Source organism: Binatus soli (SeqCode), from assembly GCF_050015535.1.
Taxonomy (GTDB): Bacteria; Desulfobacterota; Binatia; order Binatales; family Binataceae; genus Binatus; species Binatus soli.
This window is the reverse complement of the sequence record NZ_JBEKBF010000022.1, coordinates 1-57,671: the sequence shown is the minus strand read 5'-3', so window position 1 is coordinate 57,671 and position 57,671 is coordinate 1. Positions and strand designations below refer to the sequence as shown.

At 61.7% G+C, this 57,671-nt stretch carries 55 protein-coding genes, 1 tRNA gene and 1 pseudogene (1 of these 57 running past the window's edge); 37 read left to right on the top strand and 20 right to left on the bottom strand.

The features are described 5' to 3' along the window. Positions 1–70: the 3' portion of a deoxynucleoside kinase gene (locus tag ABR989_RS15720; RefSeq protein WP_428130261.1), read on the top strand. Its footprint begins 569 nt before the window's first position; only the last 70 of its 639 coding nucleotides appear in the window; its start codon lies off the left edge, out of view; its stop codon occupies positions 68–70. Between the two features lie 32 nt (positions 71–102). Here ABR989_RS15720 and ABR989_RS15715 read toward each other — a convergent pair whose 3' ends face one another. Further along, the gene (locus ABR989_RS15715; protein WP_428130260.1) at positions 103–396 is read right to left on the bottom strand and encodes a 4a-hydroxytetrahydrobiopterin dehydratase; all 294 of its coding nucleotides are present in this window, start codon (positions 394–396) and stop codon (positions 103–105) included. A 169-nt stretch (positions 397–565) separates the two neighbouring features. Between ABR989_RS15715 and ABR989_RS15710 the strand changes: the two genes are divergently transcribed. The 7 genes from ABR989_RS15710 (at position 566) to ABR989_RS15680 (ending at position 5,618) form a co-directional block, all read left to right on the top strand. Further along, a complete protein-coding gene (locus ABR989_RS15710; protein WP_428130259.1) occupies positions 566–1,015 on the top strand; it encodes a MaoC family dehydratase N-terminal domain-containing protein in 450 nt (149 codons plus the stop codon). 23 nt (positions 1,016–1,038) lie between these two features. Continuing rightward, a complete protein-coding gene (locus ABR989_RS15705) occupies positions 1,039–1,476 on the top strand; it encodes a MaoC/PaaZ C-terminal domain-containing protein (protein ID WP_428130258.1) in 438 nt (145 codons plus the stop codon). Positions 1,477–1,489: 13 nt separating this feature from the next. After that, a complete protein-coding gene (locus ABR989_RS15700) occupies positions 1,490–2,248 on the top strand; it encodes a Phenylacetic acid catabolic protein (RefSeq protein ID WP_428130257.1) in 759 nt (252 codons plus the stop codon). A 170-nt stretch (positions 2,249–2,418) separates the two neighbouring features. After that, positions 2,419–3,117 (top strand): hypothetical protein, encoded by a 699-nt coding sequence (locus tag ABR989_RS15695; RefSeq protein ID WP_428130256.1) that lies wholly within the window; start codon positions 2,419–2,421, stop codon positions 3,115–3,117. Next, complete coding sequence (locus ABR989_RS15690; RefSeq protein ID WP_428130255.1) at positions 3,110–4,099, top strand: XcyI family restriction endonuclease; 990 nt, start codon at positions 3,110–3,112, stop codon at positions 4,097–4,099. Before ABR989_RS15695 ends, ABR989_RS15690 begins: the two co-directional genes overlap by 8 nt. Positions 4,100–4,386: 287 nt before the next feature. After that, complete coding sequence (locus ABR989_RS15685) at positions 4,387–5,184, top strand: class I SAM-dependent methyltransferase (protein ID WP_428130254.1); 798 nt, start codon at positions 4,387–4,389, stop codon at positions 5,182–5,184. Further along, on the top strand, positions 5,181–5,618 hold the full coding sequence (locus tag ABR989_RS15680) for a hypothetical protein (RefSeq protein ID WP_428130253.1): 438 nt from the start codon (positions 5,181–5,183) through the stop codon (positions 5,616–5,618). Before ABR989_RS15685 ends, ABR989_RS15680 begins: the two co-directional genes overlap by 4 nt. A gap of 74 nt (positions 5,619–5,692) precedes the next feature. Here ABR989_RS15680 and ABR989_RS15675 read toward each other — a convergent pair whose 3' ends face one another. From ABR989_RS15675 to ABR989_RS15650, 6 genes are all read right to left on the bottom strand, one after another. Continuing rightward, positions 5,693–6,604, bottom strand: coding sequence for a complex I NDUFA9 subunit family protein (locus ABR989_RS15675; protein WP_428130252.1), 912 nt, complete (start codon positions 6,602–6,604; stop codon positions 5,693–5,695). An 83-nt stretch (positions 6,605–6,687) separates the two neighbouring features. Then, positions 6,688–7,683: a metallophosphoesterase gene (locus ABR989_RS15670; RefSeq protein WP_428130251.1), complete on the bottom strand. Its 996-nt coding sequence runs from the start codon at positions 7,681–7,683 to the stop codon at positions 6,688–6,690. A 13-nt stretch (positions 7,684–7,696) separates the two neighbouring features. After that, positions 7,697–8,377 (bottom strand): HAD family hydrolase, encoded by a 681-nt coding sequence (locus ABR989_RS15665; protein ID WP_428130250.1) that lies wholly within the window; start codon positions 8,375–8,377, stop codon positions 7,697–7,699. Positions 8,378–8,464: 87 nt separating this feature from the next. After that, positions 8,465–9,283: an ABC transporter ATP-binding protein gene (locus tag ABR989_RS15660; protein ID WP_428130249.1), complete on the bottom strand. Its 819-nt coding sequence runs from the start codon at positions 9,281–9,283 to the stop codon at positions 8,465–8,467. Continuing rightward, positions 9,280–10,329, bottom strand: coding sequence for a FecCD family ABC transporter permease (locus ABR989_RS15655; RefSeq protein ID WP_428130248.1), 1,050 nt, complete (start codon positions 10,327–10,329; stop codon positions 9,280–9,282). The genes ABR989_RS15660 and ABR989_RS15655 overlap by 4 nt, the downstream gene beginning before the upstream one ends. Beyond that, positions 10,326–11,195, bottom strand: a complete 870-nt coding sequence (locus ABR989_RS15650) for an ABC transporter substrate-binding protein (RefSeq protein WP_428130247.1) — start codon at positions 11,193–11,195, stop codon at positions 10,326–10,328. Before ABR989_RS15650 ends, ABR989_RS15655 begins: the two co-directional genes overlap by 4 nt. A 105-nt stretch (positions 11,196–11,300) precedes the next feature. On the opposite strand from ABR989_RS15650, the gene ABR989_RS15645 reads away from it, so the two are divergent. After that, the gene (locus tag ABR989_RS15645; protein ID WP_428130246.1) at positions 11,301–13,124 is read left to right on the top strand and encodes an FAD-binding protein; all 1,824 of its coding nucleotides are present in this window, start codon (positions 11,301–11,303) and stop codon (positions 13,122–13,124) included. 10 nt (positions 13,125–13,134) lie between these two features. Here ABR989_RS15645 and ABR989_RS15640 read toward each other — a convergent pair whose 3' ends face one another. The 3 genes from ABR989_RS15640 to ABR989_RS15630 form a co-directional block, all read right to left on the bottom strand. Then, positions 13,135–14,208, bottom strand: a complete 1,074-nt coding sequence (locus ABR989_RS15640; protein ID WP_428130245.1) for a class I SAM-dependent methyltransferase — start codon at positions 14,206–14,208, stop codon at positions 13,135–13,137. Positions 14,209–14,290: 82 nt separating this feature from the next. Beyond that, positions 14,291–16,627 (bottom strand): DNA polymerase domain-containing protein, encoded by a 2,337-nt coding sequence (locus ABR989_RS15635; protein ID WP_428130244.1) that lies wholly within the window; start codon positions 16,625–16,627, stop codon positions 14,291–14,293. Positions 16,628–16,694: 67 nt separating this feature from the next. Further along, positions 16,695–17,714, bottom strand: coding sequence for a sodium:calcium antiporter (locus ABR989_RS15630; RefSeq protein ID WP_428130243.1), 1,020 nt, complete (start codon positions 17,712–17,714; stop codon positions 16,695–16,697). A gap of 429 nt (positions 17,715–18,143) precedes the next feature. Between ABR989_RS15630 and rpoD the strand changes: the two genes are divergently transcribed. From rpoD to ABR989_RS15610, 4 genes are all read left to right on the top strand, one after another. Continuing rightward, positions 18,144–19,913 (top strand): RNA polymerase sigma factor RpoD, encoded by a 1,770-nt coding sequence (gene rpoD, locus ABR989_RS15625; RefSeq protein ID WP_428130242.1) that lies wholly within the window; start codon positions 18,144–18,146, stop codon positions 19,911–19,913. 123 nt (positions 19,914–20,036) lie between these two features. Beyond that, positions 20,037–20,219, top strand: coding sequence for a type II toxin -antitoxin system TacA 1-like antitoxin (locus ABR989_RS15620; protein ID WP_428130241.1), 183 nt, complete (start codon positions 20,037–20,039; stop codon positions 20,217–20,219). A 144-nt stretch (positions 20,220–20,363) separates the two neighbouring features. Continuing rightward, positions 20,364–20,750, top strand: coding sequence for a GNAT family N-acetyltransferase (locus ABR989_RS15615; protein WP_428130240.1), 387 nt, complete (start codon positions 20,364–20,366; stop codon positions 20,748–20,750). 316 nt (positions 20,751–21,066) lie between these two features. After that, positions 21,067–23,172, top strand: a complete 2,106-nt coding sequence (locus tag ABR989_RS15610; RefSeq protein ID WP_428130239.1) for a heterodisulfide reductase-related iron-sulfur binding cluster — start codon at positions 21,067–21,069, stop codon at positions 23,170–23,172. A 181-nt stretch (positions 23,173–23,353) separates the two neighbouring features. Here ABR989_RS15610 and ABR989_RS15605 read toward each other — a convergent pair whose 3' ends face one another. The 3 genes from ABR989_RS15605 to ABR989_RS15595 all read right to left on the bottom strand — a co-directional run bounded on the left by ABR989_RS15605 (position 23,354) and on the right by ABR989_RS15595 (position 26,511). Next, complete coding sequence (locus ABR989_RS15605; protein WP_428130238.1) at positions 23,354–24,166, bottom strand: DUF4412 domain-containing protein; 813 nt, start codon at positions 24,164–24,166, stop codon at positions 23,354–23,356. Next, positions 24,163–25,266: a lysylphosphatidylglycerol synthase domain-containing protein gene (locus ABR989_RS15600; RefSeq protein WP_428130237.1), complete on the bottom strand. Its 1,104-nt coding sequence runs from the start codon at positions 25,264–25,266 to the stop codon at positions 24,163–24,165. The genes ABR989_RS15605 and ABR989_RS15600 overlap by 4 nt, the downstream gene beginning before the upstream one ends. A gap of 129 nt (positions 25,267–25,395) precedes the next feature. Then, positions 25,396–26,511 carry an aldo/keto reductase gene (locus ABR989_RS15595; RefSeq protein ID WP_428130236.1) on the bottom strand — a complete coding sequence of 372 codons (1,116 nt, stop codon included), beginning with the start codon at positions 26,509–26,511 and terminating at the stop codon, positions 25,396–25,398. 50 nt (positions 26,512–26,561) lie between these two features. Here ABR989_RS15595 and ABR989_RS15590 point away from each other — a divergent pair, with 50 nt between their 5' ends. The 6 genes from ABR989_RS15590 (at position 26,562) to ABR989_RS15565 (ending at position 31,878) form a co-directional block, all read left to right on the top strand. Beyond that, positions 26,562–26,744 carry a hypothetical protein gene (locus ABR989_RS15590; RefSeq protein WP_428130235.1) on the top strand — a complete coding sequence of 61 codons (183 nt, stop codon included), beginning with the start codon at positions 26,562–26,564 and terminating at the stop codon, positions 26,742–26,744. Between the two features lie 170 nt (positions 26,745–26,914). After that, entirely contained in the window at positions 26,915–27,697 is a 783-nt protein-coding gene (locus ABR989_RS15585) for an IclR family transcriptional regulator (RefSeq protein WP_428130234.1), read from the top strand. Positions 27,698–27,996: 299 nt separating this feature from the next. Further along, complete coding sequence (locus ABR989_RS15580; protein ID WP_428130233.1) at positions 27,997–28,743, top strand: electron transfer flavoprotein subunit beta/FixA family protein; 747 nt, start codon at positions 27,997–27,999, stop codon at positions 28,741–28,743. Positions 28,744–28,782: 39 nt separating this feature from the next. Beyond that, positions 28,783–29,757, top strand: coding sequence for an electron transfer flavoprotein subunit alpha/FixB family protein (locus ABR989_RS15575; protein WP_428130232.1), 975 nt, complete (start codon positions 28,783–28,785; stop codon positions 29,755–29,757). Positions 29,758–29,944: 187 nt separating this feature from the next. Next, entirely contained in the window at positions 29,945–30,799 is an 855-nt protein-coding gene (locus tag ABR989_RS15570) for a hypothetical protein (protein ID WP_428130231.1), read from the top strand. 98 nt (positions 30,800–30,897) lie between these two features. Continuing rightward, the gene (locus tag ABR989_RS15565) at positions 30,898–31,878 is read left to right on the top strand and encodes a sulfotransferase domain-containing protein (protein WP_428130230.1); all 981 of its coding nucleotides are present in this window, start codon (positions 30,898–30,900) and stop codon (positions 31,876–31,878) included. Here ABR989_RS15565 and ABR989_RS15560 read toward each other — a convergent pair. The 4 genes from ABR989_RS15560 to ABR989_RS15545 form a co-directional block, all read right to left on the bottom strand. Then, a complete protein-coding gene (locus ABR989_RS15560) occupies positions 31,821–32,870 on the bottom strand; it encodes a lysylphosphatidylglycerol synthase transmembrane domain-containing protein (protein WP_428130229.1) in 1,050 nt (349 codons plus the stop codon). The genes ABR989_RS15565 and ABR989_RS15560 overlap by 58 nt on opposite strands. A 77-nt stretch (positions 32,871–32,947) precedes the next feature. Then, entirely contained in the window at positions 32,948–33,721 is a 774-nt protein-coding gene (locus ABR989_RS15555) for a hypothetical protein (RefSeq protein WP_428130228.1), read from the bottom strand. Next, the gene (locus ABR989_RS15550) at positions 33,705–35,159 is read right to left on the bottom strand and encodes a phospholipid carrier-dependent glycosyltransferase (RefSeq protein WP_428130227.1); all 1,455 of its coding nucleotides are present in this window, start codon (positions 35,157–35,159) and stop codon (positions 33,705–33,707) included. The genes ABR989_RS15555 and ABR989_RS15550 overlap by 17 nt, the downstream gene beginning before the upstream one ends. 140 nt (positions 35,160–35,299) lie before the next feature. After that, positions 35,300–36,556 carry a CaiB/BaiF CoA transferase family protein gene (locus tag ABR989_RS15545; RefSeq protein ID WP_428130226.1) on the bottom strand — a complete coding sequence of 419 codons (1,257 nt, stop codon included), beginning with the start codon at positions 36,554–36,556 and terminating at the stop codon, positions 35,300–35,302. A gap of 55 nt (positions 36,557–36,611) precedes the next feature. Between ABR989_RS15545 and ABR989_RS15540 the strand changes: the two genes are divergently transcribed. From ABR989_RS15540 to ABR989_RS15525, 4 genes are all read left to right on the top strand, one after another. Then, entirely contained in the window at positions 36,612–37,844 is a 1,233-nt protein-coding gene (locus ABR989_RS15540) for an efflux RND transporter periplasmic adaptor subunit (protein ID WP_428130225.1), read from the top strand. Positions 37,845–37,861: 17 nt separating this feature from the next. Beyond that, a complete protein-coding gene (locus tag ABR989_RS15535; RefSeq protein ID WP_428130224.1) occupies positions 37,862–40,000 on the top strand; it encodes an ABC transporter permease in 2,139 nt (712 codons plus the stop codon). A 1-nt stretch (position 40,001) separates the two neighbouring features. Continuing rightward, positions 40,002–40,136, top strand: coding sequence for a hypothetical protein (locus ABR989_RS15530; RefSeq protein ID WP_428130223.1), 135 nt, complete (start codon positions 40,002–40,004; stop codon positions 40,134–40,136). Between the two features lie 284 nt (positions 40,137–40,420). After that, positions 40,421–41,647 (top strand): DUF1329 domain-containing protein, encoded by a 1,227-nt coding sequence (locus tag ABR989_RS15525; protein WP_428130222.1) that lies wholly within the window; start codon positions 40,421–40,423, stop codon positions 41,645–41,647. 311 nt (positions 41,648–41,958) lie between these two features. Here ABR989_RS15525 and ABR989_RS15520 read toward each other — a convergent pair whose 3' ends face one another. Continuing rightward, positions 41,959–43,005: a DUF933 domain-containing protein gene (locus ABR989_RS15520; protein ID WP_428130221.1), complete on the bottom strand. Its 1,047-nt coding sequence runs from the start codon at positions 43,003–43,005 to the stop codon at positions 41,959–41,961. 61 nt (positions 43,006–43,066) lie between these two features. On the opposite strand from ABR989_RS15520, the gene ABR989_RS15515 reads away from it, so the two are divergent. Together ABR989_RS15515 and ABR989_RS15510 are read left to right on the top strand one after the other, a co-directional pair. After that, a complete protein-coding gene (locus tag ABR989_RS15515; protein WP_428130220.1) occupies positions 43,067–43,210 on the top strand; it encodes a hypothetical protein in 144 nt (47 codons plus the stop codon). Then, positions 43,201–43,276, top strand: a tRNA-Thr gene (locus tag ABR989_RS15510). The genes ABR989_RS15515 and ABR989_RS15510 overlap by 10 nt, the downstream gene beginning before the upstream one ends. Positions 43,277–43,282: 6 nt before the next feature. Here the strand turns inward: ABR989_RS15510 and ABR989_RS15505 are convergent. Further along, positions 43,283–43,822 carry a tyrosine-type recombinase/integrase gene (locus ABR989_RS15505; protein WP_428130278.1) on the bottom strand — a complete coding sequence of 180 codons (540 nt, stop codon included), beginning with the start codon at positions 43,820–43,822 and terminating at the stop codon, positions 43,283–43,285. A gap of 498 nt (positions 43,823–44,320) precedes the next feature. On the opposite strand from ABR989_RS15505, the gene ABR989_RS15500 reads away from it, so the two are divergent. The 3 genes from ABR989_RS15500 (at position 44,321) to ABR989_RS15490 (ending at position 47,870) form a co-directional block, all read left to right on the top strand. Then, positions 44,321–45,148 carry a nitroreductase family protein gene (locus ABR989_RS15500; RefSeq protein WP_428130219.1) on the top strand — a complete coding sequence of 276 codons (828 nt, stop codon included), beginning with the start codon at positions 44,321–44,323 and terminating at the stop codon, positions 45,146–45,148. A gap of 179 nt (positions 45,149–45,327) precedes the next feature. Further along, positions 45,328–46,560: a thiolase family protein gene (locus ABR989_RS15495; protein WP_428130218.1), complete on the top strand. Its 1,233-nt coding sequence runs from the start codon at positions 45,328–45,330 to the stop codon at positions 46,558–46,560. 107 nt (positions 46,561–46,667) lie between these two features. After that, complete coding sequence (locus ABR989_RS15490) at positions 46,668–47,870, top strand: acyl-CoA dehydrogenase family protein (protein ID WP_428130216.1); 1,203 nt, start codon at positions 46,668–46,670, stop codon at positions 47,868–47,870. A 45-nt stretch (positions 47,871–47,915) separates the two neighbouring features. Here ABR989_RS15490 and ABR989_RS15485 read toward each other — a convergent pair whose 3' ends face one another. Then, positions 47,916–48,962, bottom strand: a complete 1,047-nt coding sequence (locus ABR989_RS15485) for a LysR family transcriptional regulator (RefSeq protein ID WP_428130215.1) — start codon at positions 48,960–48,962, stop codon at positions 47,916–47,918. Between ABR989_RS15485 and ABR989_RS15480 the strand changes: the two genes are divergently transcribed. The 9 genes and pseudogenes from ABR989_RS15480 to ABR989_RS15440 all read left to right on the top strand — a co-directional run bounded on the left by ABR989_RS15480 (position 48,962) and on the right by ABR989_RS15440 (position 57,268). Next, positions 48,962–49,117 carry a hypothetical protein gene (locus ABR989_RS15480; protein WP_428130214.1) on the top strand — a complete coding sequence of 52 codons (156 nt, stop codon included), beginning with the start codon at positions 48,962–48,964 and terminating at the stop codon, positions 49,115–49,117. The two genes, ABR989_RS15485 and ABR989_RS15480, sit on opposite strands and share 1 nt — an antisense overlap. Before the next feature lie 2 nt (positions 49,118–49,119). Beyond that, a pseudogene (locus tag ABR989_RS15475) lies at positions 49,120–49,473 on the top strand (alcohol dehydrogenase catalytic domain-containing protein); the annotation flags it as partial. 100 nt (positions 49,474–49,573) lie between these two features. Then, complete coding sequence (locus ABR989_RS15470; RefSeq protein WP_428130280.1) at positions 49,574–49,795, top strand: hypothetical protein; 222 nt, start codon at positions 49,574–49,576, stop codon at positions 49,793–49,795. 106 nt (positions 49,796–49,901) lie between these two features. Continuing rightward, positions 49,902–51,503, top strand: coding sequence for an AMP-binding protein (locus tag ABR989_RS15465; protein WP_428130213.1), 1,602 nt, complete (start codon positions 49,902–49,904; stop codon positions 51,501–51,503). Between the two features lie 48 nt (positions 51,504–51,551). Then, positions 51,552–54,380: a molybdopterin-dependent oxidoreductase gene (locus tag ABR989_RS15460; protein WP_428130211.1), complete on the top strand. Its 2,829-nt coding sequence runs from the start codon at positions 51,552–51,554 to the stop codon at positions 54,378–54,380. A 433-nt stretch (positions 54,381–54,813) separates the two neighbouring features. After that, a complete protein-coding gene (locus ABR989_RS15455) occupies positions 54,814–55,032 on the top strand; it encodes a type II toxin-antitoxin system RelE/ParE family toxin (RefSeq protein ID WP_428130209.1) in 219 nt (72 codons plus the stop codon). An 11-nt stretch (positions 55,033–55,043) separates the two neighbouring features. Further along, on the top strand, positions 55,044–55,340 hold the full coding sequence (locus ABR989_RS15450) for a HigA family addiction module antitoxin (protein WP_428130277.1): 297 nt from the start codon (positions 55,044–55,046) through the stop codon (positions 55,338–55,340). A 157-nt stretch (positions 55,341–55,497) separates the two neighbouring features. Beyond that, the gene (locus ABR989_RS15445) at positions 55,498–55,797 is read left to right on the top strand and encodes a hypothetical protein (RefSeq protein WP_428130207.1); all 300 of its coding nucleotides are present in this window, start codon (positions 55,498–55,500) and stop codon (positions 55,795–55,797) included. A 568-nt stretch (positions 55,798–56,365) separates the two neighbouring features. Further along, complete coding sequence (locus tag ABR989_RS15440; protein ID WP_428130206.1) at positions 56,366–57,268, top strand: choice-of-anchor D domain-containing protein; 903 nt, start codon at positions 56,366–56,368, stop codon at positions 57,266–57,268. Positions 57,269–57,671: the final 403 nt, after the last annotated feature.

Sequence of the window (57,671 nt, the reverse complement as noted above, 5' to 3'; positions counted from 1 at the left end):
CGGCGAGCTGATTCGCGAGATCGATCGCGCCGGCGCCGGCACTCAATACTTCGTCCCGCGCAAGAGCTGAGGGTCTTCCATTTGGTATCGCAATCCCCGTCCCTACGCGCCGCGATCGTTGAATGCGATCTCGATATTGTCCGCCAGCTTGAAGTCCTTGTCGGTCACCCCGCCGGCATCGTGCGTCGAGCATGAGAACGTGACCCGCGTGTAGTTGATCGTAATGTCGGGATGATGGTCGGCGGCCTCGGCGATCTCGGCGACCTTCTGCACGAACTCGATGCCATGCAGGTATTCTTTGAACTTGAACGTTTTGCTGATCGCGTTGTTCTTGTACTCCCATCCGGGGAGCGCGTTGAGCTTCTCCGCGATCTGATCCGGGTTGAGCTTCGCCATCCTGGAATCCTCCGCATGCGGCCGGTCGCGACCGCCGGCTCATTCCGGTCCCCATCCTAGCCGCGCGCATCCCAATCGCAAATGACGCTGCGTTATACCCGTCGCGCGCGCCTGTGGTAATACAGGCTCAAGCAGAACCGAAACGTACACCGGGAACACTGAAAAGACGATGGCGAACAAATACGTTACCGACGAAGCTCGCAAACAAATCGGCAAGGTCTCCGAACCGCGGACTTACGAGGTCGAGCGTGGCGCGATTCGCCGCTTCGCCGAGGCGATCGAGGATCCCAATCCGCTCTTCAACAGCGAACGCGACGCGCGCAAGACCCGCTTCGGCGCCATGATCGCGCCGCCCACCTTCTGCCGCTCGATGGGCGCGCCGATCCCCAACATCAAGCTCGACATGCCGACCTTCCGCGGCCTCGACGGCGGCTCGGATTGGGAGTACTTCGTGCCGATTCGCGCCGGCGACCGCATCACCGTGCAGTCCAAGCTCGTCGATTTGCGCGAGGCCGCGGGCCGGCTCGGCCCGATGGTCTTCACCGTCGTCGAGACCACTTATACCAACCAGTTCGGCGAGGTCTGCGTCATTCAACGCTCGACCGGAATCCGCTACTAGAGTTACTCGAAAGGATGCCCACGATGGCGAAGCAAATTTATTTCGAAGATGTCGAAGTCGGCGCCGAAGTCGTTCCGCTCGAAAAAAATCCGACCACCCAGCAGCTCGTCAGGTACGCCGGCGCGTCGGGCGACTTCTATCAAATCCACTACGACAAGGATTTCGCGCTCGGCAACGGTCTCCCCGGCGTGATCCTGCACGGCGCGTTGAAGAACGCCTTCCTCGGCCACCTGATGACCGACTTCGCCGGCGAGCATGGATGGCTGCGCAAGCTCGGCGTGCAGTACCGCGGGATGGATCAGCCCGGCGCCAGGGTCGTCGCGCGCGGCAAGGTCTCCAAAAAATACACCGAAGGCGGCCATCACATGGTCGATTGCGAAATCTGGCTCGAGAACGCCAAGGGCGAAAAGACCACCCCCGGCTCCGCCACCGTCATTCTGCCCTCGCGCGCCGCGAGCTGATGAGGTAGCCGCGATGCCAATCCGGCGCGAGTTCCCGCCGCGATCGCTCGACGCCGCCGCTCTGGCCGAGGGCCGCGTCGATCCGCATTACACCAAGGTGCTGCTGCGGCTGCTCGCCGCGCACGCGATGGCCGAGAAGCTCACTGCGCTCGGCTATCAGCGCGCGCTCGCGACGCTCGACGATCCCGCGCTGCGGCCCACCGTCGAGAAAAATTTCGCCGAAGAAAAAAAACACGCGCGGCTTATCTACGACGCGCTCGAAGAACTCGGAGTTACCCAGCAGGCCGCCGACCGATCGATGATTTCCGTGCTCAAGGCGCCGTCCTTCGATGCGCCCAGCTACTTCGCCGCCAAGGCCGCCGGCGAGTTCGACCTCCTGATGGGGTCGCTCAGCCTCGATACCACCTGCCTCATCATGATCGGCGAAAACTACCGGCAGTCCAGCTATGCGCCCCATGCGCGCGCCGCCGAAATAATTCTCGACGAAGAAACCGACCATGAAATCTTCGCCTCGCGGCAGCTTGGCGACGCCGTCGAGCGCTTCGGCGTCGAGCCGGTCAATGACGCGCTGCGCCGATGGATCCCGCGCGCGGTGAATTTCTTCGGGCCGCCCGGCACCGGCTTCACCTACGATTGCATCCGCTACGGACTGAAGTCGCGCGACAACGAAGAACTGGCCGAGCTGTACGTCACGATGCTATCCCGCCGATGCGAGCAGCTAGGCCTTACGATGCCGGCGCTGACGCCCACCTACCCCCACACCCTGGCCTGAACCTGCCGGAGAGGCCACCATTACTCCCGGAACGCCAGGCGAAGGCGCCGGGTAATGTTCTAATTCGGGCAGTAATATGTGTGCCCCAGAGGACGTGGCAAGATGCCCATGACGTGACAGGGCGGATTCAGGCTGCTATGAAGGAGCATCGGAGGGGCGGAATGGGCGGTGTGAACAAAGCGCAATGGCGGTTGTCGTTAGTTGACCCACCCGGCGTCGGCAATGGGAAGCCACGGCACGGCTACGAGCCGCTCGCTTCGGTCTGGCACGGGGAGGAAGATGCCGAACTCCTCGAAAAATTGATTCGTTTCTACCCGAGGAAGCGACCCCGACTAATTCTGGATGCGACCGTCAATGGTGGGCGCTTTTGGCGCGGCAGTCAGCGGCGCGTCGTGGGGCTCGACATCGAAAGAAGGCACGAGCCAACCATCGCCGGAGATAATTCCGCGATGCCGTTCCGTCAGAACGTCTTTGATGTGATCGTTTACGATCCTCCACATATCCCCAATCAAGGCCGGGACAAGTCTAAAGACTTCAATGTGCGATTCGGCCTCGGCGGGCGATCGCCGAAAGAGTGTGACTACAGCTTCGCGCACACATATCCGTCGTTTCTTGCCGAAGCATGGCGCGTGCTGAAGCCAGAGGGTCTACTGCTCTGCAAGATCGCCGACTATGTGCACAACCACCGCTACCAGTGGGCGCACATAGATTTGATTCAGGCGGCTCGTGCAATTGGCTTTTGTCCCTGCGACTGTATCGTGAAGGTCCGCAAGGGTCCGATCGTCGATCCGAAGTGGAAGCACGCCCATCATAGCCGTCGGCAGCACTGTTACTGGCTCGTATTCAGAAAGTCTGATCGGTGTGAGTAGCAAGCTGGCAATCAAGCCTCCGTCTGCCGCACGCCAAGTCCGGTTTCATCAACTATTGGTCGCGGCACGTAAGACATGGCTCATGGATGCGCTCAGGGACACCCTGATGCGCGTAGATCCCAACGCGCTCAAGATTCAGTTAGGCACGTACGTGCCCGAAGAAGTCCAGCGGCTCTTGGCGGCGGCGGGCGTACGAGACGAACACGTCTTTCCGACGCCGCTAGTGCTCGAGGCCACGCCGACACTGATTGGATACTATCGGCTCTTGCTCGGACTGCCCCAGAAGAAATTTTATGGACGCGACTCTGGCATGGGGCGGTTCAAGCGACTGGAAGCGGGGGGCGCTCTCCGACCCGCAGACAACGAGTCGCTGCCGGCATTCTGCGAAGCCATGAGCTCTGGTCTTGCGGACTTGGTTCGGCAGATGTCTCCGACGCTGACCGACCGCGATCTTGCCGAGTTACCGCTGCTCGCCCTCGGTTCGCAGTTTCAGGGCAGCAATAACAATGCGATCGGGAAACAGGCAACTCTGGATGTCTTCCGTTCAATCGCCGAAATCGTGAGCGACTATATCTTCGAACGGAGTGATCGCATCCTGAAAGTGCGCAATGCCTCGGGGCGCATTGTCGTAATTGCGCTTGCGAGCGATCCCGACGTGAGCGTCCGAGAGGAATTTGGTGCCAAGAAACACAATAAAGTAGCTATGGAAATCAAGGGCGGTACGGACATCAGCAATGCCCACAATCGCGCTGGCGAAGCAGAAAAGTCGCACCAAAAGGCCAAGAACGACGGCTATCGCGATTTCTGGACGGTAATTGCCAAAAGGGGGCTCAATATGAGGAAACTCAAAGCCGAGTCGCCGACTACCAATTCGTGGTTCGACGCTGCGCATGTGCTTGGGCGGGTTGGATCGGACTGGGAAGACTTTCGCCATCGATTAGCGGAGGCCGTGGGTATCCCAACGAATCTTAAGAGGTCGTGACCGTATCTCACGATTGAGAATGCACCTGATGTTTTGATAGGTGCTGACGTCATCCGGCGGCGTCAAGCGCGCACAATGCCAGGCCGCGCGCGACGCGTATGCGTTCACGATCAAGCCGCGTTGTACGGTTGTCAACGTTGAGCCGGACGCATATACTCGCGAAACCCTCAGGATGACGATCGCGGTGCGACCGCTCATCCGACACAACCCGGTCCCTTGGCGGACGAGATTTTCTCGTCCGCATTTTTTTCAGTCGCGCGTCGGCCAGTGCGCGCAGGAGGGAAAGAATGCCGCCGGAAATTCGTGAGTCTGAAGTCGCCGCGCAATGGGATCGCAATGCCGCTGTGTGGGCCGACCAGGTTCGCAACCGCTGGGACATCTTCCGCGAGCATTGGAACAATCCCGCTTTCCTGGAATTCGCCGGCGACTTGAGCGGGAAGGCCGTGCTCGATGCCGGATGCGGCGAGGGCCACAACACGAGGATCTTCGCGCGACGCGGCGCCCGCATGACGGGGGTGGATCTGTCCGCCAAAATGATCGACTTCGCCCGCAAAGAGGAACTCCGCGAACCGCTTGGCATCCGCTACGAACGCGCTTCCTTCAGCGACTTGGCAACTTTCCGTGCAGAGTCATTCGACGCGGTCATCTCGACGATGGCGCTGATGGACGGTCCTGATTTTCCCGGCGCGATGCGGGAAATCGCACGCGTGCTGCGCCCGGGCGGGACGCTCGCGTACAGCATTCTGCATCCATGTTTCGCGACCAAGGGGATGGGCTGGATCAAAGATGATTCGGGGCGCGCCATCAAATTCACCGTCGCGGATTACTTCAACAGCGAACCGTTTGTCGATCGCTGGAAGTTCGGCCATGCGCCCAACGCGTCGCAGGTCGAGGACTTCGGCGTGCCGCGCTTCGATCGCACGCTTGCCGACTACATCAACTCGACCGTCTCTGCTGGTCTACGGCTCGAGGAGATTTGCGAGCCGCGCGCCCCCGAGTCCGCATGCGCGCTGTATCCAGAGGCGTTTGCCAAATTTCGCGATCACATCCCGTGGTTCCTTTACGTTCGCGCATCGAAGTCGTGAGACAAAGAATGATTCGCGGCGTGGCAGGAATCCTCGCAGGTGCGGTTTGCATGATGCTCGCCGGATGTGGCGCGCAGGGCGAAGCGTATCAGCCGATGGCGATCCCCGCGTCCAGGAGCGTCATTTACATTTACCGGCCCTACAAGGTTCTCAGTTGGGAGGCGACTCCGATGATCACCTGCGGGCATGAGAGTATTGAATTGGAACCAGGCGGCTATTACGCGTTCGTCGAGGACAGCGGACCGCTGACTTGCGCGGCCGCGACCGACACAAAGACGGAGTACAAGTTCGATGCGCACGCGGGCGAGCAATACTTCATCAAGGAGGATGTCGATCCCGTCGGGCTCGGCAGCCATGTGCGATTCAGCTTGATGAATGCCGCGGTGGCCGGCGACGAAATCAAGGGATGCAGCCGCCAGGGAATTAAGAATTGAATCCGGCAGCCCAGCCGCAAGAACTTTTCCGTTCCGGCCACGAGGGCTCGGGCTGGCGCCGATTGTAGCGGCGGCTATTTCTTCGCGAGATACGCCATCCCGATGCGGGCCGGCGTGAGATTTATTCCGAACTCATCGACCAGCGGCTTGATGTTGCACGCATTGTCGGCCGTGACGAACGTGACCGCGTCGCGCGACAGCATCGGCTTGGGCAGCTTTTCCAGCAGGCCGCCGATCGTGCGCATGATGCCTTCCGGAATATGAAACAGCGGGCGGCGATGTCCGCTCGCGTCCATGATGATCCGCATCATCTCGTCGAACGTCATCAGATCCGGCCCGCCGATTTCGTAAGTTCCGTTGCGGCCGCGTCCCGACACCGCGAGCATCACGCACGCGGCGAGATCATCGACGAGTACCGGCTGAATTTTCTGCCGCCCGGTGCCGGGCACGCCAAAGACCGGCGCAAAACGCAGCGCGCGGGCGAGACCGTTTACGACTTTGTCCTCCGGTCCGTACACCAGCGATGGGCGGAAGATCGTGTAGGCCAGGCCCGACTCGCGGATCGCGCGCTCGGCGCGGCCTTTGGCGCGAAAGCCGGGATGGGTGCTGTTCTCGTCGGCGGCGGCGCCGCTGATGTAGATGAATTGCTGCACGCCGGCTTGCTTCGCCGCATCGATCAGCGCGACTGTGCCGGCGTAGTCGATTCGCTCAAAGGTGAGGCCACGGCGGGGATTTTCGACCGGATAGCCATCGAACTGGATCGCATCGACAATCGTGTCCGCGCCCCGGAGCGCATCCTTGAGCGATGCGGGCTGTCCGATGTCTGCGCGAACAAACTCGATGCCGGGTAGATCGAGCCGCGCGCGCGCCGCCTCGGGATTTCGCGTGAGCACGCGAAGCCTGGTTTCGCCCGAAGCGAGCAGACGCCGCGCGATCGCGCGACCGATGAATCCCGAGCCACCCGCGAGAAGGACAGTTTTGGCCATCAATGTCGTCGGGGCCCACGCCCCAGCGCGTTACCACCAGTTGCGCCGACGATCACGAGATCGAGCATCGCAGCCACTCCAGGCTAGTCGTGCTTTCGATGGGGTCGGTGAGTGACGGGGCGCGGCGTCCGGCGGCGGCGGACCCGCTTCAACGGATGCAGTTTCGCTGTCAAGTCTGATTTCTCGGCGTGCGGTACGTCGAGGAGAGGCGTCAGCGAGAAGCGCGAGACTTCCGGCGGGCAGTTGATGCGGATCCTGAGCCAAAACGTGCCCAGACCGCGATTGGTGTAAATGTAAAAGTCTTCGTAGCGGTTCAGGCCCGAGTAGAACTCTTTGCCGATGCGCAGGATCGATTTGAGCGGCGAACCATAAAACGGAATTCGCACGACACCGCCATGCGTGTGGCCGGAGAGCATCACGCCCGGCTTCAGATGGCGCGTGTACAGCGCAGTGTCGGGATTATGCGCGAGGACGATCGTGCAGTCATCGCTGTTGACGTCGCCAAACGCGCGCGCAGGCTCCGCGCGCCGCGACCACAGATCGTCAATGCCGACGATTACGAGTTTCTCGTTGCGAATGAAGAGCCGGCGGCTGTCATTGGCGAGCACGTCGGCGCCGGCGCGCTTGAGCGCATCGGTGATCCGCTCGGCCGACGACCAATGGTCATGGTTGCCGAGGATCGCAAACAGGCTCGCCTGCGGGCGCAGATGCCTGAGCGCGTCGCGAAACGCGCCTAGATAGCGATGCATCGTGTCGGGGCCGGAAAAGTAATCACCGGTGAGAAAGATGAGGTCGGGATGCTGTTGATTGATGGCTTTGACCGCGAGCGCCAATCGTTCGAGATCCTCGTCGCGATCGACGTGGAAGTCGCTTATCTGGCATGCGACCAGTCCGCGTAAAGCGGCAGGTAATCCGCGCACCGGCAGGTCCACCTCGGACACCTGAATCGCATCGATCGTGCGCCGCCACATTCGATGCAGCGGGCGCAGCGCCAGGGGAGGCTTGGTCTTTGCACGGACGGCAGCGCCAACGGCCGGCTGGTGCGGGGGGAAGTTGTCTATGAGTTCGGCAGTGGACATCGAATCATCGATACTAGAATACTTCGACCAGGCGGCGGAAGGAGGTTAGTTCGATAATCCTGTCGCCGGCATCGTTGATTTCTTCGTGCTCGAGGTCCCAGGTATGCGGATGCGGTATGAAAACGGCGCGCAGACCGGCCGCGACCGCGGGATTGATGTCCGAGCGCGGACTGTTTCCAATCATAAAAGTCAGCGACGGATCGAGGTCCGCGTCGCGTACCAGGCGGCGATAGGCGTCGACGTCCTTCTCGCGCGGGGTCTCGACGCGATCAAAAAGCGGGCCGAGACCGGAACGCGCGAGCTTGTGCAACTGTTCGTCGCGCTGGCCCTTGGTGAACATCAGGAGGCGGTGACGCTGCGAAAGCTCCTGAAGGGTGGGCTCGACGCCGGGCAGCAATGCGCAGTCGCGGTCGAGCAGATGCGCGCCGATTTGCTCGATCTCGTCGCGCAATCCGTCGTGGCCTGCGGGCGCTAGTTCAGCAGCCGCCTGATGCAGCGCTATCACGTAAGGACGGCGGCCGTAGCCATGCGTTTTGATAAGCCGGAATTCGGCGCGGCGCACCGCAGCGTGAATCTCTACGCGAGAGATGCCGAGGACGGCGTCACCGACGGCCGCAGCGAAGAAATCGAACGCCTCGAGAAAATGGATATTGGAATCCCAGAGCGTGTCGTCGGCGTCGAATACGAGATTCAAAGACTCAGTCGGAGAAGAGGGCATCTATGTACAGCGTACCGGCGCGCGCTTGAGCGGGCAAATGGCTAATCGCCCGCGCCGAACAAGCTATGCGCGGGCGTTGGGAAGTGCGGCGGGCAGAATTATGAGCGCACCCGTCGAGGGATTGCGCCCGACGTACACGTCGGTCTCGTACACGCGCCGCAGATTCTCCGCCGTCAGAACTTCCGCGGGAGTTCCATATGCGACGGCAGCGCCATCGGCGAGCAGCAGCACGCGATCGGCATAGAGCGCGGCGGCATTGAGATCGTGAAGCGTCGCAACTACGGCCATGCCGCGCTCGGTGCACAGCTCGCGAAAGCGCGCGAAAATTTCGGCGACGTGCTTCAGATCCAGAAATGCGGTCGGCTCGTCGAGCAGTGCAATCTTCGGCTCCTGTGCGAGCGCGCGGGCCAGAAACACGCGCTTGCGTTCGCCGCCGGACAGTTCCTGAACGTAGCGGGCCGCAAGATCGAGCAGGTCGAAGCGGTCGAGCGCCGCTGATGCGATTTCCAAATCGTGGGGGCTCTCGAAGCGGAAGGCGCCGAGATGCGGCGCGCGTCCCATCAGCGCGATTTCCAGCACCGTGAAGCGAAATGCGACCGCGTTTTCCTGGCCAACCGACGCAACAGTGCGTGCGAATTCCCGGCGATCGATCGAATCGAGCGGGCGGCCGAAGAGTTCGACGCTTCCCGCACCCGGCTTCATCGAGCCGCCGAGCACCTTGAGCAGCGTGGACTTGCCGGCCCCGTTTGGACCGACGATGGCGAGCATTTCGCCGGCCGCCACTTCGATCGAGACGCCATGCAGCACGGGCACGCCGGGATATCCCGCGTGAATCGCGCTCGCACGCATAGCGGTGACGGTGTCGCGCGATGTCGTCGTCATAGCGAAAGCGGTCTCCGGCCTTCGCGGCGCAGCATGTAGATAAAGAACGGGCCGCCGCAGAGCGCGGTGATCGCGCCGACGGGAATTTCGGCCGGGGCGATTGCGACCCGCGCGACCAAATCTGCCGCGACCATGAATGCCGCGCCGCCTATCAGCGACGCGGGCAGAAGCAGCCGATGATCCGCGCCGAACACCAATCTCAAAGTATGCGGAACGATCAGTCCGACGAACGAAATGATTCCGCTGACGGAGACCGCGGCACCGATCATGACCGAGGTCGCGATGAAGATCGTGCGCCGAAGGCGGTCCACGTCAACGCCAAGTTCGGCGGCCGACTCGTCGCCGAGACTAAGCAGATTCAGATCGCGAGCTTGAAACATCAGCACGGCGAAGCCGGCCAGCCCCAAACCCGCGACGCCCGCCGCTTCGCGATAGGTCGGCGCCTCGAGGCTGCCCATCAGCCAGAACAGAATGCTGTGCGCGTAGTAGAAGTTGACGACGCTGTTCACGAGCATGATTGCCGCGCCCCAGAACGCGTTGAAGATGACGCCGACCAGCAGCAGCGTGAATGGTTCAAGCTGGCCGTCAACCATCGCGAGCCGATAAACCGCCACGGTCGAGAGCAGCGCCGCGCCAAATGCGCACAGTGGGACGGCCGCCTCGCCGCCGCCGAGTTTCGCGGACATCACGAGCGCAAGTATCGCGCCGAGCGCGCCGCCGCCGGAGATTCCGAGGATGCCGCCCTCTGCCAGCGGGTTCCTCACGAGCGCTTGCAGAGCCGTTCCGACCGCAGCCAGCATCGCGCCGACGATTACACCCATCAGCACCCGCGGCAATCGGGCGCCGAAGAAAATCGCGTGATCGGGACTGGTGGGATCGGAAAATGCGCGCGTGAGGCTGATATGCGCGCTGCCAAACAGCGCGGCTGCGACCGCGCAAACAATCAGCAGAATTGCGAGCGCGGCCAGTATCGAAAGCAGCCGGGTGCGCGTCAGGTGCGCGGTGGAGTTGCGCTGCGGCGCAGGATTGCCGGCGGTCGGATTCACTGGTGGGCACCGCCGGCGGCGCGATCCCATGCCTCGGGATGAATCATCCGCGCGATTATCTCGAGCGACTGCCCCACGCGCGGGCCGGCATGGAGAATGGGATCCACCGCATAGCCGAAGACGCGATGGTCGCGCACCGCCGGAATCGCCGGATATTTTCCCCAGAAGTCGCTCGACGACGACGGATCGGTGCCCATCGAACCGTCGAGGACGACCTGGGGACGCATCGCGATTATGTACTCCATGCTCAGGTGCGGCCACTGCTCGCCGACGTCCGCAGCGATGTTGTCGGCGCGCGCTATGCGCATGATCTCATCGAGATAAGTGCCCGCCCCCACCGCGACGATCGGCTGATGACCGACGAGCATCAACGCAGGCTCCGGCTTTACGTTTGCGAGGCGATTTTGGACTGCGGCGATCTGCGCCTGAATCCGCGCGACGAGCTGATGCGCTTCGCGCTGGCGATTGATTCGCGCACCCACCGTTTCGATACTGGTTTCGATTTGTTGCAAAGAGTCGTCGCTGACCAGCAGCACCGGATAACCCATCGAATTCAACGCGCGAATCTGGCGCACGTCCGATGACAGTTCAAGTCCGACGACCAGCGTCGGGCGCAGCGCGATGATCGCTTCGAGATTCGGAGTCAGAAAGGAACCGACCCGCGGCAGATCGCGCACCTGCGGAGGGTAGTCACAATACTGCGAGACGCCGACGACGTCGGGACCCGCGCCCAGCGCGAACAGTGTCTCCGTTACCGAGGGCGCCAGCGACACGATCCGCATCCGAGCGGCCGCGTTCGCCGGCGACGCGAGCGCCAGAGCATACACGCACAGCGCGGCGGCGGCCGCGAGTCGATACAAACCCACATCGCGAAACTACCTGATCGTACCGGCGCCGGTAAGCGCAACCTCGCGCTTTGTTGCATCCGCTCGACGCGCTCAACTAGCCTCGTCGGGACGGGGAGAATCGCTGTGCTCAAGATCGCCGTTTGCATCAAGCAGATACCGCTAATCGAGGAAGCCAACTTCGACTCCACGACCAAGACCATCAAGCGCGACGGGCCCAGTGTGATCAGCGCGTTCGATCTGCGCGCGATCTCGCTCGCCGTCGAGCTGAAAAATCGCCACGGCGCCGAGACTACTGTCGTCACGATGGGGCCGCCGCAGGCGCGCGACGCGCTGGTGGATGCGCTCGCGATGGGAATGGACCGCGCGGTGCATCTGGAAGACCGCGCTTTCGCGGGTGCGGACACGCTCGCAACGGCGCGTGCGCTTGCGATTTGGCTGGCGCGCGGAAACTTCGATCTCATCCTGCTCGGCAAGTATTCGCTCGATGCGGAGACGGGGCAGGTCGGCGCCGAGATCGCGGAACTAATCGGCGCCGCGCAGATAACCGGCGCGCGAAAGCTGGAACTCGACGGCCGCCGGCTTCGCGCCGAGCGTGAAAGCGACGAAGGATTCGAGGAAATCGAGGCCGGGATGCCCGCGGTCATCACCTGCGCCGAGCGCATCGCACAGCCCGTCAAGGTGAAGCCGGGTGCTTCCGAGGAGGCAAAGACCGGGCCGATCCAATCCGTGCGCGCAGCGGAGCTCGGCGCCGATCCGAAAGAATTCGGACTCGCGGGTTCGCCGACGTGGGTGCAGGAGGTCCGCGTCGTCACGACGCCGAAGACCGAATGTAAATTTATCGACTCGACCGACGCCGAACGCGCCGCGGCCGAGGTGATGTCGGCGCTCGAAACAATCGGCGCGCTCAACCCGCGCGCGCACAATCGCCGTTCGATCGGAACGGCGCGGCGCGCGGGCAATCGTAATCATGACCTGTGGATCGTGTGCGAGACCGACCTTGAAGGCCGCGTCACGCGCGGCACGCTCGAACTGCTTTCACGCGGCGACGAACTCGCGTCGCGATTGGGCGGCGCGATGGCCGCGGTGGGATTTGACCGCGCCGTCGCGCGACACGCGGGGCTGCTGGCGAGTTTCGGCGCCGACCAGGTGCTTATGATCGAGCATCCGGCGCTGGTTTCGTACACCCCCGAGGCCGCCGCTGAGGCTGTTGCGAAGCTCGTTTCGATGCACGCGCCGTGGGGAATTTTGATTGGCGCCACCGAGCGCGGGCGCGACTGGGGGCCTCGGCTGGCCGCGCGGCTGGGCTTGGGGCTCACCGGCGATGCGATCGATATCGAGCTCGACTCGGAGAATCGGATGGTCGCGCTCAAGCCGGCTTTCGGCGGCAACATCGTCGCGTCGATTTACTCGAAAACGTTTCCGCAGATGGCGACGGTGCGGCCGGGCGTGTTCGAACTCGCGGAGCCATCGGAAGCCAGGGAAGCCGAAATTCGGATCGCGCGTCCTGAGCTGAGCCCGCCGAAAAGCAGGCTCATAAAGGCGCACGCGATCCTCGATACCACCATTGCGCCGCTCGAAGGCGCCGAAGTTGTCGTTGGCATCGGCACGGGAATCGGTGGACCTGACGGCGTCGCGAAAGCCGCCGCGTTCGCGCGAGTGCTCGGCGCCGCGATGTGCGCGACGCGGCGCGTGACGGACAATGGATGGGCGCCGCGGCAGTTGCAGGTCGGGTTAACCGGCAAATCGATCGATCCGCGCCTGTATATTGCGATTGGGGTGCGCGGCGCGCCCAACCATACCTGCGGTCTCAAGCGCGCGGATACCATCGTCGCGATCAACAACGATGCCGACGCGCTGATCTTCGAGCGCGCGAATATAGGGTTGGTCGCCGATTGGGATACCATCCTGCCCGCTTTGCAGAATGCCTTCCAGCGGCGCCTTCAATGATCGGCTACAACTACGCGCGGATTTCGTAGAGCGCCGAAAACATATCCCCGACTTGCAGGCGGCGAAAGTGCTTGAACCCCGCCGCGGCGACAAGCTCGCGCGCTTTTGCCTCGCCCATGCACGCGCCGATTCCCGCGCCGCCGTGCGCCAGCGATACCGTCATGCAGTACAGCGTGCTTATCGAATACATCAGCCGCCCCATCGGATTGATGTTGTCTTCGAGATTCGACGACACGTTTACCTCGACCATCAGGTAAGTGCCGTCGGGTTTGAGCGCAGCTCGAATCGATTTCAGCAGCGCCTCCGGATCGACGGAGTCATGCACCACGTCGAAGGTCGAGATGAAATCGAATTGCGCGGCCGGCAGCCTGGTGCAATCAACGAGGTCAAACTTGATTCTGTCCCCCAGACCGGCGGCTTTCGCGTTTGCACGCGCGCGCTCCACCGATCCAAGGTGCGCGTCGAAGCCGAAAACCTGGGCCTTGGGAAATGCGGATGCGATCGCGATCGACGCGCGGCCGCTGCCACAGCCAACGTCCAGCGACGACCCGCCTTCGCTCAGCTTCGCGACCACTTGCGGCATCGCCGGCAGCCACTTGCGAATCAACTGATGCCGGAATAGCGAGGCTGACGAACGCTCCATCGCCTCCCACGTCTCGGGCGGATACTCGCTCTGCGATACGCCGCCCCCGTTCTTGAATGACGCCATCACTTTCGGCGCAATCGACACATGAGGGACGATCATTTCGATAAAGCCGCCGGCGAAAAACGGCGAGTCGTCGCGCGCCAGCACCATCGCATGCTCCGCCGGCATCGCGTAGGTCTTCGCCGAGGCGTCGTAATTCACGTACCCGGCCGCCGTCATCGCACTGAGCCATTCGCGCAGATACCGCTCGCTGAGTCCCGTCCGATCCGCAAGCGCCGCGCTGGTGACGGCGCCCGCTTCGGCCAGCGCGCTGAAGATTCCCAGCCGATCGCCGATATAGCTCAGCGGCCCGAGCATCGCGGCGCCGATGTCGTTGTATACCTGCATCGAGAATTGCTTGATCTTGTCCCAATCGAGCTGCTGTTTTTCGCCGGCCATCGTTTTCCTCCGGATACGCGCAGTATCTATCGATTCAGGCATCCCCGGCTAGGCTTCCAGATGCTTGGGGCTTCTGACCCGGCTACTTTTCGGGGGCCGCGCGCTGTTCTTCAGGCCTGACTTGCGGGTCGGCGAACATCGAGAGCTGAACCGGCTTGCCCTCGTCTTCCGCGGCTGGCGCGAACAGACCGGGCCGCTCGACAAACACCTGGAATTTTTCAAAAAGGTCGGCAAGCTTGGCTTGGTAGTACTCGACGTTTTCGTCGGGATTGTCCGGATCGTACTCCGCCGCCATCTTCGCGAATTCGTTTACCGCCGCACGCGCGCCGCGCCCGGTGACGTAGTATGAAATTTGATCGCCGGCAAGGTACGGCCGCTCGGCCTTGAGCGCAAGCTCGTAGGCCGCCGCGGGATTGCGGCTGTTGTCACCGATCTTGTGGCGATAAGTGTCGAGCGAATCCTGGATCGTCTCGGTCTTCATCAGATCGGCGATTCCTATTTCGTGGCGGGCCAGACGCGCGCGATAGTCGTCATGGAGTTTCGGAATTTCTCTGCGTCGATCCTCCAGCAGCATGCGGAACATCTCTTCCATGAAGCGGCGCTGGAAGCGTTCGAGTCCCCGCGAGCGCAGCCCCGAACCGCGAATGGTCATCTTTCCCGTCTCATCCAGCAGGACGTAATTTTTCATTTTGTAGGAGAACATCGCGCGGTAACGACCGTCGATCTCCAGCCGGATTCCCTCGGGCATAATCGCCCCGACCTGCTCCAGGAGCCTGTCCGCGCCTTCCTCGCTGGCGGCATCGGGAGGCGGCACGAAATAGATTCCGTCGGTATCGACCTCGATAACCTGCGCGTCGTGCTCCTCGAGTTTCGCCACTGCGCGCTGAATCAGATCGCGTCCGCGCTTCGTCAATGCGTTGGCCGCGCCGAAGTCATTGAAATGGCCGAGCGAAAAACCCAGGTAACCGTAAAATGAATTGATGAGGATCTTGAACGTCTGCTGGAGCGCGTCGGCGTTGCGCCGCTCGATACCCTTGAGTCCGCGCGCGAGCGCCTTGGCCTGCACCCGGAAGCTGCGCAGATCGCCAAGCATCTTGAGGAACACGCCCAGCCGGTCAGCGGCCGGCGCATGCCGATATTGCAGCATCAACGACGGATACAGCGACGTCACGTCACAGTGAAGGACACCGTGGGCGACACCGCATCGGCGAATCTCCGTGTAGCCGCCCGCGACCGGGCTCGGCGCCGACGGCTCGGGAATGGAATGCCCCGCCGCCAGATACGCGCGCATCATGAGCGCGTCAATCTTGGTCGCATTCCCGCGCAGCACCGCGCTCTGGTACGAGTACGGGAATATCTGCGCTTGCACGAAGTAACTGGGAGACAGCGTCTGGGCCAGCGCGCGCGTCTCACGGGCATCGTCGAGCGCGTACTCGTAGAGCTTTTCCGGTTCGTGTTCGAAGTAGTGGCTGATTTTCGACGCATCGATATACACGCGATCCTTGCGCGCCAGCCCGAAATGTTGCGCAAGCTGCTTCAGCCCCAGGCTCTCCAGTTCGCGACTCGAAATATCGTAGTGCTGCGCGAGGATCCACGTATCTATGATGCTGCGGCCCGGGATGTCGTAGCGGCGGTAGGCGATCGATCGTTCCGCAATTTGCATGCGCGACGGGCGGGCACGAAGCTCGCCGCCATCGCGCCCCAGCTTGAGCTTCACCCCGTGGCGGCGCGCCCGCGTCTCCAGGTATTCGAGATCGAACCGGAACAGATTGTGGCCCTCGACGACGTCGGGATCGCGATCCTGGACGATTCGCACCATCTCCTCCAGCATCGCGCGCTCGTCCATCTCGGTGCCCCTGAGCAAGCGCTCGAAACCGGTCGAGTCGGTGAGCGAGATCGCGATCACGCGATCGCCCTCGCGTGCCGCCGACGGAAACTCAAACCCCGGCGAGATATAGGTCTCGATATCGAGCTGGAGGCGGCGCAGCTCGCTGAAATCCATCCCGATGAAAAACGTCGTCCCGCTCAGCATCAGATGCTGCTCGACCGGATCGGTCAGCACCAGATACGGCGCGTCGGGCGCGTTGGGCGCCTTGCCTGTCACGTTCCTGAGATGGCGCTTGGCGGCTTCCAGAGCGTCGAGCGAGCCGAAGGTGACGAGCACCCGGTAACGGAAATCGCCCTCGAGCGCGCGCGTCTCATGCACGGGCCTGAAAGCTTCGAGCAAGGCCAAATCCTCGACGAGCAGAAATGACTGAATCGGACGGCGCTCGCGCGCAAGCCTGCCCGACAGGCGCCGGTAAACGTCGATCTCGGTCTTCGAAGCGATCTCGACCGCGACCACGCCCGGATCGGCGGGATCGCCGAACAGCAGGCGGTTGCTGTAAAACTGCGCCGAAATCTCCTGGTAAGTAGTCATCGCGACCCGCGTCCGTCGATTGTGCACCCGCAAGCTCGCGTCAGACAACGCGTCCTCGCGCGTAGATTCAGAGCGTGCCGAGGTACCAAAGGCCAACCAGAAAGATCGCGTATGCGGCTGCGCCGATCATCAGCGTCGGAGTTCCGAGTTCCGAGTCGCGCAAGTTGATGTAAAGAATCGCTGCCGAAGCGAGCGCGATCGATCCCGCGAGCAGTTCGGGATTCGTCAGATGCCACGGCGAAAACACGAGCCCCAGTGCAACGGGGATGCACGACTGGAAGACCATCGCGCCGGTGATGTTGGCGAGCGCGAGATGGTCCTTGCCCTGGCGAATCCAGACCACGGAGTTGTATTTCTCGGGCAGTTCGGTCGCGAGCGGGCTCAACATGAGCGAAAGTACGCCGGGATTCAGATGCGCATGCGCTGAGAACACGATGATCTGATCGACAAACTCGACTGCACCGATCAGAATCGCGAGTACGCCTACGATTATTTGCGCGGCCGTCGCCGATGCGCGCGGCTCGAGCGGATTCCCGCGCAAAATCGACTCGAAATAAAGTCCGTGCTCGACCTCCGCGCCGACCGCGCGCTTGAGCCGCAGCATCACAACCGCGTAGCTCGCATACACTACCAGCAATGCGACTGCGAGGACGTGGCGAAGCACCGCGCCCATCTCGATTGTGCCTGCGATCACCACGCACAAAAAAACCGGAAAGAAGAATGCGAGATCCCGGCGCGCGTCCTCGCGTACCACTTTAAGCGCAATCCGTCCCCGACGCCTGCGAAATGCGAGCGCCGCAATGCCCATCACGAACATAGCCACCGTGGACAGCATCAGCGGTGCGCCGACAATCGCTCCAAGTCCGACCGCGGCATGCGCCGTCGCGGAGTCGCGCCCGGTCAACAGCGCGACCGCCGGGATGAACGTCTCCGGCAGCGCCGTTCCGACCGCGGCGAGCAGGCTCCCGACCGCGGCCTCAGCAATATGCAATCGATGCCCCGCCCATTCGACGCCATTGGTAAAAAGTTCCGAGCCTGCGAGGATTATCGCGAAGCTGAGCATCAGGATTATCGCGTGTATTGCCAAAATTCTGCTCAAAGGGGGGCGGAGCAGCGTCGAGAATAGAGAGGCCCGCTCGCGATTTCCAGCGCGCACTCATTTTCCAGCACCTCGGTTCGAGTCGAAGGAAAAGATCGGCCGCAATGCAGCCAAACGGCCAAACGATGCGTATAATACCTGCAGCGGTCACCGACGAGCGCGGATTCGCGATAAGGCCGCACGGCAGAGCGTAATTCGCCCAATGATCGCGTGGCGAGGGCGATGCGTAAGTTGACTCTCATCTTAGCGATCCTTACACTTGATTCTTTGGTGTGGTTCACTTGCCTTTGTATTCTCGTCTGTATAAATGAGGCTACTTGATTCCCGGCTCGCGGTCGCAATGGCGGCCCGCATTGCGCGCCGATTTTCACGCATCGCATCGGCGGCCAACGCCCGCGCCAAACGGAAGCAAAACGAATGAAGCAGAAGTACGAAGGTAAGGACCTACAGGGTCTTGTCGATCTCGGCCGTGAGCAGGGCTACCTGACCTTCGAGCAGGTCAACGACTACCTGCCGCAGGATGTCGCTTCACCGACCGACCTGCGCGCCGCGCTGGACAGCTTCGAGGACCTTGATATCAAGGTGCTCGAGGAAGTCCCGACCGAAGGCGCCGACGAAGTCGAGGTCGAAGGCAAGGAAGAGCCCGAAGAAGCGCCCGAGGCCGCGCCGGCGGCTGCAGATTCGCTTGGCGAGTCGTCGGACCCCGTCCGGCTCTATCTCAAGGAGATGGGCAACTTCCAGCTTCTCTCGAGGGAACAGGAAGTCGAAATTGCCAAGCGCATCGAAGCCGGCGAGAACGAAGTCGAAGAGGAAGTGTTGGGCTCGCCGATCACGCTCGATTTCGTGATTCGAGTGGGCGAACGCGTGGAGGCAGGCGAAGCCGATCTGCGCGATGTCTTCGAGGACGCCGCCGAAACGCCTGACGAACCCGACGAAGAGCGCGGACCCGAAGCCGACGAGCGCCAGCGCAAGAAATTGACGCTCGCGACCAGGAAGCTCACCGACCTGCGCGCCAAAATCGAGGCAATCGAGGAAGAACTCCGCAACAAGCCCGGTCCGCGCCGCAAGCCCAACCTCGACAAGAACCTGACCCGTCTGAACGAGCGCGTGAAAAAGGAATTGCGCGCGATGGCGTTGTCGCGCCGCCTGATGGAAGCGGTGATCGGCGAGATGCGCGACTTCCTTGAACAGTTCCGCATCGCGCAGCACACGATCGCGAAGTACGAGGAAGCGACCGGCCGCTCGCGCACTCACCTGCTCAAGGAAGCCGCCGAAGCCGAAGACCGCCGGCACGTCCTGAAGATAAATGATGTCCGCGAGAACCTGCTCGATATCGCGGCCAGAATTCGCTTGGCGCAAAAAACTATTCGCGAAGTCGAAAAAAAGGCCAAGGACACCGGCGAGGAATACGCGCGCAAGCTCGAGACCATCGCCGCCGGACAGGACAAGAGCCGCCGCGCGAAAAAGGAGCTGACCGAGGCCAACTTGCGCCTCGTCGTCAGCCTGGCCAAGCGTTACACCAATCGCGGCCTTGGCTTTCTCGACCTCATCCAGGAAGGCAACATCGGCCTGATGCGCGCGGTGGACAAGTTCGAGTATCAACGCGGCTACAAGTTTTCGACCTACGCGACCTGGTGGATTAGGCAGTCGATGTCGCGTGCGATCGCCGACCAGGGCCGCACCATTCGCATCCCGGTCCACATGGTCGAGACAATCAACAAGCTGCTCCGCGTCACGCGCCTGCTCGTGCAGCGGCTCGGCCGCGAACCCGGGCCCGAAGAAATCGCGGAGCAGATGGAGATGCCGCTGGACAAGGTCCAGAAGGTGCTCAAGATCGTCAAGGAACCCATCTCACTCGAAACGCCAATCGGCGACGAAGAAGAAAGTTCGCTCGGCGATTTTGTCGAGGACGAACTCGCGCCGTCGCCCGTCGAGGCTGCAATTCAGGGCAACCTCGGCGAGCAGACGCGCAAGGTGTTGGCCACGCTCACCCCGCGCGAGGAGCAAATCCTGCGCATGCGCTTCGGCATCGGCCAGAAGACCGACTACACGCTGGAGGAAGTCGGCAAACAATTCGCCGTCACCCGCGAGCGCATCCGGCAGATCGAGGCCAAGGCGTTGCGCAAACTGCGCCAGACCGGCAGATCGCGCAACCTCGAGGGCTTCCAGGAGCGCGGCGGCGAGTAGCGGCCCGACGTTCCGGCAATGTGATTTAAGGGCTCGGATGCAATGTGAAGGCGACGGCGGTGTTCACATTGACGCCTGACGCCACCGAGCGTACCTTAAATATTACGTATTACGAGGGATGCGATGGGCAGTCCTAAGGAACAGAGGAACGACGTAATCCGCGATGCGGGCAGCGCGTTTTCGACAAGTGAAACGCTCGTTCTTGACGAGCGTACTTGGGAGCAGTTCGTCGCGGCCTTGGAGAGTCCCCCGCGAGATATTCCCCAGCTCGTGGAGTTGTTCCGCGCGAAAGCGCCTTGGGATTAGCGCGTGCCGTTCGCCCGTCCCCGGCTCATGGAGCATGGGGATGTTTCCCGCGCGCAAAGGTTTGATTGCGGCGTCCCCGTTCTCAACGATTGGCTTCAAAAGCATGCGTGGCCAAGCCATCAGGGTGGCGGCGCGCGCGTGTATGTGACTGTTGAACCTACCCAAGACCTGATAGCCGCGTACTTCTGCCTCTCTGCCTCTCATACCGATCGCACGGTCGCCCCGCCGCGCGTGTCACAGGGGATGGGACGGAGTCCTATTCCTGTGGTTCTGATCGGCAGGTTCGGCGTCGATATGCGCTTTCAAGGAAGCGGCCTCGGAACGTTTATGGTCCGGCACGCATTCGAGGAAACTTTGAAGACCGCGCAATGGTTCGGCATTCGCGCCGTCATGGTAGAGGCCAAGGATCAAAACGCGGCGAACTTTTACGAGGGCCTTGGCTTCACCGCTTCGGTCAGTGATCCGCTTCGTCTCTTCATCATGATCAAGGACGTCAAAAAATCGATCACCGTCGCGGCGATGAACCCATAACGATTTTTCATTGGCTGGGGTGATCCGGGCGTTTAGGGACAGATGTCGCGCGAGTCGATTGCGGGCGAGCGGGACCTGAAGGCTGGGCGATCCGCGTGGTCGGGGGCACGGGCCGGGAGCCGAGGCCGCAAGGCGGCGCGGGATCACGCTCGATTCCGCGTTGAATGAAATCCCCGTTTCGCGCGCACTTTGTTCTTTCCTGATCGATGCTGGTCCTGCTAGGAGTTAGAGTCTGTTACAGGCGCCTTCGCCCCCGGCCTTTCGTTTTTCGTCGTTCACTCTTCGACGCCGGCCGCATGGTCCTGATGGAGCGCAAATGAACGAGCAAGTTACCCGCCAAATCTTCTGGAACATCCCCGTTCCGTTCATCGTGCTGATGTACGCCATGCTCGGGCTGCTGATCGCCGGGTTCATTTACGCCGGCCTCCGCTGGTACCGGCTGCTGAGTCTCGGCGTGTCCGACGATCGCCTCGATCATCCACTCCAGCGCCTGCTGCTGGCGCTGCGCGATTCGTTCGGCCAGGGCAACGTGATTCGCGAGACATGGGGATGGATGCATTACGCGTTTTACGTCGCATTTGTCGGACTGTTCATCGGTACGACGATCGTCGTGATCAACAGCGACGTGCGCGATCTATTCGCTCTGTTCGGCCTCGATTTCTACTTTTTCTATGGCGATTTCTATCTTTACTTCAAAGTTGCGATGGACACCTTCTTCATCCTGCTGATCCTCGGCGTGCTGATGGAAGGTGCGCGGCGCGCTTTTCGCAAACCCACCGTGCTCAATGAGCCGCCTGCGGAGAAAGTCCGGGACAATCTCGAGAACCGGCTCGGCTACTGGTTCCCGATGTCGATGATGGTGCTGGCTGCCGTCACGGGCCTGATGCTCGAGGGCGCGCGTATCAACGCCGCGCATCCCGCGTTCACCGAATGGGCATACGTGGGACGGGTCGTGGGCCGTATCGAGGGCGCGCTCGGCGCCGGCTCTGCTTACCATCGATGGCTGTGGCTGGTGCACGTGATGTTCGTGTACGCGCTGCTGTTCTGTTTTCCGTTCACCAAGCTGCGTCATTTGATCTTCGGCCCGCTCAATCTGTTCTTCCGTAACCTCGGTCCGCGCGGACGGCTCGCGCCGATCAAGGATTTCGAGACCGCCGAGACGTTCGGCGTCTCGCAGGTCGAGGATTACACGTGGAAGCAGCTGCTCGACATGGGATCGTGCCTCGAGTGCGGCCGCTGCACGATCAACTGCCCCACCGTCAACACCGGCAAAACGCTGAATCCCAAGTATCTTGTGATCGAACAGCGCGAGCATCTGCTCGACAAGGCGCCCTTTCTGCTCGCGGCGAAGGCAAACGGCAGGCAGGGCGGCGGCGCCGAAGCGCCCACATGGGACGGCCCTGACATGATCACGCAGGTCGCGACCGAAGAAGCGGTCTGGGCATGCACGACGTGCGGATGGTGCGAAGAGGGATGCCCGGTCGGCATCGAGCACATACAAAGAATCGTGGACATGAGGCGCTACGACGTACTGATGGAGTCGAGGTTCCCGACCGAACTGACGGGAGCCTTCAAGGGAATCGAGAACCAGGGAAATCCATGGGGCCTTGCTCGGGAAAAGCGCGCCGAATGGGCACAGGGACTTGAAATTCCCGAGATCGCCGAGCTCGACGATCCGTCAGAGATCGACGTGCTGTATTGGGTGGGATGCGCCGGCTCGTACGACGAACGCATCCAGCGCGTAAGCAAGTCGTTCGCGGCCTTGATGAAACAGGCCGGCGTCAAGTTTGCGATCCTCGGGCGCGAGGAGACCTGCACCGGCGACCCGGCCCGCCGGCTCGGCAACGAATACCTGTACGCGACCGTCGCGGCGCAGAACGTCGAGACGCTCAATCGCTACAAGCCGCGGCGAATAGTCACTCAATGCCCGCATTGCTATCACAACCTGAAGAATGAGTATCCGGACTTCGGCGGTAACTATACGGTCGTGCATGAAGCCGAGTTTATCGACGAACTAATCCAGGCCGGACGTTTGAAGCCCCGCGCCGAGATCAACCAACGCATCACCTATCACGACCCGTGCTACATGGCGCGTCACAATCGCAAATGGGACAGCGCACGAAGCGCGCTCGGCGCGATCCCCGCCGCCGAGGTGGCCGAGGTCGAACAGTCCAAAAATCGCACCTTCTGCTGCGGCGCGGGCGGTGGATGCTTCTGGAAGGAGGAACACGAGGGCACGCGGATCAATCTGAAGCGCTTCGATCAATTGAACGAGGCCGAGCCCGAGTGCATCGCGGTGGGATGCCCGTTCTGCATGACGATGCTCGAAGACGCGGTGAAGTCGCGCTCGCTCGAAGAGAGCATACGCGTGCGCGATCTCGCGGAACTGGTCGCCGAATCCACCGGCGCAAACACAAAGTGAACAGCGCCTGCGCGAGCAATGGCCACCGGAGACGCGCGCAGGCATCCGCATCAACCACGATTTAGTTTTTCGCGTTGGATCGACACGACGAGCGGGGCCCCGACGGACCCCGCTCGTCATTTATTTGTTCAACTCACTCGCGACGGTCGAATGAATCCCCGCGCAAGTTCGCGTGGGCGACTCAATGCGCCGCCGGCGGCGCGCCCGCACCCGGCGCGCCTGCACCCGGCGCCATCTTCATTGAGCCCATGCCCGGCGCGGCCGGCAGTTCTTTCTTGGTGAAGCCTGCAGGAACCGCGAAATCGGCGTCCGCCAGCTTCTTTGATTCGACCTTCTCGACCGTCTCGCTCATCACGACCGGCGGGCGTTTCGCCATCATGTCGTTAATCTTGGCGGCCTGCTCCGGCGCCATCCCCGGCATCGAGACGTGCCCCATCTTCATCGTCGAGTCCGTCGCGAGTGGCACTCCGTCTGGAATCTCGCCGCCGCTGGTCGGAACGGCGCCTGTGCTCTTGAGCTTGTCCGCCATATTTTTCTCGAACGCCGAAAACTCCGCGGCGCCGGGCACGGCAGTCGAGAAGCATTCCTTGACCGTGTAGTCGCCCTGCATCATGTGCCCGCCGCCGTTGTAGTCGGCACACTTGTAGCCCGCGATCTCGCGCGTGGTGCCGGCCTTCTTGAAGTTCATCGCCGCGCTCTGGCTCGCCGCCATCATCGCCGCCATCTGCCCCTTGGGCGGAAACTCGATCTCGAAGTAGGTCTTCGCCTTCGGATCGATCACGTACATCTTCCCTTTGTCGAGGTCAGTGATGATCGTGTGACGCTCGGTCTCCGTCTTCTGCTTGTTGCCCTGCACCGAAATGGTTTGTACGGCGTCGCGAGTGTTGGCCCCGTTGGTCACGTGCTGCTTTTGCGTGATGACGACCCCGGCGGCCGCGGGAAGCGCGGTCATTGCGAGCGTCATCCCCGCAACCAGGGCGGTTAATTTTCTCATAGCGATTGCTCTCCTTGTGCTCGTTGCATTTTTATCACAGAATCGCGCCCCGCCGCGGCGGCGCCCATCATATCGCCGCGCTGCTGCACGACCATCCGATGTATCATCAGGCTCAGCAGCCCGAACAATACCCATACCATTTCTTTGATTCGGCGGAGAAACCCCACCGCGAAGCCTATCCCCGGCGGGTAACCGAGCATCCCCACAATCAGCGCCTTACCGCCCTCCTGGCTTACCAGCTTGGCTGGAATCAGAAAGGTCGCGCGTTCGATCAGCAGCCCAACCGCCTCGACCAGCAGCGCTGTCTGTAACGACGCCGGCTGATGCAGCAGCCGCAGCAGGATATAAATTTCGAGCGGCCCGAAACTCCACGCGGCTGCATAGCACAGGCACGACGCGGCGAGCCGGCCGCGATGGTGCGCGTAAAGATCGAGCAACACCGCGTCGGCCTCATCGGCGGACTCGCGGATTTCGTCGACGTTGATTTTGATTCGCCCGATATTGAACTTGGTCGCGGCACGCCACAGATACGAGAACGGCCGCTTCATCTGCACGAAAAAGAAGCCCCCCGCCAGCGCCATCGCCAGCGCAAACCCGCCCACTATCGACCAGTAGAGGTTGGCGGCTACCGGTATCAGGCGCAGCGAAATCACCAGCGCGATCGAGAGAAACACGATCTGCCCGACCGCTTCGGCCAGCGACGCGACGATTACCGTCGCCAGCCCCACCGGCATGCGCAGTTTCTCGCGCACATCCACCGCCATCACGAACTGCCCCCCGAGCTGCGCCGACGGCGTCACATAGTCGATCGCCTCACCGCCAATTCGCGCCGCAAACAACTCGATGAACCTGAGCTTCGGTGGATAGTCCTCAATGGTGACCCGCCAGCCGAGCGTGTTTGCGATTCGCGCCAGCGCCTCCAGCGAAATTGTCAGCGCCAGGCCCCATCCTGCCATCCGCACGTAGCCAATCACCTGTCCCGGCCCATAATGCGTCAGGAACCAGGCGTAAAACGCGATCGCTATAACGATGAAGTATGTCTCGACGCGGCGCATCGGCAGGTGGAGACCGCCTCTATGGACGGGCGGCAACCGATGCATTCTTTCAGTCGCGCCCCACCTGCGCAACCCAACGCCGCCCCACCCGAATGCCCCCCCCCAAGCCGCTCTAACAGGGCGAAGCCCGCATCTTTCTTTATCCTTACTAAGGTTCAGGAGCTGGCGTCCGCCCTACGGCTCGTCGCCGTGCTGGAACAGGCGCATCAACTCCTCGAGCGTCGCCGGCGGCTTGTGCGCCGTCTCCAGCGTGTCGCGAACGTGATCGACCGACCTCATTCCGACCAGCGCCACGTCCACACCCTGCGTCGAGCGGGTGAACTGAATCGATCGCTGCGCATCGGTGGCGAAACCGCTGAACGCCTTCGCGACGATTGGCGGCAGCCCGCGCGATAACTGCCCCTGCAGCAGCGTCGCGCTCGCCGAAACCGCGACTCCGAGCGCCTTCGCGGCAGCCAGCGTGGTCGCCTTGCCGCCGTGCACGATCTGGTTCGATCGCGTGACAGCCTCCGGCATCGCGAGATTGTACGGCAGCTGGATTGCGCGAAAATGATGCGCGTCGCCGCCAACCTCGCGCGCGATTCGCATCAACTCGTCGAGCGAGAGCCATCCGCGCTCCGTTGGCGCCGCCCGGTAGCCGTTCCACGTCGCGGTCCCGTACACGCCGATCTTTCCGTCGGCCACCGCACCTTCCAGGAACTCGAAAATCGTCGCCATTCTCGCCAGGAACTCATTGCGTTCGACGGCTTCGAGCTGTGTCTCGGGATTGTGGATGTAATAGATGTCGATCGTCTCGAGATTGAGATTCTTGCGCGACAACTCCAGCATCGTGCCGATGTACTTCGGCGTCATGCAATGCGATCCGTCAACCAAATCGGTGGGCGCGACGATTCCCGTCTTCACGTAGCGCTCTTCGAACCACGCGCGCGGATTGGCCGGCACGCCCCCGTCAAACGTTATGTAACCGCCCTTGGTCGCGACGACCACCTGCTCGCGCGCGATCTCGCCAGTTTTGGCCATCTCGCCAATCGCTTTGCCGATATTCCGTTCGCTGCGCTGGAAGCGGTAATTCACCGCCGTATCGATCAGATTGATCCCGCCGCGAAGACTCGCCTTGATCGCCGCTTCGTAGAACCGATCGGTCTCGTCGTCGGGATCGCCCAGGTATGTGCCGATTCCGATCGATGAAACCGACACCCCGAGCACCGGCCGGAAATTTCCCGGCAACTCCGGGAACCGGCTCGCGTATGCGGCCGTAGCTGCGGCGGTCGCGCGCCCCTTAAGCATCATGCCGTTTCTCCCGTGCGCCCTCGCGCCCGTTGCCCGGTTGCGATGAATACTTGCGAAGAAAAAGACTGCGGACCGATCGTCGGCTCGATGTTCTCGCCAACCTTCGCGAACCCACCATCGTCGATATGAACGGCGAGCTGCGGCGCCGAGTAAAATACCTCATCATCGTCGTCGTCGACGCGCCTGGAGAAATCGGTGGGAAGTTGTCTGGACGTGGTGAAATCCTGTTTTGAGGCTCTGTTGATAGGTTACTTTTATCCTTAAATATCAGCTATTTAGCGCAACTTTACGAGAATTTTAGGAGCATCGTTGACATGGTTCGGGCGCGTCATCTAAAGTAAAACACTTTTACAAACCGCGCTTCGCGAGGATTGAGAACCGCCAGCGCGGTATCGGAACGCCGATGGTGAGACGCGACAAAACCAACTACGTCATCCAATCCGTCGCCCACGCGCTCGATGTGCTCGAACAGTTCTTCGGCGACGTCGACGAACTCGGCGTAACTGAACTTTCCAAGCGGCTCAAGCTGCATAAGAACAACGTGTTTCGAATCTTAGCGACGCTCGAAGCGCGCGGCTACATCGAACAAAACAAAGCCACCGAGAATTATCGCCTCGGAATCAAGTGTCTGCATCTCGGACGCCGTTACATCCATCATATGGGCTTGGTGAGGCAAGCGCGCCCCATCCTCGCCGATGTCGCCCGCAAATGCCGTGAAAGCGCATACGTCGCGATCGTCCGGCGCGACGGCGTCGTCCCGCTCGAAGCGGCCGAGGCCGAAGATCGCGCGGTGCGCATCACGCCGCCCATCGGAATTACCCTGCCGCTTCATTGTACGGCGGCCGGCAAGGCGCATCTTGCCTTCGACGCCGAGGAGCAGCTCAAGTCGGCGTTGCCCGAGACGCTGCGCCGCTTCACCGATCGGACAATCGTCGATCGCGCCGCTCTGTTCGCGCAGCTTGAAGCAGTCGCGCGCGACGGTTACGCGGTGGATTCGGGCGAGTTCATCGAAGAAGTGTCGTCGGTCGCGGTCCCGATTCGCGACTACACGCGCTCAGTGGTCGGATCGATTGCGGTCGCCGGGCCGGCCTATCGCATCGGGCCGGAACGAATCGCCGCCGAGATCGCGCCGAGCCTGCTCGAGGCCGGCCGCGAACTGTCGCGTCGCCTCGGCTACAACGAATAAGTCTTTATCCCCGCAGATGCGAAACCCGCCGTGGGTTTCGCGCATCCTTGGGCAGGGATGACCCTTGGCCGTTGGCACGGCTGGCCAGTATTAAGAGACCGCGCGCCTGCGGCAGGTTAAGGGGAAGAGGCGGTTGCGGGCGGTTGCCGGGGTTGGCGGGGTGGGGCGGGCATTAGTGTGGTTTGACTAACGGGCGGGGCGCTGTTAGAAATTTTTACGTTCCTCGGCTCTATTTCCGGGCAACCTCGTGTGTTTTCGGATTCAACCGATGCATCAACGAATTCGTGGAGTTTAGTGCTTTGAAGATTCTAGTACCAATCAAGCGAGTTCCCGATCCCGCCACCACCATCCGCGTCCTCCCCGACGGCACCGGCATCGCCACCGACAACGTGAAATGGGTCATCAACCCGTTTTGCGAAATCGCGATCGAAGAAGCGCTCCGCATCAAGGAGAAGCAGACCGGCGAGGTCATCCTCGTCACGGTCGGCCAGTCCACCTGGCAGGAGCAATTGCGCACCGGGCTGGCGATGGGCGCCGACCGCGCAATCCTGGTCAAGACCGACGCCGCGCTCGACTCGCTTGCAATCGCGAAAATCCTCGCGAAAATTGCCGGCGACGAGAAGCCCGACCTCATCATACTGGGCAAGCAGGCGATCGACGACGACGCGAACCAGGTCGGGCAAATGGTGGCCGAGATGCTGGGATGGCCGCAGGCGACATTCGCATCCAAGATTGAGATTGCGGCCGACAAGATTTCGGTGATGCGCGAAGTTGACGGCGGTCTGGAGACAATCGCGTTCAAAATCCCCGCCGTCATTACTGCCGATCTTCGCCTCAACGAGCCGCGCTATGCCTCGCTGCCGGGAATCATGAAGGCGCGCAAGAAAGAACTGAAAGAGATTGCGGCCGACAGCCTGGGCGTCGATCTCGCGCCCAAGCTCAAGGTAAAGACTCTCGCCGCTCCGCCCAAGCGCCAGGGGGGGCGCAAGGTCGCGTCGGCGCAGGAGATGGTGTCGCTGCTTCACACCGAAGCAAAGGTTATTTGAATCCGGCTTTTACGATCGCGAACGGCGGAGTGAATTGACATGGGTGACGTTCTGATTTTCGCGGAGCATCAGGGGGGACATTTCCCCAAGTCCACGCTGACCGCGGTTCACGCGGGGCTCGAGCTGGCGAAAAAGCGCGGCGGCAAAGCCGTCGCGGTGGTGGCGGGCGACGCGCCAGAGGCGGCCGCGGGCGAAATCGCCAAGTACGGCGTCGCCAAGGTAATCGCGCTGGCGCATCCGGCGCTGAAGAACTATCTCGCCGACGCGCACGCGCAGGCGCTCGCCGCACTTGCGAAAAAGGAAGGCGCGGAATTTGTAATGGCGACGGCAACTGCGATGGGCAAGGACCTGTTTCCGCGGCTGGCCGCGCGCCTCGGCGCCGGAATGGCGTCGGAAATCACCGCGATCAACGACGACCAGACCTTCGTGCGCCCCACTTACGCGGGCAACGTGATGGCGACGGTCGAAATCGACGGACCGATCAAAGTATTGACGGTGCGCGGCACCGCATTCGACGCCGCCAAGCCGGGTGACGGCGCTGCGCCGGTCGAAAAGCAGAATGCCGAGATCGACGCGGGCGCTCTCAAGATGGAATTCGTTTCGTTCAACGCGACCAAGAGCGATCGCCCGCAACTCACCGAGGCGCGGATAATCGTTTCGGGCGGGCGCGGCCTCAAGGCGGGCGAAAACTTCAAGGCCGTGCTCGAGCCGCTGGTGGACGAGTTGGGCGCCGCGATGGGCGCGTCGCGCGCGGCGGTCGATGCAGGCTTTGTGCCCAACGATCTGCAAGTTGGACAGACGGGCAAGGTGGTTGCGCCTGAACTTTACATCGCAGTCGGGATTTCAGGCGCGATACAGCATCTGGCCGGGATGAAAGACTCGAAGGTCATCTGCGCGATCAACAAGGACGAAGAGGCGCCGATTTTCGCGGTCGCCGACTACGGCCTGGTCGCCGATCTGTTCAAAGCGGTGCCCGAGATAACCGAGGAAATCAAAAAGCTCAAGCATTCGTAGTCCATGCGCGCGGCAAGCATCGTTTCGATGCCCGAATTGAAGCACAAATTCCTCAGCAGCAACTGCATCCGGATGCATTACGCCCGCACTTGACGTTAGGGATGAAGTTTGCTCTAGTGGCCCGTGAACATTTTACACGTCGACTTTGAAACGACAGGTTTCGCGGCTTAACGGGAGGGTATCTTCGATGAGATCGGTTGGCAAAATATTGAAAGTAGCAGCGGTTACGGGCGGATTGCTCGTGTTTGCGTGCCCGCAAGCATGGTCGGCAAGTGCGGATCCGAAGGTGTATACCGAGAGCTGGCAAGACAAGGAGTCATGCACAAAAGTCGGCGGCTCCACTTCCTGCGACTTAGTTTCCGCCGGCAGCTTCACCATCACCGCGACGCTTCCGCAGACCACGACGACCGGGAGTATTAGTCCCAGCGCGCTATTGGGCGCGACGGTCAACATCTCCTTGGCCACTGCTGGTAGTGGGAGCGGCACTGCTACTAGTACTAGTGGCGCTTCCCGTCGCAATTCTAAGCACCCCGCTCATAAGAAAGCGGTCCGCGAGGGTACTAGCACGACGTCCTCGACCTCAGCTCCCACCGAACTCGGTTTCTTCTACACGGGCACGGTCGAACCCAAAAATGGATGGGCGGTAATTGAACGCAGCGGTAAATCCACCGCCAGGCTTGTAAAGACCGGGCCAAATTGCGGGAACCCGAATGTCAAATATGGGGAGATTGTGCTGACGGTCACCGCTGGGTGGGTCAAAGTTGCTGTCACCGGAAGGACGGGATCGAATTCCTGCGGTAATGAGTTCCTGAATCCCGTTTATGCCGAGAGTTTCGTAGGTCATAAAGCCGGGCCGGTGTCGGAGCCGAACGCGCTAGCCCTTGACGTCGGTGTGGGCACCTTCGCGTACAATGCCGGGGGTGTGGACGATGTATCGGTGACTGGCAAGGTGAAAACCAAGAAGGGAAAAGAAAAGATTGGAACAGGATCATCAGCGGCCTATCCTGAATTGTACGACGTGAGCCTTACAGGGACACTGTAGCCGTAGATCACTGTAGCCGTAGATCGTCGTAGTGCCACGCGCCTGCCGTCTACGAGTCGACGGACGCCCCGAGCGCTGCCGGACCGAGGGACCGAACCATGATACCGGACCAAGCGCGCAGCGTGGCCAGCAGCGTTGGAACTGCAACGGGAGAGAGCGCCGACCGCCGAAATGGCGGTCGGCTTCCCGGGGCCGGAAACCACCACTTCGCGCATCCACAACCCTCGAGCCGGGCGGAGTTTTCGCCGAGCGACGCGGTTCTTATCTTCGTCCATTTGTACAAGACCGGCGGCACTACCCTCAACAGAATCATCGAATGGGAATATAAGCTGCCTCGAATCTGTAGCGTGGAGCCGACTTGGTGGCGCTCGTCCTATCAGGAAATCATGCGCTGGCCACGGCCACGACTGGCCCGCATGGACGTATTCAAGGGTCACATGCCGTTTGGCCTGCACAACCTCTTGCCCCGTCCTGCCAACTACATAACGGTTCTTCGCGAACCAGTTGAACGCGCCATTTCAGACTACTACTTCGCGCGCCGGTTCAAGCCCCACCGTAACCATCGCGCCGCAAATCGGTTGACTCTCGAGGAATACTTCATACAGAAGCATGAGCACAACCTTCAGTCGAGAATTCTTGCGGGCCCGAATTCACACGAGCTTTTCCCCAGCGTGTGTGACGCCGCCATTTTGAGCATCGCCAAGGAGAACCTGGCCCGTCAATTCACCGTGGTTGGACTGACCAAGCGCTTCGACGAGACACTAGCTCTGCTCAAAGTCGTGCTCGGCTGGAAAGTCAAACGATATAGGAGCTTTCGGGTAGCTGATAACCGCATCCCGAAGCAACTGGTTGCGCCTGCGACTCTCGCACTGATCCAGGAGTGGGAACGATTCGATCTCGCCTTGTATGACTATGGGGTGTCGCTATTCGAGGAAGCGCTTGCCGCGCACCGCGAAGCTGTTGAGGAAGCGCTGCTGGCGATTCGCAAGGCAAGAGATATGACGCCGCTGGAATCTCGCTACTACTGGGTGTCTTCCATCGCTCGAGCCGCGGTCTGCCGCGCTCGCTCATTGCTGTGAGCACGCGCCAGCGGGGTGACAGCGAAAGCAATCACTCCAGGCAGCGCGCCAAGCGTAGTACTGACGAACCATAGCAGCCCCAGCGCAATGGCATTGGTCCGGCCCATACCAGCCATGCCGAAAAGTACCAGATATGCGCCCTCGCGAACTCCCAGGCCGTTCACGGTTAGCGGCAAACTCGCGAACACGCCGGCGATTGGCACGCAAAAGAGGAACAAAGTGAGAGACGCATCGATGCCAACCCCGCGGGCAAGCAGGTATTGGCAGACCGCGAGCGCACTTTGCACCACCATCGAGATCACCAGAGCGGCCAGCATCGCGCCGGGATGTTCCAGATACGCAACGATGAAGCTCGCGTAACGGCTGAGTCGCGGTGGCATCATATGAACGAGGCGGATGACTAGCGGGCTGGCGACAAAGGCCGCCAGGGTGATTAGACCAATTCCGATTGGAGGAGCAGTCACGACGGCTGACAGCCCTGCGCCATTCAGGAAAATCGCTGCGATTGCCGCCAGCCAGAAGAGCCCGATTAACCCTACGATGCGATCCGCGATCACGGACGCGAAGGCTTCGCCCAGGCGGCTGTTCCGGCGCCCAAGATAAATGGCCCTAAGCGCGTCGCCGCCGACCACGCCCGGGACTAGAGTGTTCGTGAAAGTTGCGATGAAGCGAAGGGCGACAAAATCGGTGAAAGACGCGTAGAGCTTCAGAACCGCGGCGAGCAGCTGCCAGCGGTATGCTGATATCACCTGGGTCGATACATAGACACCTATCGCGGCCACGAAGTATCTCGGCTGCTCGCGCGCGAGCAGCCGAAGAACCGATCTGGCATCGTAACGCCAAACGAGGAAGGTTACGATCGCGACGCCAAGAACCGCGCGAAGCGCGAAGCCAGGATACGAGCGACGTTTGGAAGGAAGGTCACCTTGAAAGCTAGCGTTTTGGTCGTCAGCCCTGAGTGTACTCGATTTCAGAGTCGCATACTTCGCCATTCTACACCCAGCCCGATCGGTGGACCTCGCGGCCCCTGTTCGTGAAGTGGAGTCTTGATCTAACGGAGACGCCGGGCTTACGCAAGTAACCGCCAGGATATGCCAACGATCATCCCGAGGAGGAGAACCGCCACCCCTGCGCCGCGAAAGCGGTCAAGACGCATCCACCAACCGAGCGCGTTCCTACCCTTATGCGGACGCCATGACTTCCCGAGTCGCGCTTCTTCCTGCACCGCCAAGTCGACATAAAAAGCCTTCGCCGGTGGCGCGCCGGCAATCCTAACTATGCGCATGTTCCGAAAGACCGCCTTTCCAGCCGAGTCGCCAGTCCCACCCCAGAACTGGCACGATATCTTTGCAGCAGGGTCGGAATAGGCCGGCCGGAAATAGACATTAATCTTCTCCCCGCGGCCTTTTCGGCGGGAGTGGGCCTTAGTAATGAAACGCCACCGACTGGAATGCACCTCGAGCTGCGCCCCGATACCTTCGCTATTATCCACCTCGGCTTGAAACTCTCCGGTAAACTCATACCAACCCGGAAAAAAGAGACCAGCCGTATAACTCACGCCTGAATCCACAGTTGACCAAGACGGATCATCGGCGTGAATCTTGACCTCGACAGACCCATCGCTGATCCGATTGAAGCTGACTTGAGTGGCGGACAGCGCGCCGTACACCGACCACTGGCCGGTCAAGTTCCCCGCCAGCAAATCGATTTCACTAGATGAAGCGGCCTTCCCGCTCCAAGGGCGGTCTGCAAGGTACGAGAGTCCGCAGATAATCGCTGCCGTCATCGCGGCGGCAACGATGAGTGCTTGCTCAAATGCGTTGCGGCTACCGCGCTGCTTCATGTCCAATCCAACTCGCCAGTCCCTGTCCATGCAGCCATATGCGCGCCGTGTAACCGGCTTCCGAAAGCGGAATACCCATCCACAGCGGAAAGAAGTACGCGAACAGCAATAGGGTCGCGGACATGAATATCAGACAAACAAATTTTCCATCATAGCCTTCAGGGCGTCGCCTCATGAGCAGGTAAACGATCGAGATTGAACAAGCTGCGAATCCGCCCCAAACAACTCCTAAGCCGAGAATCAGACACGGCAGAAGCGGCGCTAACAGTACGATGTGTTCCCAGCGTCGTGCGCCTCCATTCCAACACTCCTTGAGTGCCCCCGCCAAAGCTAGAAGGCCGAAATACAATGCCGGCATGTAGCTGTAAATGAAAACGTAGCGACGTAGCGGGATCCACATCGCGAGACTCGCCATGTATCCGGCGGCCAAAAACATCCAAGCCATACTTTTCTGAGTGTATCCGCGAACCAATGCAATCAGAATCGCAGGAAGGACTGCCCACCAGAGAAGCGGATTTCCCCCGCAGAATATCGCCTCGGCGGCGCCATTGAGCAGGTCCTTCTTCCAATACGGATATGGATGAAGAAGAAGCGGCCAGCTCCAGAATGGCGAGGCGTTGGGAAAGTCAGGTGGCAAGTTTAAATTGCGGGAAATCACACGTTGGTGATAAGCCACGAAATCGCCGATTCCGCGCCATACCGTCCAATAGTATGTCACGAAAACTGCGAGATAGACTAACAACACGATGCCGACGACAAGGCCGCATGCACCGATGACCTTTCTGGCGATCAGCTTGGTGGATTCAGCAGGGAGCCGCGTCTGCCCCTCGACGATCAACGTGACCGTAATAACCAGAAGCGTCAGTGATACGCCCACCTCGGAGATGGCCGCCTTCGTGCCTACGAAGAGTCCAAGCAGTATGCTCATGGCCACCAGCTGGATCCGCCGCGTCCGGAGGGCAGGGTTCTGGACGAAGCACCAAAGCGCAAGATAGGCCCAGGCTCCCAACGTGATGTACACGATGTTGATCATCGCCAATCTTGACGCGACCAAAAACATTCCTTCGCAAAGAACCAATGCCGCAGCGATCGAGGCAGCGAGCTTTGAACGAAACAACCGTCGCGCCAAAAGGTAAGTGATCGGCACAAGCGCTGTTCCCATCAAGGCGTTTCCGGCGCGCCAACCCCACGGACAATTGCCGAAGAGGAAAACGCCGAGCGCTACCAGCAGCTTCCCGCCTGGCGGATGAGTGGAATAAGGCGGCCGCCAGCCGCGCAAGAACGACTGTGCCTGCTTCAGAACCTTTATTTCGTCGTAAACGGGTTCTGCGGGGCTCCCAAGGTGCCAGAACCGCAGCGCCGTCGCAACGACTATCGACGCTGAAATCGCGGCGCTGTCGAAACCCGACCACGACGGCGAGTCGCCCTTCACGTCCATAGGTCAAGTATCATCGCAGTGGTCAGGCAAGAAAGTAGTCGAATAGCTGCAGCCCTGCGTCTTCACCCCCGCACCCGGAGGCTGACACTGTAATCTAACCGCTTCGGGTTTTCCAGGTAAATCAGGGAGAGAGGGTTGGATTATGCGATCGTGCCGGAGGTGCGCAGGCGTTTCAGATCGGCGGGCGAGTAGCCGTGCGCGGCGAGGACTTCGTCGGTGTGCTCGCCGACCAGCGGCGGGCGCGTGATCCTCCCCGGCGTGGCCTCGAGCTTGGCGGCCAGCCCGGTCGTTAGATATTCGCCTAGTTCTGGGTGCGGCATCCGGAGCAGCATCGCGCGGGCGGCGGTCTGCGGATGCTTGAACATTTCCTCGATGGTGAGAATCGGACCCGACGGGATGCCCTCGCGATTGAGCAATTGAATCCAATGCTCCGCGGGATGCGGGGCGAGCGCGCGATTTATTTCCAAGGTCAACGCGGCGCGATTTTTCAGCCGCCGGCCGCTGCTCTTGAATCGTTCGTCGGCGGCGAGTTCCGGCCGTCCAATTGCGGCGACGAGGTTTTGCCACATCACCTCGTTCCCGCATGCGATGTTGAACGGCCGATCCGACGCTTCGAACACGCCGTACGGCGACAAAAGCGGATGATGATTGCCGGCGGGCGCGGGAGTCTTCCCGGTTTCGAAATAAATTCCCGCCGACCAGGTCAGGATGCTGACGATGGATTCGAGCAGCGAAGTCTCGACGCGCTGGCCGCGACCGTCGCGATGGCGCGCCTCGAGTGCGAGCAGGATGCCTTGCGCAGAAAAAATTCCGCCGAGCAGGTCGCAGATGGCGATGCCGACCCGGGTCGGCCCGCTCTCGACGGTTCCCGTCACGCTCATCAGCCCCGACATCCCCTGCGCTATCTGATCGAAGCCGGGGAAATCGCGCAGCGGCCCGGTCGAGCCGAAGCCCGAGATGGAGCAGGTGATGATGCGCGGATTGCGTATCGCGAGCGTTTCGTAGTCCAGCTCGAGCGCTTTCATGACGCCGGGCCGGAAGTTGTCCACGACCACGTCGGCGGCGTCGATCAGGCGCATCAGGATTTCGCGCCCCTCGGGTTTTTTGATGGCGAGGCGCAGACTTTTCTTGGATCGATTGGCGGAGAGAAAGAAGTAGTTGTCGGGACCTTTGCTGGTGCCCAGCTCGCCGCGCGGATTTTCGACCGGTTCGATCTTGAAAATCTCGGCGCCGTAATCGCCGAGGATTTGCGTGCAGAAAGGACCGGCGAAATACCTCGTCAGATCAACAACTTTTATTCCCGCCAGCGGGGGCGGCTGTTCGGCTATGACGGTGCGCTGACTCGAAACTTCCGCGGCGGAGTTACGTCTAACAGAGGCGCTAGTGTTTTTTCTCACTTTTCGTTTATCGCTGGAAATCGATGAATAATGTTATAATAATTGAGCAGCACCCATGAAATTGTCCAGCATGAAAAATAGCGCGTGGATGCTCGCGATCGCCGCGATCATCATTGTAGGCGTCTGGTATTTCCTTGGCCGGAGTTCGTCCGGGACAAGAATTGTTACCGCCGCGGTCACAGAAGGGCCGATCGTGCGCTCGGTGACGGCGACTGGAACGGTCAATCCGGTCATCACGGTGCAGCTCGGCACTTACGTGTCGGGACCGATCATCGCAATTTATAAAGACTACAATGCGCCGGTGACGAAGGGGCAGCTAATCGCGAAGATTGACCCGAGCACCTACCAGGTGACGGTCGATGTTGCGCGTGCGACGCTTGCGAACTCGCTAGCGCAACTGGGCAAGGACAACGCCGACCTCGACTACAAGAAAGTCACCTACGATCGCAACCTGGCGCTGTACAAGGCCGACGCAGTCTCGAAGGACACGCTGGATTCGGCGTACAGCGCGTGGCAGATGGATGTCGCGCAGATCAAGCTCGATCACGCCAATATCCAGCAGCAAACGGCCAACGTGAAAGCGGCCGAGGTCAACCTGAATTACACCAATATCGTGTCACCGGTTGACGGCACGGTGGTCTCGCGCAACGTGGACGTGGGCCAGACGGTGGCGGCGAGCTTTCAGACGCCGACGCTGTTTCTGATCGCGAAGGACCTGACCAAGATGCAGGTGGACTCCAACGTCAGCGAGTCCGATATCGGCTACGTGCGGCAAGGGCAGAAGGCGACGTTTCGGGTGGACGCGTTTCCCGACCGCGATTTCGAGGGCGTGGTGAGCCAGGTTCGGCAGGCGCCGATCACGGTTCAAAACGTGGTGACCTACGACGTGGTGGTGAGCGTGGAAAATCCCGAGCTGCTGCTGAAGCCGGGGATGACGGCGAATGTGAACGTCGTAACGGCGTCAAAAGCCAAGGTGGTGCGCGTTCCGATCGACGCACTGCGCTTTGCGCCGCCCGGAGAACCGCCGGCGGATTCCGCGGCGCTTGACGGAGCACCAGGCCGCCAGACCCGAGTCTGGGTTCTCGAGAATCGCAAAGTCACACCGGTCACGATCACCACCGGGCTCAGCGACGGAACCTGGGTCGAAGTCGCCGAGGGCAACGTGCAAGCGGGCGATCGCGTGGTGACGGACGAAGTGCGCGGCGCAGGATCGCATGGCGCGGGGTCATCTTCGTCGCACGGCGGCGGCGGCGGTGGAATAGGCGGGATGATGCACATGCCCCACTAGGCGCGGGCGGCGATCCGATGAAAAGAGTGATTGAACTGGTCGATTTGACCAAGACCTACCTGCTTGGCGACATTGAGGTTAACGCGCTGCGCGGGGTGAACCTTACGATCGATCGGGGCGAGTTCGTTGCAGTGATGGGTGCGTCGGGCTCGGGCAAATCGACGCTGATGAACATGCTGGGATGCCTGGACCGGCCCACCAGCGGCCGCTACATCCTGGAGGGCGAGGACGTCGCGCGACTGAACGAGTCGGAGCTGGCGACGATCCGCAGCCGGCGAGTCGGGTTCGTTTTTCAGAACTTCAACCTGCTGTCGCGAACCTCGACGCTGGAGAACGTCGAGCTGCCGCTGTTCTATTCGGCGTGGACCTCGGACGGAGAGAGCCGCGCGGCCGACATGGTGAAACTGGTCGGGCTGGCGGGCCGCGAGCAGAGCCATCCGAATCAACTCTCAGGCGGGCAGCAGCAGCGGGTGGCGATCGCGCGGGCGCTGGTCAATCGCCCGTCGATCCTGCTCGCCGACGAGCCGACCGGCAATCTCGACTCGACCAACTCGGCCGAGATAATGGAGGTGCTCACCAAGCTCAATCGCGAACAGGGAATCACGGTGATCGTGGTGACGCACGATCCCGACGTGGCGGCCTACGCGGACCGGGTCGTCACGTTTCGCGACGGCGTGATCATCTCGGACACTCGAAAAGACGGCGCCGGCGTGCGTGGCGGCGCGGGCGGCAATGCGGCGGCGCCGGAGACGGCGGATCGAGCCGGGTCGCTCGTGGACGAGGTGTGGACGTTTGCCAGCATGGCGGTGGTCGCGGCGGGTCGCGCGATCAAGCGCAACAAGCTGCGTGCGGCGCTCACGATGCTCGGTATTTTCATCGGCGTCGCGGCGGTGATCACGATGGTGGCGGTGGGCGACGGGGCGCGAGCGTCGGTGGAGGCGCAAATCAACAGCCTCGGCACCAACCTGCTGGTGGTGCTGCCGGGCGCGACGACCGCCAACGGCGTGCGCGCGGGGCTGGGCAGCAATTCCACGCTTACGGTCGGCGATGCGCAGGCAATTGCGCATGGCGGAGGGCCGGTGGGGCTGGTGACCTACATGGATCGGCAGGTGGCGCAGGTGGTCTCGGGGAATCGCAACTGGAGCACCAACATCCAGGGGACGACTTCGAATTATTTTGCGATCCGCGACTGGCCGCCGTCGATCGGACGCATCTTCACCGACTCGGAGGAAAAGGCGGGCGCGGCAGTATGCTTGCTTGGACAGACGGTGGTGAACAACCTGTTCGGCGAGGGGCAGAATCCGGTCGGCGCGACGATTCGGGTGAAGAACTTCCCGATGAAAATAATTGGCGTGCTGTCCGTCAAGGGACAGTCGAGTTACGGGCAGGACCAGGACGACGTGGTAATCGTGCCGTTCAACACCGCAGAGCGCAAAGTGCTGGGCGTGTCGGCGCCGTCGTCGTCGTCGGCCTCGCCCGCGGCAGTAGCCACAGCTAGCGCGACCAACCCTTACGCGTCGGTACCGACGACCAATTCGGTTTACAGCTCGACCACCGAATCGACCAGCGCGTTCGGGAGCGCTCCAAAAATCACCGGCGTCGTGAATACGATGTACATCAAGGCGAGCAGCTCCGAGCAGGTGGACAGCGCGGTTACGCAAATCACGCGCCTGCTGCACGAGCGCCATCACATCCAGGCGAAACAGGATGACGACTTCACGGTGCGCAATCTCAGCGAAATAGCGGCGGCGTCCGAGAACGCCACGCAGGTGATGACGATGCTGCTTTTGGCAGTGGCGTCGATTTCGCTGCTGGTGGGCGGAATCGGAATCATGAACATCATGCTGGTGTCGGTGACGGAGCGCACGCGCGAGATAGGAATTCGCATGGCGATCGGCGCGCGCCGCATCCACATCATGCTGCAGTTCCTGGTCGAGGCGATGCTGCTGTCGGCGATGGGCGGGTTCGCGGGGATAATCCTGGGCATACTCGTGTCGAAGCTGATTTCAGCGCTGGCGGAATGGCCGACGCTGGTCTCGCCGGTAGCGGTGGTGGGCGGTTTCGTCTTTTCGGCGGCGGTGGGAGTTTTCTTCGGCTATTACCCGGCTCGCAAAGCGAGCCTGCTACACCCGATCGACGCTTTGCGCTACGAATAGTTTGGGAACGATAACGGTTCCGCGCATTGCTCTGCCCGGGCAGAACACGCCCGAGCCCGAGTGCTGGTACGTCAACATGGGTGCGGTGGACAAAGATTTCTTCACCGCCGACGCGATGGTAAAGGCTGCTCCGTAAGCGAATTAGCCAGATAAATTAGGGGCTTTACGTCCCTCTAATAGCTCGAACGGGGCGGTGCAGCGAAAAAGCTGTGCCGCCCCGCGCTTTTCTATCGTCGGAACGTCAGCCTGTAGAGTTAAGGAACAATCCGATAATATGACGAGTCACGTACTTGACTAAATAAAATTTAGCGACCAAGAATTAGAATTCTAAAGATGGACAGGAGGTCGTGGATAATGGCCAGGCATGCTTTGGGGAAGATATTGCCGGGCGTGGGGACGTTAATGCTCTTATGTCTCATCGTGGCTTCAGCAAACGCGACAGTGAAGCCGGGTGACGTCATAACACCCGAAAACGCGGCACAGGTCAAAGACTTGGTTTCACCCGGGGTATTTTACGCCGTGACTCATGGAATGCACATGGAGATCGTGCCCTCCGACCGGATCGAGTGGCCGCCGCCTTACAGGGAGGCGACGGAAAAGTATTCCCCGCAGGTGCGGCTCGCTAACGATCATCGCAGCCTGCTCGGCTATGTCGCCGGCCTGCCGTTTCCGTTGATCGATCCGAACGACCCTTATGCGGGGACGAAAATCATCTGGAACAACGTGTGGCGGCCCATCAGCAGCGATGACTACGACCTGCGCTTCTTCGATTGCCAGAGCGAGTACGTCCGTCCGGGCCAGGACCAGAACATAATCTTGGACTTGGAGATCGGTCATTACGCCGGCTACAACCTTTTCGGACGGACCGAGGTCGAGCCAATGCCGGTCGATCCGGACTTCAAGCAGTCGGGGCGCCTGTGGTTGTTCGCTCTGTACCCCTTTCTTTCGCCGGAGGCCCAGCGCGGCCAAGGCCTGATCCGCTATCGCTACGCGGATCCGAACCGCGGCGACGACACTTGGGATTGGCAGCCCGGCACCCGTCGTGTGCGGCGTCTGAACGAGGCGATAAACAGCAGCGCGACGGGAGCGCAGAGCTTCGATCCCGATCACTTCGCGGGCTTCAACTCCAAGGTCGAGGAGTACAACTACAAGTTCCTGGGTGACAGGCAGATGCTCGCGAGTGCGCATGCGGAGCATTCGCCAGAAGAGACTTGCCCCTACGATGGCGGTGCGACCGCATGCCCCGAGGCTTGGGAGATGCGCCACATATACATCGTCGAGTCGAAACCCCGGCGCGACATGAGCAATCCGGGTGCGCTCGACAGTTTGACCGACGTATTTGTGGACGCCGAATTAGCGTACGAGCCGTACATCGACACCTATGACCAAAAGGGTCATTTATGGCGCGCGCACATCTACTGGCTGGCCTATCGCGACCGCCCGGTGCCGGATGCCCGCGTTGCAATCTACCCGTTCAAGCGGGAGTTCATAGTGGGTTCGGCTTCGATCGACACGCAGGGTAACTACTCGTCAATGTGTTACCTGCCCGGCCAGCACACGCCCGAGCACGAATGCTGGTACATCAACATGGGGGCAGTCGACAAGGATTTCTGCTCAGTGAAGGCGATGGTGGCCTCAGCTCCTTAAGCCCGAGCATTAAGAAGCCTGATTGATTGCTGAAACAGGCGCGGAGCAAAACGGTCAGTCGCCGTGGCGCTTCGCGCCTTGGTTTTTTCCACAGAGCGCGAATGTGAATCGTTTGCATATACCGGATCGCCGAATATATTCGGCGTATCGCGCGATTGGGTCTTTGCACCCAAAGCGTGATGGCAGAAAAGGTCCCGTGTCCGAAGCCGGTGCGGATGCGCCTCGCAGGTCCAACGAGTCGCTCTGCGTCGGCAACTTTCCCGCCGCACCCGCGCGATCCGCTTCTTCCAGCGCATCGCCGCGTAGCCGAGTCAGACCTTGAAGCGGATATGAATCATGTCGCCGTCGCGCATCACGTAGTCGCGGCCCTCGAGCCTGAGCTTGCCGGCCTCTTTGACCTTCGCGTCAGACTTGTGGATGGCAAAATCCTCGTAGCTGACGACTTCGGCCCGGATGAATCCGCGCGCGATATCAGTGTGGATCACGCCGGCGGCATCGAGCGCCGACTCGCCGCGGCGGAGCGACCATGCATGCGCCTCGGGCTCGCCGGCGGTGTAGAAAGTGATCAGCCCGAGATGATTGTAGAGCGCGCCGATCAGCCGATCGCGCGCGGGCGCGTCGAGTCCCGCGTCTTTGAGCATCTCCTTTTGGCCGGCCTCGTCGAGTTCCCACAATTCCGACTCGAAAGCGGCCGCGAGCCGGAACACCTCGAGTCCGTGCGCGCGAACGGCGGCGCGCTCGGCGTCGGTGACATCGGCGGCGGCGCGTTCCATCTCGCAGTTGACGGTGACCAGCGCGGGCTTTCGCGAAAGAAACCCGAAGCTCGAAAATGCCTGGGCCTCCTGCGCCGTCAGTTCGAGCAGTCTCAGTGCTCTGCCGTCGCCGAGCCATGCGATCACTTTCTCGAGTGCCGCGCGTTCGAAGTCGCTGCCGCCCTTCTCCTTCTTCAGCCGCTCGAGGCGGCGTTCGGCTTGGTCGAAGTCGGCGAACACCAGCTCGCCCTCGATACTTTCGAGAGTCGCGACCAGGTCTTTTTCCATGCCGGCGAATTGCGGAATCACGATCAGCAGCGCGTCCATGTCGCGCACCAGCGGCAGCAGACTCGGATCGAGGGCAGCGCCCTCCTTCTGCTCTTTGGGATTTGGCGCGAAGTCGAGGATGGTGAGCTCGACCGGGATCTTCTTCTTCGAACCGTACGCCGATTCAAGAAAATCGAGACGCGGATCCGCGACCTTGATTTGTCCCGGGCGCGCACGATTGCGGCCCTCGGCCGTGCCAGGAATCGGCGCGAGTCCTGTCAGTGCGTGAAATACGGTTGATTTCCCGGCGCCGCGTGCGCCGATGATCCCGGTCTTCAATTGATCCCACCTCGATCTCCGGGATTCTACACCACCGCAATTCGGGAGTAAGCCCGCGAACATGGCGTCGAATTTGCCGAAAGTGACGGTGCCGACGCTGGTGGCAGGCGCGAACGGCGGCCAGCCAGGAGTCTTTCTCGCCAGCGCCGGCTTCGCTAATCTGCTATTCCCGTCTGCGGAGCAGCGCGATGGAGAGCCACCCTAGCTCAGTTGGTAGAGCAGCTGATTCGTAATCAGCAGGTCGCCGGTTCGAATCCGGCGGGTGGCTCCAAAAACCTCAAATAGAATCTAGGGTTTTTGCGATCGTTTCAGGCTTTTTCGGGGCCGCGCGGCCATCGCTGCCAAATCGCTGCCAATCTGCTTCCGACTCGTCGAGGAAGTCGGCGTAGCTCTGATCGACGCCCGGCAACAGGTGGGCGTAATGATCCATCGTGGTCTTGGGGCTGGCGTGCCCCATCTGCGCGGCGACGTAAACGAAGTCGCGGCAACGCGCCAGGAGCGTGGAGGCGTAAGTATGCCGCGCATCGTAAAGGACGTGGCCGATTGTCGCCGTCTCGTCCATCGCCAGATCGAAACGCTTTCGCAATCGGGAATCGTCGAGCGGCGTCCCGGAGGGGTTCGAGAATACCAACTCCGCCACGCCCTCGCCTCGATCTACGGGAGCCCGCTGAGTGCGCTTGAGTTGCCGCAGCCGCAAGACATCGGCTAGCGCGGGGCTCATATCGACGCTTCGCCGTTCGCCGGTTTTTGTGGGACCGAAGGTGCCCTTGTCGCTCACGGAGAATTCGACCCGAACCTTTCGCTTCGTGAAATCGATATCACTTCAGCCGAGCGCTCGACACTCGCCCGGTCGGAGTCCCGAACGAAGCACCAGGAAAAACAGATCGTGAAGTTCCTGGTCGTGCTCGCTGCACCATGACAAGATTGCGATCTGCTGGGCTTCTGTGAAGACACGTTCCTTAGCGACGGCAACTCGATTTGCGGCCCTCGCTTTGCGGCTTCGCCGAGATGTCCGCGCCGACGCAACGGGATTTCGGTCGATGATCCGGTCGTCGACGGCCGACTGAAAAACGACGCTCAGCGTCGCCCTGATCAACCTTACGGTCGTGGTGGACAACTTCCGCGCGGCGACCATTATAACTGAAAGGCATAGCCATATCAAAAAATACGGTTGGACAGAAATATCTGTCCGCGCGATAAGGGAGTGAAGACGCCGATGAGAAGGACGCAACCGCGCCCGGCGAGACGAGCGAGGACCGCCGGCATCTCTGCCATCGCGCCGGCGCAGGCGACAGCCTTGTGAGGAGGAAATCACGTGGAATTGAAAGAGGTCATAGGTTGGCGGCGCTCGATTCGTTTTTACTGGCCATACCGGCCGGTGGAGCGAGCGAAGATTCAGAAGATGCTGGAGGCGGCTCGGCGCGCCTCGTGCGTGGGCAACGTCAACAACACGCGGGCCATCGTCGTCTGGAGGGACCAGGCATCCCCCGAGCTGCTCAAGGCGCTCACTCCGCCGCTGGGCTACCAGCAGATGCAGACGGCGCCTTGCTTCATCGTGTGGTACTCGGACGCGGCGGCGTACGAGGCCAACAAGTGGATCAGCGACCTCAAGGGTCTCGCCGAAACCAGACGGCTTGGCTCCGACACCGAGGCGACCAAGCAGCAGATCGACAAGTCTCTTCGACCGTTGTTCACGGCGATGTGGAAACAAGCTGCCGTGGCGCCGCTGGCGTTCATGGACCTCGGACAGGCCGTCGCCCAGGCCACTTTGGTGGCTTACGATGAGGGGCTGGGGACGTGCTTGATGAGCGGCCCCATGATGCTCGACAAGGTCAACAAGCTCTTGAAGCTGCCAGAGACGGCTACCATCGTTTGCATCATGTCGGTGGGCTACCCGGCTGAGTCCGCCGCGGCGGGCGGGCAGACTGTCAAGGCGCCGTTCGAGAGCCTGTTCTTCGAGATGGAGTACGGTCGGCCCATGCGGCCGGATCCCCAGACCGTGCAGGAGTTGAAGCAAGCCAAGCTAATCCAGGAGGCTGCTCCTCTTCCGTGGCGGGATGAGGAGTTGAAGCACGTCGTGCGCGCCCTCGGGATTGAGGAGGAGCGGCAGCTCAGCGGCTTTCAGTCGGGAGGGGAATCGTAGGCGGGCAACTGCTTGTCACAGGTGTTTGAGTCATACAGCCAAGTGGCGCGGGCCCGCTCCATCTCCCGCAGCCCCATTGTGCGGCAGCCCTGTTCTTCGACCGCTACATCGAGGTCGATTGCGAGCTCTTCGAAGACGCGCTGGATCGCTCGGAAAGCGCCGTGTATTAGGAGGACAGCATGAGAATGAAAGCAATTGTGGCTGGGGTCGGTATGACCCGGTTCGGAAAGCACATGGAGACCGGGCTCAAGGCCTTGGGTGCGGAGGCCGTTGCGGCGGCGCTCGAAGATTGCGGCCTCAAGGCCGCAGATCTCGAGGCGGCCTACGTCGGCAACGCGATGGCCGGTCTCATCACGGGGCAGGAGTGCGTCCGCGGTCAGGTGATCTTGCGTTCGATCGGCATCGGACGCATCCCCGTCATCAACGTCGATAATGCCTGCGGAAGCGGCTCGACCGCCTTCCAGCAGGCTTGCACGATGGTCACGACCGGATGCTACGACGTGGTCCTCGCTCTCGGTGTGGAGAAGCTCTACCATCCGGACAAGGCGCGGACCTTCGCGGCGCTGGCCGGCGGGATGGACGTCGAGGAGCTGGAGTCGGCTTTGGCCCGCTTTCATGCGGACGCATCACCCAGCGCAGCTGCATCCAAGGACGGTGGCACGGATAAGAAGCGTTCGGTCGCCATGGACTTTTACGCGAGCGTGGCGCGAGCTCACATGCGCCAATACGGGACGACCGTCGAGCAACTCGCCGGGGTCTCGGTCAAGAACTCCATTCACGGCAGCCTCAATCCGCGGGCCCAGTTCCGTGAGGTGATGACGGTCGAGCAGGTGCTCGCCGCACCCATGATCGACGAGCCGCTCACCCGGCCGATGTGCTCTCCGATCGGCGACGGCGCCGCCGCGGTTGTGTTAGTGAGCGAGCGCAAGGCGCGCCAGCTCGGCCTGGAGAGCCCGGTGCGCGTGGCTGCCAGCGTCCTGCACTCCGGGTGGGACCATGAGGCCGGGGCGTTGGACTCGTCCACGCTCTGCGCGAGTGAAGCCTACGAGGAGGCAAGCCTCGGTCCCAAGGATCTGGGAGTCGTGGAGGTCCACGATGCCTCGGCCATAGCCGAGATAATCGCCTACGAGTCGCTCGGTCTGTGTCAGAGGGGCGGCGGGGGCAAGCTGATCGACGAAGGCACGACCAAGCTCGGAGGCCGCCTGCCGGTGAACACCTCCGGCGGCCTGCTGCGCAAGGGACACCCTGTTGGCGCGACCGGAGTTGCCCAGATCGTCGAGCTCACCGAGCAGCTGCAAGGCCGATGCGGCAAGCGGCAGGCCCAGGGCGCAAGAGTGGCCCTGGCACACAACGGGGGCGGAGTCGTGGGCAGGGAAGCGGCCTCGATGTGCGTAACGATCCTGGTCCGCTAGCTGGCGATCTCAACGCGTGACTACGGCGTTTCAGGAAAACGCTCCGACCATACTGAGGTGAGTGTGAACATCGCGACCGACAGGCGCGGTCAGCTTGGGAGGGTACTATGGCCAGAATCGACTACGAAGCAGATCTGACGGAGGGAGAGCGATCCGTTCGGGATATGGTTCGCAGATTTGCCGAGCAGGTCTTGCGACCGGCGGGCGCCAAGCTCGACGCGATGGCGGACCCCAAGGACGTCATCGCCAGGGATTCCATCCTCTGGGACGTGTTCAAGAAACATCGCGCGCTGGGCATCGCCGATCTCGCGGCTCCCAACAGCGGCTTGACGCCCGCACAGCAGGCGAAACTGCGCTGCATCATCAGCGAAGAGATGGGCTGGGGTGACGCGGGGCTGGCGATCGCCTTGGGCGTTTCCGGCTTCCCGCGGATGATGGCCCAGATGTCCGGGAAGCCCGAGGTGATCGAGCGCTTCAGCGCCGAGGACTGCATCGGCTGCTGGGCAGGCACCGAGCCGGACCACGGCAGCGATTTGATCTACTACATGAACAGGCCGGGCGTTGAGGCGCCGGGCCGGCCCAACTGCATCGCGCGCAAGGACGGCGACTCCTTCGTGCTGAGCGGGCAGAAGTCGGCCTGGGTCTCGAACGGAACCATCGCTCAGGCCGCCGCGATGTTCTGCGCGGTGGACATGGGCGACGGGAAACGCGCCGACGCCGGGTTCGTCGTGCCGCTCGATGTCCCCGGCGTGTCGAAGGGCAAGCCGCTGAACAAGATCGGACAGCGCGCGCTGAATCAGGGGGAGATATTCTTCGACCAGGTGCGCATCCCCGCGGACTACATGGTGATCCCGCCGGATGCGTACGGGTTCGCGACCGAGATGATCCTGAGTATGGCGAACGGCGGGATGGGCTCGACCTTCGTCGGCGTGGCGCAGGCCGCGCTGGATCTCGCCATCGACTACGCGAAGCAGCGGGTGCAGGGAGGAGTGCCGATCTTCCAGCACCAGAGCGTGAAGCTGCGCCTGTTCGAGATGTTCCGGAAGGTCCAGGCAGCCCGGGCGCTCAGCCGGCAGGTCACGCTCTACAACGCGCTCAACACGCCGCCGAAGCTGCATCTGGCGGTCGCGTCGAAGGTCACCTCGACGAACACGGCCTTCGAGGTCGCGAGCAGCGCGCTGCAAATCTTCGGGGGCAACGGGCTCTCCCGCGAGTACCCGATCGAAAAGCTGATGCGCGACGCCCGCGCCTCGATGATCGAGGACGGCTGCAACGATCTCCTGAGCCTGGTGGCTGCTGAGAGCTTGTAGCGGGCGGGTCAGGCGCGATTTTCCCGGATGCTGCTTGGCAACGCCTCACCGCAAGCGACGGCGAGAATGCGGTGAAGAGGCTCCTTTGCGATAGCGCCTCGCGTGGCGCCGGGTTGCGTGCGAGAGGCCCGCGCCGGTGCTGCCGCTGGACTCGGCCCGGATCGCCTCGATCAACGCAAAGAGCGCGGGTGGCTGCACGCCGCCGGCGCGGTAAATGATGCCCTCTTTGACCATCGCGAAGGGGTGATGGAGCGCATTCGCCTTCAGGCTCCCGCTCGCCACCTCGGGCGCCACGATGCCGCGGGGGAGCACCGTCAGGAACTGTCCCTCCATCAGCATGGCTTTGATGAACATCATCGAGGCGGACTGGAGCACCGGCTTCGGCGGGGTCACGCGCACCTCCCGGAACGTCAGCTCCCACAAATCGATGATGGCCTGCGGCCGGTTCGGGAGGATCCATCGCGCTTTGCCGAGCGTTTCGGTCGACACTTCCGGCTGTTGAAACGGCCGATAGTCGGGCCGGCAGACGCGCACGAATTCTGTGGCGGTAAGCTCCTGGTGGACCAGATCCTCCGCCTGATGCAGAGGTGGCAGCCCGCTCACAACTGCATCGAGCGCGCCCTCGCGCACGAGTGCAGTCAACCCTTCGTAGGTACCGTCAACGATGTCGAAGGACAGGCCCGGCCTCGAGGAGAGCAGCTTCGCCAGCACCGCCGGGAGGAAGTCAATGGCGAAGTTTGCTACCCCCAGGCGCAAGTGGCCGAGATGCCCATCCTTGATCGCCTCGATCTCCGCCACAGCCTGTTCTCTCTGGTTGAGCAGTAAGCGGGCGTGCTTGAGGAGAGTCGTGCCGTAGATCGTCGGCGAGACGCCGCGCGGGCTGCGCTCGAGCAGCCGCACGCCCAGCTCTGCCTCCAGGTTCTGAATGCTCTTGCTCAGCGCTGGTTGGGAGATGTGTATGGCGCTTGCGGCGCGCAGCATGTTGCCGTGCTCAACCACCGCAACCAGGTGATGTACTTGCCGCATGTCCACGTCGGAATCCTCCCAGAGCGCACTATAGCCAATAAGCATATCGATATCAAAAAATACCATTGGACAGGAATATCTATCCGGGCGACAATCCTTGGCGGGAATGCATCGGCGATGCGCGTGGTCACATGGAAGAAACCGAAGAAAAGGAGACGCTCGCCAGTCTGGCGCGTCTGCTCTTAGGCGCGAGAAGTTTGCGGGCCAGGATGAATAGTTGACGATGAACCACCGCATGCAAGCCGCCCGGTTCTACGGACCCGGGACCGAAATCAAGATCGAGGAGGTCCCGTATCCGGTGCCCGGCCCGGGCGACGTTGTGGTCAGGGTCGCCGCCTGCGGCATCTGTGGCTCCGACGTGCACTTCCTCGAAGGCATGCCGGTCCCAGCCGGGCTGCCCTTTACACTCGGGCACGAGCCCGCTGGGATCGTCGAAACAATCGGGGTGGGCGTTCGCGATTGGCAACCAGGGGATCGCGTGGCGTTGCATCTCGGTGCTGGCTGCGGCACGTGCCGCGTCTGCGTGTCGGGCCATCCGAACTGCTGTCCTCATTTAGTAGCGCCCGGCCTGCATATCGACGGAGCGTTCGCGGAAGCGATCCGGGTGCCCGCCGGCACACTGGTGCGCGTGCCGGACGGAGTGTCGCTGGTGGCCGCGGCCGTGTCGACCGACTGCGTTGCCAGCCCGTATCACGCGCTCGCGTGCCGTGCCGGGCAGCTTCGGCTCGCACCAACGCGACCTCGAGGAGATCTTCCGCCTCGAAGACACCGGCATCATCAACGTCGAGGCGTCGGTCTCGCACCGCCTTCGTTTGGACCAAGTCGCCGAGGGGCTCGAGATGCTGCGCACAAAGCGAGGCGACCCGCAGCGGATCGTGGTAGAGATGGCGGCCAGGTGAGGACGTGTGCCTGGTTGATCGAGGAGGGCACCAACGGGGCGCCGGCGTTGATTACAGCGGAGAAGCTATAGCGAGCCGAGGGCGCATCACTTAGCGGGGATAGGCCATGCGAGAACGCAACGAGTTGATCCTGGCAGATCTGATCGCGGCGCGTGCGGAACAGGCGCCAGACTTCGACGTGGTCACCTTCGACGGCGGCGGCGTGCGCCCTCACGAAGTGCGTACCTACGCCGATCTCTGGATGAATGGCAATCGCATCGCCGCCGGTCTCATGGCCAAGGGGCTCGGCAAGGGCGATCGCTTCGGCTTGATGATGCGCAACCACCCGGAGTTCATCGAGACGATGGTGGCGGCGTCGCTCAGCGGCGGCGTGTTCGTGCCGATCGATCCGCGCACCAGGGGAGAGAAGCTCGCCTATACGCTGCGCAACTCCGAATGCCGCGGGATCGTATGCGCCGATTACGCGCTGGCGCAGGTGGCTGCGGTGCGCAGCGACCTGCCCAAGCTAGAGTGGATTCTCGTGCTCGAGTCGCGCGAGGAGCCCGACAGCATGCGCACAGCCGAGGTACCGGGGGCGGAGCCGTTCGCTCCGATCCTCGACACACCGGAGCGGTACGTCACGGCGCGGGTCGATACACCCGGCGATCCTTTGGAGATCATCTACACGTCGGGGACGACGGGGGATCCCAAGGGCGTGGTGTGCGCCAACGGACGCTATGTCGGTGCGAGCGCGATGGGATACCTGATGGGCTTGCAGCCCGGCGACCGGCCGTACAACGGGCTGTCGCTGACCCACGGGAACGCCCAGATCGTCACGCTGGCGCCGTCGCTGGTGATGAAGCTGCGCGCGGTGTTCAGCCGCCGGTTCACCAAGTCGCGCCTCTGGGACGTCTGCCGCGAACATGGCTGCACGGTCTTCAACCTGCTCGGCGGCATGGCCACGGCGATCTACAGCGAGCCGCCGAAGCCGAACGATGCCGACAACCCGGTGCGCATGGTGCTGAGCGGCGGTATGCCCGCGGCCTTGTGGCGAGCCTTCGAGCAGCGCTTCAACCTGAAGATCCTCGAAGCTTACGCCGCGGTTGAGGGCGGCCTGGCGATCAATCCGATCGGCGTCGGCCCTATCGGCAGCTTCGGCAAGCCGCCGCCGACGCTCGAGATGAAGATCGTTGACGAGCAGGGGATTGAGTGCCCGCCCGGTGTGGTCGGCGAGTTGATCTCGCGACCGACGACAGGCGAGCGCGTCGAGGTCGAGTACTTCAAGAACAAGGAAGCCTCGCAAAGCAAAACGCGCGGCGGATGGCTGCGCAGCGGCGACATGTGCCATCGCGACGCCGACGGCTGGTTCTACTTCGATTTCCGCAAGGGCGGCGGCATTCGCCACAACGGCGACTTCGTCAATCCCGGTTTCGTCGAGAAGGTCATTGCCGAGCATCCGCATGTGGACGACGTGTTCGTCTATGGAGTGCCTGCGGCCTCCGGTGCGCCGGGCGAGAGGGACGTGGTGGCGGCCGTCGTGCCGGTGGACGCCAGGAGCTTCGATCCCGCCAGCGTGTTCGCGACCTGCGTGAAGGGTCTGGAGCCGAACTTCGTTCCCTCGTACCTGCAGGTGGTTGACGAGATTCCCAAGACGGCCTCCGAAAAGCCGCAGGAGCGCTTCTTGATGGATCGCTTTGCGCCCGACGGGCCGCGGATCTATCGCAAATAGAGAGAGGCAAGAAGCAACGATGAGATTAATGCTGCCGCGGAGGGATCGATGACAGGCGACAATTACTGGCAGTGGGATTCGTGGAGGTGGGGCACGCATCGGGTCAATTGCCTGCCGGGCAGCTGCCCGTTTCGCGTTTACATGCGGGGCGGAAAGGTCGTGCGCGAAGAGATCTCATGCACCCTTCCCGCGTTCGACGATCCCGACTTCCGCCTGCCCGACGACAATCCGCGCGGATGTCAGAAGGGCTATCAGCATTCGCGCTCGATGTACGGCCCCGACCGCGTGCTGTATCCGATGAAGCGCAAGGGGGAGCGGGGCAGCGGCCAATGGGAGAGAATTTCCTGGGACCAGGCGTTCGAGGAGATCGGCGGCAAGCTGGCCGATATCATCGAGCACCATGGAGCGCAGGCGATCGTTGGCGACGGCGGGACCAATGGCCCCGGAATCGTGCGCGGCGGCGGCGAAGGGTCGATGCCGGGCCTCGTGGGGCGCCTGGGCGGCGTCGGCCTCGACGTCAACTTCCTCATCGGCGACTTCAGCCCCGGCCAATATCTGACGTTCGGCCAATCCCAGCATAGTCCGGGAATGGAGAACTATTTTGTCGCCGACACGCTCGTGATCACTCAGGGCAACCCGGTTTACTCGATGATCTCCGAGATCCACTACACGCTGGAGGCGCGTTATCGCGGAGCGAAGGTCGTGGCAATCCTGCCCGACAAGAATCCGAGCGCCCAGTTTGCCGACATGTGGCTGCCGATCAACTGGTCGGCGGACCCGGCGCTGTGGCTTGGCGTCGCCAATATCCTGATCGACCGCGGGTGGATCGACACGCAGTTCGTCAAGGAGCAGACCGACGCCCCGGTGTTGGTGCGCTCCGATAACGGGGCCTTCCTGCGCGAGGCGGACCTCAAGGAGAAAGGCGACGCCGAGCAGTTTTACGTAATCGACAGCGCAAGCGGCAAGCTTGAGCCGCTGCCCAAGGGCACGCTCGCGATGGCGTGCGATTACGAGCTCGAGGCCGAGCTCGATGTGACTCTGAAGGACGGCAGTCAGCTAGCCGTGACCACCGTCTTTTCGATCCTCAAGCGACGAGTGGCGGAATACACGCCGGAGAAGGTCCACGAAATTTCAGGGATTCATCCCGAGCAGCTCGCCGAGCTGGTGGAACTGGTCAAGCCGCCGCGCAAGGTGTTCTTTGCTTCGATTGCCAACGCCGGAAAGCTTTACCATGGCGATCTGCTCGAACGCTCGTACTGCTACATCCTGGCCCTGACCGGCAACCTCGGCAAACCCGGCACAGGTATTCTCGGCTGGTCGGCCGGCACCGAAGCGGTAGCAGGTTCGGCCTTTGTCGGCGCGATGCCGAATCAGTTGCTGGAGGGGCGCGACCCGATCACGACGGCGGTGAACCTGTCGCAGATGCTGCAGGAGAATTACCGCACGCACTTCAAAATGGATCCGACTATGCCACCGGCCGAGGCGGCTCTGGGCGCGATGCGCGAAGGGATGCGGTCAGCGGGCACGGCGGCGCCGCCGATTTTCCTCTGGCTTTACCACGCCGGCTATCGCGAAGTGTGGGACAAGTTCCTCAACGATCCGAACGCACCGCGCAAGATCAGCGAATATGCCGAGCAAGCGGTGGCCAAGGGATGGTGGGACGGGTTCGAGCGCCCAGCCCGCGACGTCCCACCCAAGGCGGTGCTGGTTTCGGGAGGTAATCCGCTGCGCCGCCATCGCGGCGGCATGAACACCTATCTCAAGAACCTATGGTCCAAACTGGAGCTTGCGGTGGTGGTCGATTCCCGCTGGAGCACGAGCGGGCTTTACGCGGACTACGTGCTGCCGGCCGCGTCGTTCTACGAGTACGCCGATATGCGCCTCTCGCTTCCGGTGAGTCGCCTGACCGCCTTTACCGACCAGAGTGTGCCGATGCTCGGGGAGTCGAAGACCGACCGCCAGATCGTGCTCGGGTTGCTGCAGCAGGTTCAGGCTCACCTCCTGGCGCGCGGGGTCGAGCGCTACAAATCCGGGAACGGGGAAATCCTCGTGCGCGAGCTCGGATGGCGGGCCACGTTCGGCGATCGCTACGGCGACAGCAACCAGGACGAAGAACGTCTTTTGGACGACACCTACCACGCCCTGGGACAGATGGGATGGTTCACCAGTGTGGACGGCGATGAGATGAACCTGGCCAACTTGCGCAAGAACGGCTTCGCATGGCTTAGCGGCCGGCCCACCTGGCACGCGAGCGTAGTGCAGAACGCCGACATGGTGCCGGGGCATATCCATGCGCCGTTTCGCGACCAAGTGGAGCAGAAAGTCCCCTATTCAACCACCACGCGCAGAATACAATTCTACATCGACCATCCGTGGTTCGTCGAAGCGGACGAGCATCTGGTGCGCTACAAGCAACCGCCCAACATCGGCGGCTCGCAAGCGATGCGGCTTACCGGTGGCCATCTGCGCTGGAGTATCCATTCCAACTGGGTCGTGTCCGAAGAGATGCTCAAGCTGCATCGCGGAGAGCCTTTCGCGTTCGTCAATGATGAAGCTGCCAGGGGCAGGGGAATCGCCGAGCACGATTATATCCGCGTCTTCAACGACTACGGCTCGTTTATCGTCAGGGCCAAGCTGAGCCCGTGCACGCGACCCGACCAGATCGTGATTTACCACGCCTGGGAGCCCTATCAGTACCAGAACTGGATGCCGCACGACGGGCTCGAGCCGGGTCCTCCCAAAGGCCTGCACTTTGCCGGCGGCTACCGTCACTTCCAGTACACGCTGTGGAACTGGGCGCCGTCGCAGTCCGACCGGCAGACTAACGTGGACTTCGAAAGGGCCGAGCAATTCGGAAGTTTGAATCCGCAAAGATAGCGATCGCCCCAGCCGGCGGCCTCGCGGCGCCGGCAGCATGGCGGCGAGAGGTGGATTCGAACTCTCGGTACAGCTTCGAGAAGAGTTACCGCGACCAGTCCAGGGACCTGCGCACAAACCGGCCTCACTGCCCACTCCAAGCTTCTACTGTGTGATCTTCGGTAACGTTGGCAGTCAAAAAGCCCGCGCTCTTGCGGCGCGAGGCTCCCCGCCCGCGCCAGCACCGTCAGATCGGGTGGCCTCGGTCGTTCGGTCGCCTGAAGCCTTAAAATCGAAGGCCGCCTCTTAACCATTTTGTAACAATTCGTGATCGAGAACCGCGGCGATTACCATTGACGGATGTAGCCCGTTAGGCTACACTTATCACACGAAGATACGGAACATCATTCACAAGGGCGTCAAACGCCTTTACGCGGAAGACAGCCCCAAGGGCGTGTCGGCCGCGACCGTGAATAAGCTCCGTATGATGCTGGCCTTCCTGCAGGACATGGAAAGCGAAGACGAACTGCGAACGATCCCGGTGTGGAAAGCCCACAGGCTGACCGGCGACCGCAGGGGCGTCTGGAGTCTGCACGTCACGCTGAACTGGCGGCTGACGTTGCGCATCGAAGAAAACGAAATCTGTGACTTGAACCTTGAGGACTACCATTGAAGGAGGAAACCATGCGTATGCTGAACCCGCCGCACCCCGGCGAATTTATCCGCTCTGAAGTTATCGAGCCGCTCGGCCTTTCCGTGACCGCTGCCGCGACCGCGCTCGGCGTTTCGCGCCCGACGCTGTCGACCCTGCTCAACGGCAAGTCGGACCTATCCGGCGATATGGCGCTGCGGATCGAAAAGGCTTTCGGCCCGAAAATGGAAACGCTGATGCGGATGCAGTCGTCCTACGACATCGCCCGCACGCGCAAGCGCGAAAGCAAAATCCACGTCCGCCGTCACCCTGCCACGGCGACTGCCTGAAACGCAAAAAATCCCCGGACCAGACGCACCCAGGCGCCGGTCCGGGGACTGTGTTTTTATCGTGTGATAACTACGACGGTCTGTCTCTCCTTTCAGCTGCCCTCCTGAACGTCAGTACAGCACCTTCCTCGTCAGTGCAGCGCGCGCCCACCCGGACATGATTGAAGGCGGATTTCCATTTGGCTATTACTCAGTTCCATTCGATTACTACTTCAAGGGAACCAATCTGCGAATAGCTATTCCGGGATTCGATGCTGCGGCCGCGCGAATGACTATTGAGCAGCGGGTGTCATCGGCTGGCGGTGGATGGCTGGTCAGTTGGAAGGAGGGCAACGCGGCAAACTCCGAACTCCCCGATCCAAAGCGCTTCACAGTGATCGAGAAATTCCGCGGCGACCATCTCACGTTCTACCGGATCACGCCGTCCGCCAGGGGTGACCCCTGCATCCACCGTTAAGGCCGCGCTCCGTTGTCGCGCGCGGCCATTGCTTCGGGCGGGCGGAGTTTACCCTGAGTACCCGAAGGGGCCTGTTAAGAGGGGCAAATTGGACGAGGCGGTTGTTCCGGGCGTCGTGCGCCCGCCAGACGCGAAGCTTGCTTTTTCACTCCTCCCGCCAGCGCCGGAAACATCGTGTGAACAAAACCGGCGCGCGGAACCTTGCCATAGGGAGGCCATTGGGTCCATGATTAGCGGTTCACGCACGGAAATTCCGGAAAAGTTTAACCTGAGCGGCACAATTTGTCGCTTGGCGGCCGTCTCGTCTGGGGAGGGAATGGATGAGTGCATCCTGGGGAAAAGTGCGCATCGGGGTGATCGCGATCTTTTGTGCGGCTGCGTTGGCGATCCCGGCTTTCGCAAGCCTGACGACGCCGCGTGCGCAGACGGCCGTGCCGCCGCCCATCGGGACGAGATCCAATTCGACGTCGACGCAGGTGCCCGGCATCTATGTGGCGGACGAGGGTCCCCCCGTGCAGCAACACCGGCGGTCGCATCGCCGGTTTTCTCCTACGCGTTGACCACGACGATGAACCCGGTAGGTCCCGGGAATGCGGCGGTGTTCACGTGGACTGTGACCAACCTCACCAGCTCAGCCCAGCTCACCAATATCTGTTACCTGGTTCCGCCGAATACCTCCGAAGGCGGTTACGGGGCGGGCGAGGAATTCTGCACCGGCAATTTTTCGGTGTCCGCTGGAACATCAACTTCCGCCATCATTGACCTGACGGTGCTCAACGGCACGTCGACGCCGCCCAACGGCGCGCTCGTCAATCTGACCATTACCGATACGGAGAACGGTGATGCGTCGGTATCGAGCAACATAGGAGTAACCTTGCCCGCCACGGCAACTCCCACTCCGACTGCGACGGCAACCGCGACGACCCCGACGGCGACCCCGACCCCGACCGCAACAGCGACGGCGACCAAGACGGCCACGCCCACGGTGACAGCGACGCCGACCGCAACCGCGACTGCGACAGCAACGGCGACAAAAACCGTCGGCACGCCGACAGCCACGGCAACCGCGACTGCTACCAAGACGGCCACGCCCACCGCCACTCAAACCCCGACTGCGACACCGACGCCAGTGTCGGTCAAGCTGAAGATCAGTCCGGCGTCGCTGGCATTCGGAAAAACGGTGAAAGTCGGAACTACCAGCGCGCCCAAGACGGTCACGCTCATGAACGACAGTTCCAAGAAATCCAAGATTGCCGTGTCGATCACCGGCGAGTCGGCCGCCGCGCCATTCGCGGTCAAGTCGGAATGCGAAGAAACGCTCGAGCCCGGCAAGAGTTGCAAGGTATCGGTGACCTTCAGTCCGACGGACACGGCGGCGCAGACTGGAAGCCTGGTGATTTATGACAACGCGACCGGCTCGCCGCAGAGAGTGGGGCTGTCGGGAACCGGCAAGGCCGCCAAGAAGAAATAGGCAGGGCAGGGGTGACCCCTGCACCCAATGTTAAGGCCGCGCTCCGTTGTCGCGCGCGCCCTGTCAATGGCTTAATACTGGCCTCCCGTGCCAACGGGCAGGGCTGAGCCCTGCACCCAGTATTAAGAGCGCGCTCCGTTGTCGCGCGCCGGCGCCGGAAACATCGTGGAACGAAACCGGCGTGGAGCCTTGCCATAAGGAAGGCCGTCGAGTCTTCTATAGGGGAGCTGGAATCGGAGAGTCAAAAGGGGAAATCCCGGTTCAATGCAAAGCCGGTGGCGTGCTCCCCAATTTCCAGCCAATCATAAGTAGAGACCGCCGGCAGTTTGGCCCTCTTCGGGCGGTTGCGTTTCCTGTTCTTTAAGCGCTGCGAACTCGGCCGGTGTCAAGGCGCCGAGACTGC

Coding starts and splice junctions, on each gene's coding strand:
- ABR989_RS15715 (WP_428130260.1), bottom strand. CDS start 396: ATGGCGAAGCTCAACCCGGATCAGATCGCGGAGAAGCTCAACGCGCTC.
- ABR989_RS15710 (WP_428130259.1), top strand. CDS start 566: ATGGCGAACAAATACGTTACCGACGAAGCTCGCAAACAAATCGGCAAG.
- ABR989_RS15705 (WP_428130258.1), top strand. CDS start 1,039: ATGGCGAAGCAAATTTATTTCGAAGATGTCGAAGTCGGCGCCGAAGTC.
- ABR989_RS15700 (WP_428130257.1), top strand. CDS start 1,490: ATGCCAATCCGGCGCGAGTTCCCGCCGCGATCGCTCGACGCCGCCGCT.
- ABR989_RS15685 (WP_428130254.1), top strand. CDS start 4,387: ATGCCGCCGGAAATTCGTGAGTCTGAAGTCGCCGCGCAATGGGATCGC.
- ABR989_RS15675 (WP_428130252.1), bottom strand. CDS start 6,604: ATGGCCAAAACTGTCCTTCTCGCGGGTGGCTCGGGATTCATCGGTCGC.
- ABR989_RS15670 (WP_428130251.1), bottom strand. CDS start 7,683: ATGTCCACTGCCGAACTCATAGACAACTTCCCCCCGCACCAGCCGGCC.
- ABR989_RS15660 (WP_428130249.1), bottom strand. CDS start 9,283: ATGACGACGACATCGCGCGACACCGTCACCGCTATGCGTGCGAGCGCG.
- ABR989_RS15640 (WP_428130245.1), bottom strand. CDS start 14,208: ATGGCCGGCGAAAAACAGCAGCTCGATTGGGACAAGATCAAGCAATTC.
- ABR989_RS15635 (WP_428130244.1), bottom strand. CDS start 16,627: ATGACTACTTACCAGGAGATTTCGGCGCAGTTTTACAGCAACCGCCTG.
- rpoD (WP_428130242.1), top strand. CDS start 18,144: ATGAAGCAGAAGTACGAAGGTAAGGACCTACAGGGTCTTGTCGATCTC.
- ABR989_RS15620 (WP_428130241.1), top strand. CDS start 20,037: ATGGGCAGTCCTAAGGAACAGAGGAACGACGTAATCCGCGATGCGGGC.
- ABR989_RS15610 (WP_428130239.1), top strand. CDS start 21,067: ATGAACGAGCAAGTTACCCGCCAAATCTTCTGGAACATCCCCGTTCCG.
- ABR989_RS15605 (WP_428130238.1), bottom strand. CDS start 24,166: ATGAGAAAATTAACCGCCCTGGTTGCGGGGATGACGCTCGCAATGACC.
- ABR989_RS15600 (WP_428130237.1), bottom strand. CDS start 25,266: ATGCATCGGTTGCCGCCCGTCCATAGAGGCGGTCTCCACCTGCCGATG.
- ABR989_RS15595 (WP_428130236.1), bottom strand. CDS start 26,511: ATGATGCTTAAGGGGCGCGCGACCGCCGCAGCTACGGCCGCATACGCG.
- ABR989_RS15585 (WP_428130234.1), top strand. CDS start 26,915: ATGGTGAGACGCGACAAAACCAACTACGTCATCCAATCCGTCGCCCAC.
- ABR989_RS15575 (WP_428130232.1), top strand. CDS start 28,783: ATGGGTGACGTTCTGATTTTCGCGGAGCATCAGGGGGGACATTTCCCC.
- ABR989_RS15570 (WP_428130231.1), top strand. CDS start 29,945: ATGAGATCGGTTGGCAAAATATTGAAAGTAGCAGCGGTTACGGGCGGA.
- ABR989_RS15565 (WP_428130230.1), top strand. CDS start 30,898: ATGATACCGGACCAAGCGCGCAGCGTGGCCAGCAGCGTTGGAACTGCA.
- ABR989_RS15560 (WP_428130229.1), bottom strand. CDS start 32,870: ATGGCGAAGTATGCGACTCTGAAATCGAGTACACTCAGGGCTGACGAC.
- ABR989_RS15555 (WP_428130228.1), bottom strand. CDS start 33,721: ATGAAGCAGCGCGGTAGCCGCAACGCATTTGAGCAAGCACTCATCGTT.
- ABR989_RS15550 (WP_428130227.1), bottom strand. CDS start 35,159: ATGGACGTGAAGGGCGACTCGCCGTCGTGGTCGGGTTTCGACAGCGCC.
- ABR989_RS15540 (WP_428130225.1), top strand. CDS start 36,612: ATGAAATTGTCCAGCATGAAAAATAGCGCGTGGATGCTCGCGATCGCC.
- ABR989_RS15535 (WP_428130224.1), top strand. CDS start 37,862: ATGAAAAGAGTGATTGAACTGGTCGATTTGACCAAGACCTACCTGCTT.
- ABR989_RS15515 (WP_428130220.1), top strand. CDS start 43,067: ATGGCGTCGAATTTGCCGAAAGTGACGGTGCCGACGCTGGTGGCAGGC.
- ABR989_RS15495 (WP_428130218.1), top strand. CDS start 45,328: ATGAGAATGAAAGCAATTGTGGCTGGGGTCGGTATGACCCGGTTCGGA.
- ABR989_RS15490 (WP_428130216.1), top strand. CDS start 46,668: ATGGCCAGAATCGACTACGAAGCAGATCTGACGGAGGGAGAGCGATCC.
- ABR989_RS15485 (WP_428130215.1), bottom strand. CDS start 48,962: ATGGTATTTTTTGATATCGATATGCTTATTGGCTATAGTGCGCTCTGG.
- ABR989_RS15465 (WP_428130213.1), top strand. CDS start 49,902: ATGCGAGAACGCAACGAGTTGATCCTGGCAGATCTGATCGCGGCGCGT.
- ABR989_RS15460 (WP_428130211.1), top strand. CDS start 51,552: ATGACAGGCGACAATTACTGGCAGTGGGATTCGTGGAGGTGGGGCACG.
- ABR989_RS15450 (WP_428130277.1), top strand. CDS start 55,044: ATGCGTATGCTGAACCCGCCGCACCCCGGCGAATTTATCCGCTCTGAA.
- ABR989_RS15445 (WP_428130207.1), top strand. CDS start 55,498: ATGATTGAAGGCGGATTTCCATTTGGCTATTACTCAGTTCCATTCGAT.
- ABR989_RS15440 (WP_428130206.1), top strand. CDS start 56,366: ATGAACCCGGTAGGTCCCGGGAATGCGGCGGTGTTCACGTGGACTGTG.